This is a genomic window from Amycolatopsis sp. N2S4-7 (genome assembly GCF_058119595.1).
The window spans coordinates 3060995-3118665 of record NZ_CP172299.1 but is presented as its reverse complement, the minus strand read 5'-3'; the positions used below and the strand labels follow the sequence as shown (position 1 = coordinate 3118665).

53 protein-coding genes and 1 pseudogene (2 of these 54 running past the window's edge) are annotated in these 57671 nt (G+C 66.7%); 30 read left to right on the top strand and 24 right to left on the bottom strand.

Annotated elements, in window-relative coordinates; translation table 11 throughout:
- From ACH54P_RS14465 to ACH54P_RS14450, 4 genes are all read left to right on the top strand, one after another.
- A protein-coding gene (locus ACH54P_RS14465; RefSeq protein ID WP_489912897.1) for a cytochrome P450 crosses the window boundary here: on the top strand, positions 1-1024 show its 3' portion. It extends 176 nt beyond the left edge of the window; only the last 1024 of its 1200 coding nucleotides appear in the window; its start codon lies off the left edge, out of view; its stop codon occupies positions 1022-1024.
- A gap of 36 nt (positions 1025-1060) precedes the next feature.
- Positions 1061-1252: a hypothetical protein gene (locus ACH54P_RS14460; protein WP_489912896.1), complete on the top strand. Its 192-nt coding sequence runs from the start codon at positions 1061-1063 to the stop codon at positions 1250-1252.
- A complete protein-coding gene (locus tag ACH54P_RS14455; protein WP_489912895.1) occupies positions 1249-2919 on the top strand; it encodes a sigma-54-dependent Fis family transcriptional regulator in 1671 nt (556 codons plus the stop codon). The genes ACH54P_RS14460 and ACH54P_RS14455 overlap by 4 nt, the downstream gene beginning before the upstream one ends.
- An 84-nt stretch (positions 2920-3003) precedes the next feature.
- Positions 3004-4461 (top strand): aldehyde dehydrogenase, encoded by a 1458-nt coding sequence (locus ACH54P_RS14450; RefSeq protein WP_489912894.1) that lies wholly within the window; start codon positions 3004-3006, stop codon positions 4459-4461.
- Between the two features lie 334 nt (positions 4462-4795).
- Here ACH54P_RS14450 and ACH54P_RS14445 read toward each other — a convergent pair whose 3' ends face one another.
- The gene (locus ACH54P_RS14445; RefSeq protein ID WP_489916438.1) at positions 4796-5554 is read right to left on the bottom strand and encodes a GntR family transcriptional regulator; all 759 of its coding nucleotides are present in this window, start codon (positions 5552-5554) and stop codon (positions 4796-4798) included.
- Positions 5555-5649: 95 nt separating this feature from the next.
- Here ACH54P_RS14445 and ACH54P_RS14440 point away from each other — a divergent pair, with 95 nt between their 5' ends.
- From ACH54P_RS14440 to ACH54P_RS14415, 6 genes are all read left to right on the top strand, one after another.
- Positions 5650-6081 carry a rhodanese-like domain-containing protein gene (locus ACH54P_RS14440; RefSeq protein WP_489912893.1) on the top strand — a complete coding sequence of 144 codons (432 nt, stop codon included), beginning with the start codon at positions 5650-5652 and terminating at the stop codon, positions 6079-6081.
- A 71-nt stretch (positions 6082-6152) separates the two neighbouring features.
- Positions 6153-7154 carry a YeiH family protein gene (locus tag ACH54P_RS14435; RefSeq protein ID WP_489912892.1) on the top strand — a complete coding sequence of 334 codons (1002 nt, stop codon included), beginning with the start codon at positions 6153-6155 and terminating at the stop codon, positions 7152-7154.
- 195 nt (positions 7155-7349) lie between these two features.
- Positions 7350-7850, top strand: a complete 501-nt coding sequence (locus tag ACH54P_RS14430; protein ID WP_489912891.1) for a sigma-70 family RNA polymerase sigma factor — start codon at positions 7350-7352, stop codon at positions 7848-7850.
- Entirely contained in the window at positions 7847-8470 is a 624-nt protein-coding gene (locus ACH54P_RS14425) for a hypothetical protein (RefSeq protein ID WP_489912890.1), read from the top strand. The genes ACH54P_RS14430 and ACH54P_RS14425 overlap by 4 nt, the downstream gene beginning before the upstream one ends.
- 93 nt (positions 8471-8563) lie before the next feature.
- Positions 8564-10084 (top strand): YncE family protein, encoded by a 1521-nt coding sequence (locus tag ACH54P_RS14420; RefSeq protein WP_489912889.1) that lies wholly within the window; start codon positions 8564-8566, stop codon positions 10082-10084.
- 56 nt (positions 10085-10140) lie between these two features.
- Entirely contained in the window at positions 10141-10821 is a 681-nt protein-coding gene (locus tag ACH54P_RS14415; protein ID WP_489912888.1) for a DUF1775 domain-containing protein, read from the top strand.
- 418 nt (positions 10822-11239) lie between these two features.
- On the opposite strand, the gene ACH54P_RS14410 is transcribed toward ACH54P_RS14415, so the two are convergent.
- Positions 11240-11731, bottom strand: a complete 492-nt coding sequence (locus ACH54P_RS14410; RefSeq protein ID WP_489916436.1) for a phenolic acid decarboxylase — start codon at positions 11729-11731, stop codon at positions 11240-11242.
- Positions 11732-11759: 28 nt separating this feature from the next.
- Positions 11760-12212, bottom strand: a complete 453-nt coding sequence (locus ACH54P_RS14405) for a DUF3237 domain-containing protein (protein ID WP_489912887.1) — start codon at positions 12210-12212, stop codon at positions 11760-11762.
- A gap of 237 nt (positions 12213-12449) precedes the next feature.
- Between ACH54P_RS14405 and ACH54P_RS14400 the strand changes: the two genes are divergently transcribed.
- A complete protein-coding gene (locus tag ACH54P_RS14400; protein ID WP_489912886.1) occupies positions 12450-12893 on the top strand; it encodes a MarR family winged helix-turn-helix transcriptional regulator in 444 nt (147 codons plus the stop codon).
- A complete protein-coding gene (gene trpS, locus ACH54P_RS14395) occupies positions 12890-13957 on the top strand; it encodes a tryptophan--tRNA ligase (RefSeq protein WP_489912885.1) in 1068 nt (355 codons plus the stop codon). The genes ACH54P_RS14400 and trpS overlap by 4 nt, the downstream gene beginning before the upstream one ends.
- 28 nt (positions 13958-13985) lie before the next feature.
- Here the strand turns inward: trpS and ACH54P_RS14390 are convergent, their stop codons facing one another.
- Both ACH54P_RS14390 and ACH54P_RS14385 read right to left on the bottom strand, forming a co-directional pair.
- Positions 13986-14711, bottom strand: coding sequence for a TetR/AcrR family transcriptional regulator (locus ACH54P_RS14390; RefSeq protein ID WP_489912884.1), 726 nt, complete (start codon positions 14709-14711; stop codon positions 13986-13988).
- A gap of 34 nt (positions 14712-14745) precedes the next feature.
- Positions 14746-15978, bottom strand: a complete 1233-nt coding sequence (locus ACH54P_RS14385; protein WP_489912883.1) for an FAD-dependent monooxygenase — start codon at positions 15976-15978, stop codon at positions 14746-14748.
- Positions 15979-16115: 137 nt separating this feature from the next.
- On the opposite strand from ACH54P_RS14385, the gene ACH54P_RS14380 reads away from it, so the two are divergent.
- A complete protein-coding gene (locus ACH54P_RS14380; protein WP_489912882.1) occupies positions 16116-16781 on the top strand; it encodes a TetR/AcrR family transcriptional regulator in 666 nt (221 codons plus the stop codon).
- Between the two features lie 34 nt (positions 16782-16815).
- Here the strand turns inward: ACH54P_RS14380 and ACH54P_RS14375 are convergent, their stop codons facing one another.
- The 8 genes and pseudogenes from ACH54P_RS14375 to ACH54P_RS14340 form a co-directional block, all read right to left on the bottom strand.
- Positions 16816-18351, bottom strand: a complete 1536-nt coding sequence (locus ACH54P_RS14375; RefSeq protein WP_489912881.1) for a bifunctional 3-(3-hydroxy-phenyl)propionate/3-hydroxycinnamic acid hydroxylase — start codon at positions 18349-18351, stop codon at positions 16816-16818.
- Positions 18348-19529 carry an AMP-binding protein gene (locus ACH54P_RS14370; RefSeq protein ID WP_489912880.1) on the bottom strand — a complete coding sequence of 394 codons (1182 nt, stop codon included), beginning with the start codon at positions 19527-19529 and terminating at the stop codon, positions 18348-18350. Before ACH54P_RS14370 ends, ACH54P_RS14375 begins: the two co-directional genes overlap by 4 nt.
- Positions 19530-19783: 254 nt before the next feature.
- A pseudogene (locus ACH54P_RS14365) lies at positions 19784-20155 on the bottom strand (AMP-binding protein); the annotation flags it as partial.
- A gap of 101 nt (positions 20156-20256) precedes the next feature.
- Entirely contained in the window at positions 20257-21210 is a 954-nt protein-coding gene (locus ACH54P_RS14360; protein ID WP_489912879.1) for a fumarylacetoacetate hydrolase family protein, read from the bottom strand.
- Entirely contained in the window at positions 21207-22346 is a 1140-nt protein-coding gene (locus ACH54P_RS14355; protein WP_489912878.1) for a VOC family protein, read from the bottom strand. Before ACH54P_RS14355 ends, ACH54P_RS14360 begins: the two co-directional genes overlap by 4 nt.
- A gap of 10 nt (positions 22347-22356) precedes the next feature.
- Entirely contained in the window at positions 22357-23085 is a 729-nt protein-coding gene (locus ACH54P_RS14350; RefSeq protein WP_489912877.1) for a luciferase domain-containing protein, read from the bottom strand.
- Positions 23086-23112: 27 nt separating this feature from the next.
- The gene (locus tag ACH54P_RS14345) at positions 23113-24135 is read right to left on the bottom strand and encodes an NAD-dependent epimerase/dehydratase family protein (RefSeq protein WP_489912876.1); all 1023 of its coding nucleotides are present in this window, start codon (positions 24133-24135) and stop codon (positions 23113-23115) included.
- Positions 24132-24488, bottom strand: a complete 357-nt coding sequence (locus ACH54P_RS14340; RefSeq protein ID WP_489912875.1) for a DoxX family protein — start codon at positions 24486-24488, stop codon at positions 24132-24134. The genes ACH54P_RS14345 and ACH54P_RS14340 overlap by 4 nt, the downstream gene beginning before the upstream one ends.
- 516 nt (positions 24489-25004) lie before the next feature.
- Between ACH54P_RS14340 and ACH54P_RS14335 the strand changes: the two genes are divergently transcribed.
- The 7 genes from ACH54P_RS14335 (at position 25005) to ACH54P_RS14305 (ending at position 32476) form a co-directional block, all read left to right on the top strand.
- Positions 25005-25277: a ferredoxin gene (locus tag ACH54P_RS14335; RefSeq protein ID WP_489912874.1), complete on the top strand. Its 273-nt coding sequence runs from the start codon at positions 25005-25007 to the stop codon at positions 25275-25277.
- Positions 25270-26583: an NAD(P)/FAD-dependent oxidoreductase gene (locus ACH54P_RS14330; RefSeq protein WP_489912873.1), complete on the top strand. Its 1314-nt coding sequence runs from the start codon at positions 25270-25272 to the stop codon at positions 26581-26583. The genes ACH54P_RS14335 and ACH54P_RS14330 overlap by 8 nt, the downstream gene beginning before the upstream one ends.
- Positions 26584-26593: 10 nt before the next feature.
- Entirely contained in the window at positions 26594-27811 is a 1218-nt protein-coding gene (locus ACH54P_RS14325; protein ID WP_489912872.1) for a cytochrome P450, read from the top strand.
- Between the two features lie 27 nt (positions 27812-27838).
- Positions 27839-29029, top strand: coding sequence for an epoxide hydrolase family protein (locus tag ACH54P_RS14320; RefSeq protein ID WP_489912871.1), 1191 nt, complete (start codon positions 27839-27841; stop codon positions 29027-29029).
- 13 nt (positions 29030-29042) lie between these two features.
- Complete coding sequence (locus ACH54P_RS14315) at positions 29043-30458, top strand: NAD(P)-binding protein (protein WP_489912870.1); 1416 nt, start codon at positions 29043-29045, stop codon at positions 30456-30458.
- A 64-nt stretch (positions 30459-30522) separates the two neighbouring features.
- Positions 30523-31641, top strand: a complete 1119-nt coding sequence (locus ACH54P_RS14310) for an MBL fold metallo-hydrolase (RefSeq protein ID WP_489912869.1) — start codon at positions 30523-30525, stop codon at positions 31639-31641.
- Between the two features lies 1 nt (position 31642).
- Positions 31643-32476 (top strand): alpha/beta fold hydrolase, encoded by an 834-nt coding sequence (locus ACH54P_RS14305; RefSeq protein ID WP_489912868.1) that lies wholly within the window; start codon positions 31643-31645, stop codon positions 32474-32476.
- A 3-nt stretch (positions 32477-32479) separates the two neighbouring features.
- Here ACH54P_RS14305 and ACH54P_RS14300 read toward each other — a convergent pair whose 3' ends face one another.
- Entirely contained in the window at positions 32480-32836 is a 357-nt protein-coding gene (locus ACH54P_RS14300; RefSeq protein WP_020641977.1) for a DUF8817 family protein, read from the bottom strand.
- 128 nt (positions 32837-32964) lie between these two features.
- Between ACH54P_RS14300 and ACH54P_RS14295 the strand changes: the two genes are divergently transcribed.
- Positions 32965-34488 (top strand): IS1634 family transposase, encoded by a 1524-nt coding sequence (locus ACH54P_RS14295; RefSeq protein ID WP_489912867.1) that lies wholly within the window; start codon positions 32965-32967, stop codon positions 34486-34488.
- Positions 34489-34560: 72 nt separating this feature from the next.
- Here ACH54P_RS14295 and nicT read toward each other — a convergent pair whose 3' ends face one another.
- Positions 34561-35598, bottom strand: a complete 1038-nt coding sequence (nicT, locus tag ACH54P_RS14290) for a Nickel transporter NicT (protein WP_489916434.1) — start codon at positions 35596-35598, stop codon at positions 34561-34563.
- A gap of 346 nt (positions 35599-35944) precedes the next feature.
- Between nicT and ACH54P_RS14285 the strand changes: the two genes are divergently transcribed.
- Positions 35945-37039 (top strand): amidohydrolase family protein, encoded by a 1095-nt coding sequence (locus ACH54P_RS14285; RefSeq protein WP_489912866.1) that lies wholly within the window; start codon positions 35945-35947, stop codon positions 37037-37039.
- Positions 37040-37119: 80 nt separating this feature from the next.
- Here ACH54P_RS14285 and ACH54P_RS14280 read toward each other — a convergent pair whose 3' ends face one another.
- The 5 genes from ACH54P_RS14280 to ACH54P_RS14260 form a co-directional block, all read right to left on the bottom strand.
- Positions 37120-38097, bottom strand: coding sequence for an NAD(P)H-dependent flavin oxidoreductase (locus ACH54P_RS14280; RefSeq protein WP_489912865.1), 978 nt, complete (start codon positions 38095-38097; stop codon positions 37120-37122).
- 258 nt (positions 38098-38355) lie between these two features.
- On the bottom strand, positions 38356-39738 hold the full coding sequence (locus ACH54P_RS14275) for an MFS transporter (protein WP_489912864.1): 1383 nt from the start codon (positions 39736-39738) through the stop codon (positions 38356-38358).
- Positions 39739-40237: 499 nt separating this feature from the next.
- On the bottom strand, positions 40238-41272 hold the full coding sequence (locus ACH54P_RS14270; RefSeq protein ID WP_489912863.1) for a DUF4331 family protein: 1035 nt from the start codon (positions 41270-41272) through the stop codon (positions 40238-40240).
- Positions 41273-41542: 270 nt separating this feature from the next.
- Positions 41543-42328 carry an alpha/beta fold hydrolase gene (locus ACH54P_RS14265; protein WP_489912862.1) on the bottom strand — a complete coding sequence of 262 codons (786 nt, stop codon included), beginning with the start codon at positions 42326-42328 and terminating at the stop codon, positions 41543-41545.
- 161 nt (positions 42329-42489) lie between these two features.
- A complete protein-coding gene (locus ACH54P_RS14260; RefSeq protein ID WP_489912861.1) occupies positions 42490-43161 on the bottom strand; it encodes a TetR/AcrR family transcriptional regulator in 672 nt (223 codons plus the stop codon).
- Positions 43162-43274: 113 nt separating this feature from the next.
- On the opposite strand from ACH54P_RS14260, the gene ACH54P_RS14255 reads away from it, so the two are divergent.
- Genes ACH54P_RS14255 through ACH54P_RS14240 form a run of 4 tightly spaced genes read left to right on the top strand, consistent with a single transcriptional unit; the run spans position 43275 to position 49753 of the window.
- Positions 43275-45989: an MMPL family transporter gene (locus ACH54P_RS14255; RefSeq protein WP_489912860.1), complete on the top strand. Its 2715-nt coding sequence runs from the start codon at positions 43275-43277 to the stop codon at positions 45987-45989.
- Complete coding sequence (locus tag ACH54P_RS14250; protein ID WP_489912859.1) at positions 45989-48040, top strand: YhgE/Pip family protein; 2052 nt, start codon at positions 45989-45991, stop codon at positions 48038-48040. Before ACH54P_RS14255 ends, ACH54P_RS14250 begins: the two co-directional genes overlap by 1 nt.
- Before the next feature lie 43 nt (positions 48041-48083).
- Positions 48084-48785: a TetR/AcrR family transcriptional regulator gene (locus ACH54P_RS14245; protein WP_489912858.1), complete on the top strand. Its 702-nt coding sequence runs from the start codon at positions 48084-48086 to the stop codon at positions 48783-48785.
- A complete protein-coding gene (locus ACH54P_RS14240; RefSeq protein WP_489912857.1) occupies positions 48782-49753 on the top strand; it encodes an amidohydrolase family protein in 972 nt (323 codons plus the stop codon). Before ACH54P_RS14245 ends, ACH54P_RS14240 begins: the two co-directional genes overlap by 4 nt.
- Positions 49754-49874: 121 nt before the next feature.
- Here ACH54P_RS14240 and ACH54P_RS14235 read toward each other — a convergent pair whose 3' ends face one another.
- A complete protein-coding gene (locus ACH54P_RS14235; RefSeq protein WP_489912856.1) occupies positions 49875-50504 on the bottom strand; it encodes a TetR/AcrR family transcriptional regulator in 630 nt (209 codons plus the stop codon).
- 123 nt (positions 50505-50627) lie between these two features.
- On the opposite strand from ACH54P_RS14235, the gene mhpA reads away from it, so the two are divergent.
- The 4 genes from mhpA (at position 50628) to ACH54P_RS14215 (ending at position 55257) form a co-directional block, all read left to right on the top strand.
- On the top strand, positions 50628-52220 hold the full coding sequence (gene mhpA, locus ACH54P_RS14230; RefSeq protein ID WP_489912855.1) for a bifunctional 3-(3-hydroxy-phenyl)propionate/3-hydroxycinnamic acid hydroxylase MhpA: 1593 nt from the start codon (positions 50628-50630) through the stop codon (positions 52218-52220).
- A complete protein-coding gene (locus tag ACH54P_RS14225; protein ID WP_489912854.1) occupies positions 52217-53074 on the top strand; it encodes an alpha/beta fold hydrolase in 858 nt (285 codons plus the stop codon). The genes mhpA and ACH54P_RS14225 overlap by 4 nt, the downstream gene beginning before the upstream one ends.
- Positions 53067-54071, top strand: a complete 1005-nt coding sequence (locus ACH54P_RS14220) for a VOC family protein (RefSeq protein ID WP_489912853.1) — start codon at positions 53067-53069, stop codon at positions 54069-54071. The genes ACH54P_RS14225 and ACH54P_RS14220 overlap by 8 nt, the downstream gene beginning before the upstream one ends.
- A 481-nt stretch (positions 54072-54552) precedes the next feature.
- The gene (locus ACH54P_RS14215; RefSeq protein ID WP_489912852.1) at positions 54553-55257 is read left to right on the top strand and encodes an AfsR/SARP family transcriptional regulator; all 705 of its coding nucleotides are present in this window, start codon (positions 54553-54555) and stop codon (positions 55255-55257) included.
- A gap of 124 nt (positions 55258-55381) precedes the next feature.
- Here the strand turns inward: ACH54P_RS14215 and ACH54P_RS14210 are convergent, their stop codons facing one another.
- From ACH54P_RS14210 to ACH54P_RS14200, 3 genes are all read right to left on the bottom strand, one after another.
- On the bottom strand, positions 55382-55738 hold the full coding sequence (locus ACH54P_RS14210) for a hypothetical protein (protein WP_489912851.1): 357 nt from the start codon (positions 55736-55738) through the stop codon (positions 55382-55384).
- Positions 55739-56276: 538 nt separating this feature from the next.
- Complete coding sequence (locus ACH54P_RS14205; RefSeq protein ID WP_489912850.1) at positions 56277-56696, bottom strand: tautomerase family protein; 420 nt, start codon at positions 56694-56696, stop codon at positions 56277-56279.
- Between the two features lie 875 nt (positions 56697-57571).
- Positions 57572-57671: the 3' portion of a glycoside hydrolase family 99 protein gene (locus ACH54P_RS14200; RefSeq protein WP_489912849.1), read on the bottom strand. The gene runs 1565 nt beyond the window's last position; 100 of the gene's 1665 nt are visible here — the last part of the coding sequence; the start codon falls outside the window, past its right edge — the gene reads right to left on this strand; it ends in the stop codon at positions 57572-57574.

Sequence of the window (57671 nt, the reverse complement as noted above, 5' to 3'; positions counted from 1 at the left end):
GATCCTCACCGATTGGCAGCATTTCAAGGTAGGCGGTGGTGTCGGTCTCACCAACTACTACAAGGAGAAGTCGTGGCGGCCGCCGGCCAATCCCACCGAGACAGATCCGCCCGGCCACGACGCCACCCGCAGGGTCCTCAGCAGTGTGCTCGGCCCGAGGGCACTGCGGAGGCTGCGGGAGAAGTGGTTCGCCGAAGCTGTCGAAGTCGTCGATAAAGCCGTGGAGGACAAGGAGTTCGACGCGGTCGAGAAGATCGCCGGTTTCCCCTTGAAGGTCTTCCCCGACGCAGTCGGGCTGCCCCCGGAGGGGCGAGAGAACCTCCTTGCCTACGGGGATCTGGTGTTCAACGCATTCGGCCCGAAGAACGCGCTCCTGGAACGCAGCGCGACCCGACTCGTCGAGCTGTCGCAGTGGGTCACCGGGCTTTGTCGCCGCGAATCGCTGTCCGAGGACGGATTCGGCTCGGCGATCTGGGCAGCGGCGGACCGGAACGAAATCACGCAAGAGCAGGCTCCGCTCGTCGTCCGGTCTTTGCTCTCAGCTGGGGTCGACACAACGGTGCACGGCATCACAGCCATCATCCGGGCTTTCGCCGAGAACCCCAGCCAGTGGGAATACCTGCGCAGCCGCCCGGACTTGGTGCGGCGCGCCTTCGACGAGGCCCTGCGATGGGCGTCGCCGCTGCAGCAGTGGTTTCACACCACTGCGGAAGACGTCGAGTTCGCGGGCGTCACCATCCCCGCTCACAGCAAGATCCTGCTGCTGGCCGCGGCCGCAAACCGCGACCCTAGGCGCTGGGCGCACCCTGACCGCTTCGATTTAACCCGTGACCCGTCCGGTCACGTCGGCTTCGGAAGTGGAATCCACCAGTGTGTCGGCCAGCACATCGCGCGGCTGGAAGCCGAGGCGATCCTCACCGCGCTGGCGCAGCGCGTCCGCACGATCGAGCCGATCGGCCAGGCACGCCGGCAACTCAACAACACCCTGCAAGCATGGGACTCCTACCCGATCCGGATCTCGTAGTCGGCGAACATCCGCGCCCTCGCGGAAGGGAGTGAGATGCGGATCGGTACCCAGATCGCGCACGCCGGGCAGGTCACCGAAGGTATGCGCGACAACGTCGAACAGGAGAAAGTCGGGCTCGACATCGTCAGGGTTACCGAGGTCTGCTCGTTCTACGCCGTGAGCCGGATGGGCCCCCTCGCGGCCAGGACAGAGCGGGTGCGGCGCCGGGTCGGGCATCATCCGTGACCTTCGCGAACTCATGGACCGAGGAAGCCGGCCTTCCGCGCGCCAGTGGGCCGCGACCGGAGATCGCCTTGTCCTGGCGGCGGTCTCAGCTGAGCGGGCTGAGAGTGGACGAACCACGGCCGCGAATCGAACCCGACGCAGTGGACCGGTCTGGCCGGCTAGCCGCCGCCGCCCGACCGGTCCTGACCGACCTCGAAGATCGACTGGCAGGTGCGGCATTCTGCCTCGTGCTGGCCGATCGCGAATCACGGGTGGTCAGCTGCACTTCGGGAGTTCCCTGGCTTCGCCGGCACCTCGAACCCTTCGGTGGTGTTGTGGGCGGGGTGATCCGTGAGGAGACGTTGGGAACCAACTCCATTGCCACTGCCCACGAGCTGCGGCGGGGTATCGCCGTACGTGGACGGGAGCACTACCTGGAGGCATTGAAGGTCTTCAGCTGCTACGGCATGCCCATCGTGCATCCCGTGACGCACCGGCTGGCGGGCGTGCTCGACATCACCTGCCCGGTGACGGCCGACTCGCCGTTGCTTGAGCCCGTGCTTGCGCGGGCAGTGCGCGACATCGAAGAGCTGCTGCTGGTGAACGCCAAGGACTACCAGCGTCGCATGCTTGTGGCCTTCCAGGCTGCCACGTCCGCGGCTCGAGGGCCGGTTGTCGCGCTAGCGGACGGGGTGGCACTCGCGAATGAGCCGGCCACCCTCCTGCTGGACGCTCTCGACCACGCCCGGCTGCGCGAGATCGCGGAGGACTTCAGCCAGTGCGGCCGGAGGGACGGCCTGGTTCGGCCGCTGCGCCTGGCCTCAGGCCGCGAGGTGTCGTTGCACGCGGAAGTGGTGGCGGCGCAAGCGCGGGGCGTGCTGTTCCACTTGACGCCGCATGGAAAACCGGCGACCGGCGAACCTTCCAGGGGAAGCGACGCCCCACGACTGCGACCGGGTGCACCGGTATACGTGAGCGGCGAGCCCGGTACTGGACGCACCACCCGCGCCCGTTCACTGGCCACGCAGACTGGGTTGGCTCTCGTCGAGTTCGACGCCGCAGAATGGCTGGCCGACGGGGGCGAGTGGTGGGCCGCCCTGGCCGACGCTGCAGCCCGCCAGTCAGCGGCCGCGCTGGTCGAGAATGCCCACTTGCTGCCCGAGAAGTTTTCGGAACGCCTGCGCCGAATGCTCGCCCAGGAAGACCTTTGTCTTGTGCTGACGGGCGCCCCGATCGCGCAGCTGGCTGGACCCAGCGCCACGGTGGCCGCCTACTGCCCAGTACATCTAGAACTCCGGCCTCTGCGGGAACGTACAGAGGAACTGCCTGCCCTTATCGACACAATGCTCGACCAGCTCGGAGTGGCTAATCGGTTGCGGTACACCCCGGAAACGATCGGACGCCTCACCGGATACTCCTGGCCTGGTAATCTCCGCGAGTTGAATTCCCTCCTGCAAACAGTTGCGAGCGGGCGTACCTGCGGTGATATTACCGTGTTGGATCTACCGTCCCACTACCACGTCAGCCCCCGGCATCGTCGGTTCACGCCACTCGAGCAGGCTGAACACGACGCGATCCGGCGCGCGTTGCAGGAAAGCCACGGGAACAAGGTCAAGGCCGCGCAACTACTCGGCATCAGCAGGACCACCCTCTACAACCGGTTGCGCGTGCTGCGGATCGTGTGCTGAAACTGTCCATAATGTAAACACTCGGCTCATGTCTCCCGCCCCTATCCTGCCGCTGAGACCAAACTCGCACACTGGAGCGGTTGAATGACGGCACAAGAGTTCCTGACCTATAACGATCTCTTCATCGGCGGCAGCTGGGTCCGCCCGGCGAGCGACCGCCGATTCAGCCCGATCAACGCGAGCACCGAGGAGGTGCTCGGCTCGGTTCCCGAAGGTGTCGAAGCCGATGTCGACGCGGCTGTTACCGCCGCTCGCACGGCCTTCGACGAGCGAGGAGGATGGCCGCACTGGGAGCCCGAGCAGCGCGCCGAGGTCATGGAACGCTTGGCGAACGCGATCGACAAGCGTGCGGAGGGCTTCGTCGAGCGGGTCAGCGCTCAGAACGGGATGCCCGTGGCAGTGGCCGGCCAGCTTGAAGCTGGCGTACCCAGTACGCTTCTGCGTTACTACGCGAACCTGGCCCGGCAATCTCAGGCAGCCGAAATACGGCACGGCCTGTTCGGCGGGGACATCGAGGTCCGCCGGTACCCGATCGGCGTGGTTGCCGCGATCGCCCCGTGGAACTTTCCGCAGGTGCTGACCATGTTCAAGCTCGCCCCGGCGATGGCGGCCGGGTGCACGTTGGTGATCAAGCCGTCGCCAGGCACTGTGCTGGATGCCTGTCTGCTCGCCGAGGCCGTGGAGGAGGCAGATGTGCCAGCCGGGGTGGTCAACATCGTGCCGGCCGATCGGGAGGTAGGGGCGTATCTGGTCGCGCACCCGGGCATCGACAAGGTCGCATTCACGGGGTCGACTGCCGCGGGCAAAGCCATCGGCGAAGTGTGCGGACGCCTGCTGCGGCCGGTCAGCTTGGAACTCGGTGGCAAGTCCGCGGCGATCGTCCTGCCCGACGCTGATCTCGACCTGTCGAAGGCTGGTGAAGCCCTGGTCGGTAGCACGCTGCTGAACAATGGTCAGTGCTGCTACCTCGGCACTCGTGTCCTGGCCCCGCAGAATCGCTACCAGGAGGTCGTGGACGTCTTCACCGCTCTGGCCGCTTCGCTGACCGTCGGTCCTGCGAACGATCCCGGCACCCAGGTCGGTCCTCTGGCCAGTGCCCAGCAGCGGGCCCGTGTCGAGTCGTACATCGAAAAGGGCCGCCGGGAAGGCGCCCGGATCACGACGGGGGGTCGACGTGCTGCTGCTTTCGACAAGGGCTATTTCCTGGAGCCGACTGTGTTCGCCGACGTGGACAACGGCGCCACGGTCGCCCGTGAAGAAATCTTCGGGCCGGTGCTGTCGATCATCGGGTACCGCGATGTGGAAGACGCCATCCGCATCGCCAACGATTCCGACTACGGCCTTGGCGGCTCGGTGTGGACAGCCGACCCCGAACGCGGCGCGGCCGTGGCGCGTCGCATCCACACCGGGACCATCGGTGTCAATCACTACCTTCCCGATCCGGCGGCCCCGTTCGGTGGAGTGAAGGCCAGCGGTCTCGGTCGGGAGCTCGGCCCGGAGGGTTTGGCGAGCTACCAGGAGCTGCAGAGCATCTATCTGTGACGCTGGCGGCTGGGGTTGCTCGGAAGGGCAACCCCAGCGAGGTCATCTGAGTGGCTACAGCCAGTTCGGGGGTCTCGGGTTCGATGAGCCCTCCGACGTCGACTCCGGCCGGGACGGGCCCCGGATCCGGGTGCCTCACCGTCGGTGGTGCCCGGGTCGTTGCGTCGAGACCCATTCGGACGCCCAGCCCGCCGTTTGCCAGCTGATCTGGCCGGGCCCCACCGCCGCCTCGGCGGAAGGGAGCAGCAACGGGGAGACGTTGCCGACCGTTCCGGAGTGTCGGTGAAGACGAGGACGGGAATGCGGCGGAGACGTCAGGCTGTCTTAGTCGGCGTCAGGACGGGGTGATCAGCCGGTAGCCCGTGCCGGCAGAAAATTCGGCGGTGAGGGCGTAGCGATCGCCGCGGACCAAGGTGTGGCGCCACTCGGCTGGGCGGTCCCGGGTGTGACTGAGCCGGTTGATGGCGAACGCGGCGACATCGTGGGCACAGTGCAGCTGTGCGCGTTCCGACGCGGTCGGGATGACCGCGTGAACTTCTTCACGGCCGTGGTCCAGGCGGATGCTCGTGCGGGCGGCGAGTTCGCCGTAGAGGCTGGTGTGCGTGAAGTCGGCCTGAAGCAGTGGTTTCGCCAGGTCGGCGGGTAGCCAGACGCGGTCGAGGGCCAGCGGTTCGTCCCCGGCGAAGCGGAGGCGTTCGAGGTAGACCAGCGGGGTCGAGGCTTCCAGGCTGAGGCGCTCGGCGACGAGCGCGTCGGCGCGGGTGTCGAAAGCCCGCACAACACTGTGCTGGGTCAGGCCGACGGCCTCGACCGAGGCGAACAGGCTGTAGAGCGCGCCCATCGGCTGCACGATCTCCGGTGGCGGCGCGACATGGGGCTGCCGGCCGCGTTCGGCGACGATTACCCCGTCCGCCCGCAGCTGCCGCAGCGCTTGACGCACGGTGTGCCGACTCACGCCGTACTCCTCGACCAGCGCTAGCTCGCCGGGAAACTGCTCGGTGAACTCCCCGGCGTCCAGCCTGGTCAGCAGCTCGCGCTGGAGCTGCCGCCACAAGGGCTCGGAACCTCTCCGGTTCAGCGCCCGCGGTGTCATCGCTTCCTCCCGGCTGTTTGGGGTGACCTTACCGATCGCCAAATGTACGCACATCCTCTACGATAAATGTACGTACATTTAAGAGGGAGGCCGTGATGTCCCCACTGACACAGCTCGGGCAGAAATCCGGGCAGGTCGCCGACGCGCAGCGCCGACCAGCTCGTATTGGCATCGACGGGCTCGCCGCACGCGCTGCCAGTCAGCCGGCCGGGCTCGTTGCGGCAGAGCATCGGCGCGGCTACTCCGGCGTGCGGTTCGGCGACGTGGCTCGCCGCGACCCCGCCGGCGGGACGGTGCTGGGTCTCCGCCACGACGAATGGCGCAGAGCACACTCTCCGGGCGCGCGACACATACCGCCACGCGCCCTCGCCGACGTCGCCGCCAATCGGCTGTGGGTGCACTGCGTGTCCGGGCGCACGGCGAGAATCGTCGCCGGGCTGCTCGACCGCGCCGGCCACGACATCCGCTGTGTGGACGACAACCGTTCCCGCGCCGAGGGCCGCGGCCTCACTGAGGCAGCCCGGTGAGCGCGACTCAGGATGCACCGACCGCGACGTCTGCCCCCAATGGGCCGTGGCGAGCCGTGCCGGGGCTGTTGGTGACGGTCGCGGTCGCCGTGGCGGCCACCGCGCTAGGGCAACTTGTTCCAGTCGTCGGCGGACCGGTGTTCGGCATTCTGCTGGGCGCGCTCACCGCGGCCACCGTCCCCCGTCTGCGAGCCGCCCGGTGGGCGCCGGGCTACGGAGTGGCGTCGAAAGACGTGCTACAGCTGTCCATTGTGGTCCTCGGGACCGGACTCTCGCTGCAGGAGGTCCTACGCGTCGGCGAGCAGTCGCTGCCGGTCATGCTGGGGACTTTGACCATCGCCCTCGGCGGCGCGTGGCTGCTCGGCCGCTGGCTCGGGGTCCGCGGCGACACCCAGACCCTCATCGGCGTCGGCACCGGCATCTGCGGCGCTTCCGCGATCGCGGCCACCACCGCCGTCCTCAAACCGAAACAAACCGACGTTGCCTACGCTATCGGCACAATCTTCACCTTCAACATCGCCGCTGTGCTGCTGTTCCCGCCGCTTGGGCACCTGCTCGGAATGAACCCCCACGCATTCGGCCTCTGGGCCGGCACGGCGATCAACGACACCTCCTCGGTCGTCGCGGCCTCCGTCGCCTACGGCGGCAACGCCGGGTCCTACGGCATCGTCGTCAAGCTCACCCGAACGCTGACCCTGATTCCGATCATCATCGTCCTGGCGATCCTCGCCGCCCGCCGCGACGCGCGCCAGGCCGCCGTCGACCGCGATGAACCTGCCGCCGGGTTCACCATGCGCGCCATGCCGTGGCGCAAGATCGTGCCCCTGTTCCTGTTGGGGTTCATCGCCGCTGCCACCCTGGACAGTCTCGGCGTCATCCCCGCATCGTGGCACCCCCGTCTCTCGGCGCTCGGCACGTTCCTGACCACCACCGCGCTGGCCGGGATAGGCCTCTCTCTGCGCATCGGCGATATGCGCCGCGCCGGGCACCGGCCGCTGCTGCTGGGCGGGCTGCTGTGGATCGCCGTCGCGGCAGGCAGCCTCGGCCTGCAAGCCCTCACCGGCACCCTTTGACACCAGACCACAGAAATGGGATCGATGACGTGGCCAAACAGTCTTCCCGATGAAGGCCCCAACCTTGCTAGTGGCGCAGGACACACGGTCGATGGTTCAACACTGGCGTCGTCTGGTGCGTACCCCCTGTAGCACGATGAAACGGGGTGGACGATGCGATTGCGGCGGTCCGCGGACGGGGTCCTGACGGAGTCCATGCACAGCGAGGACGACGTTCAGGCTGCGTACGCGCGCTATGGCGGCGAGCTGTTCGGCTTCGCGTTCAACGCCCTCGGTGATCGCCAAGTCGCCGAAGACGTGGTGCAGGAGACGTTCGTGCGGGCCTGGCGAGCGGGGCGCCGATTCGACCCCGCGCGCGGCAGCCTGCGGACCTGGCTGTTCGGAATCTCCCGAAATCTGGTTACCGACGCTCTACGGCGCCGGGCGGTCCGTCCGGTGGCGGACGGGGACGAGCCCGAGCAGCGGACCGAGGACCCGTTCGACCGGTTGCTGCTGAGTATTCAGCTCGACGAAGCGATGCGTGGGCTCAGCAATGATCATCAGGACATCGTACGAGCGGTGCATGTGGAGGGGCGCACATGCGCGGAGTACGCCGTGGCTCACGGGATTTCGGCGTCAACTGCGCGGAGCCGGCTCTACTACGGCGTACGTGCGCTGCGCCTCGCGCTGGAGGAGAACGGGGGGTTGCTTCGATGACCGAGCTATGTCCGCAGGCCCGCGAGGAAGCGACCGAGCTCATCATGCTCGGTAAGCCGCTTCCTCCCGAACTGGCGCAGCACATTTGGTCGTGTGAGTTCTGTACGCGAGATGTGACTGAGGCGCGTGAGGTCGCCGCGACGTTGGCCTATGTCGAGGGCGGCGCCGCCCGCCCGGTCGGTGCACCCGAGCTGGGACGGCGCATCGAGTCGCGGGTGCGGGCAGCTGGCGGAACGCGGAAGGTCCGCCGGTTCACCCTCGCGGCCGCCGCCGCGGCACTGATCGCCGCGGCGGCGCTCGGCGGAGTCGCCCTGACCGCCGGTGACACTCCGTCGGTGCAGCAAGTCGCGCTGGCCCGGGACGGCCTGATGCGGGAACAGCCGTGGGGAACCGAGATCCCCATCACGCTCAGCGGGCTGCAGGACGACGGGACCTACCACCTGATGACCGTCGGTCGTGGTGGCCGGATCCTGCCTGCGGGCAGCGTCCACGCGAGCGGACCCGGCCCCGTGCACACCCTGATGGTGACGGCGATGAGCCGGAACTCGATCGCTGCGTTGCTCGTGCGGGACGAGAGCGGCGCCGAGGTGGCGCAGATACCCGTCGATCCACCCGCCTGACCTTATTCGTCAGCTCTTCATTTCCGGACCGACCCGATCCGGGAGTTCGGTACGCCATTTTTCGCTCACGTCCATAAAGATCGGAGCCAAACCATGTCTTGGAAACGCCAAATAACCATCGCCGCGGCGGTGGCGGCAGCGGCGGGGGGAGTGACCGCGGCGGCCAACGGCATGGCCTCGGCCGCGAACTCGGCGCCCGCGCCATCCACTACAACGGCCGACGCGGCCTCCGTGCCCATCTCCTCGCACGATCGCGTGTACACCGCAGACCAGACTTCGAACACGGTCACCGTGACCGATCCGTCGACCAGCAAGGTCCTGGGCACGATCGCCCTGGGTGCTCAGCGGCTGTCGAACACGCTCAACCCGCAATATCTCGACGACGAGAACGTGCACGGACTCGCTTACGCCCCGAACCGGCAACGGCTGGCCGTGGTGAGCATCGGCAGCAACACCGTCGACATCATCGACACCACCACGAACAAGGTTCTCAGCCACACCGATGTCGGACGCTCATCTCACGAAGGCTGGTTCACCGACGACGGCCGCGAGTTCTGGGTCGCCGACCGCGGCCGAGACACGGTGACCATCGTGGACGCCGTGCACGGCGGCGTGATCGAGAATCTCCCGGTCGGCAACGGGCCGTCCAAGGTGGTGATGAGCCCGGACGGACGTACCGCGTACGTCAACCACATCTCCCTGCCGGAGATCACCATCGTCGACGTCGCGTCGAAGAAGGTGACCGGCCACATTACCGGCCTCGCCGACTCGTTCTCCTCGGACCTGGCGATTTCCCCGGACGGTCGCGAATTGTGGGTGCCCCACAAGCGCGCGGGCAAGACCACTGTCGTCGACCTGGCGCACCGCCGCGTGCAGGCGGTGCTCAACACCGGGCCGGACACCAACCACCCGAACTTCGCCGGGGCGTATGCGTACGTCACCGTGGGCGGTCTCGACGAGACACTGGTCTACCGCCGCACCCCGACCGGCGTACCTGCTCTGGTGACCGCGGTACACGACACCGGGCACGCCCCACACGGCATCTGGCCGAGCGGCGACGGCTCCCGGATGTACGTCGGACAGGAGAAGTCCGACAGCGTCGACGTGATTGACACCCGCACGCAGGAGGTGGTCGGCAGCTTCGGCGTCGGGCAGGAGCCGCAGGCTTTGGTGTATGTCCCGAACGCCGCTCCGCGGGGTGGCGCAGCCAACCTGGGGACCCAGGGGTTGAACCAGCAAGGGCACAACGTGGCCGCGACGTTGCCGGATGGCGGTGACGGGACAGTGATGGATCCGCTCAAGGGCCGGCACCTCGAAGTCACCGTGCGCCCGATCAACGGGCTGGACAGCATCGGTATCCAGGCTCGCGGGCTGAGCCCGAACACCACCTACCAGGCATCGAGCGTCGATGCCAAGGGTAACCGCACGCCATTCGTCACGTTCTTGACGGACGCGAACGGCAACGCCCCGCAGGTACTTTCCTTCAGCGAGTTCACCGGGAAGAGCGTGGCTTTGAGCGTCGCCGGTGGCGCGGACCGCCCGACGTCGGCGTTGTCGTCCGCTTCGGGTGTCGTCACTCCTGCGATGGACCTCTACTACTGCTGCTGTTGCTGAAAGGGCATCTGATGCGCCGCGCTCTTACGGTCGCCACGCTCGCCGCAGGTGGTCTGTTGCTCGTCACCGCGACCGCAGAAGCCCACGTCCGGGTGCAGGCGCCGCTGGCGCAGCGAGGTCAGGTTGCGGCTCTGGAGTTCCGGGTGCCCAGTGAGGAACAAGTCGCGACAACCGTTCGCGTCGACGTGACCCTCCCCGCGGACGTGCCGGTCACCGGCGCCGATGTGGTCAGCGGGTGGTCGGTGCAGCGCTCAGGTTCGCACGTGGTCTGGACGGCTTCGGCCGGGGCGGCGATCGCCCCGGCCGAAGCCGGCACCTTCACCATCCACACCGGGCCCTTGCCCGACCACTCGCAGCTGGGATTCGACGTCCAGCAGCTGTACTCGAACGGCAGTGTCGTGGGCTGGAACCAGCCGCAGACGGGCGCCGATCCACCGCAGTTCCCCGCACCGGTACTCAAGGTCGGAGGGGCCAGCCCAGGTGCGTCGCCGGAGTACGCACACGGGCCGGGAACCGCGGAAGCGGCACCCGGCGCCGACGCGACCCAGGAGGCCTTGGGCGCAGCACCGGCGATTTCGGCCACCACCACGGACGAGTCGACCCTGCCGTGGGTCGGCATCTGGACGGCAGCGGGCGTTGTGCTGGTAGGTGCAGCCGGAGCTGCTTGGCTGGTGCTCCGACGCCGCGGCGATGACAGGCGAAGGACGAAACCGACAGGCCGGCGCCGAGGATCGTGAACGAGGAGCGGAGAGGGACTGCGCCAAAGGGGCGCATCCTCAGGGAGGGGCGACTCGACGGATCGAGTGGGTCAACAACCTGGTACTCGGCAGTGTCTGGCCGCCCATGCTGCTGCCGAAGAGGTTGCTGGGATCGGCCGACATGCTTCAGGGGCATTTTCCAGGATGAGCAGAGAGGGACGAGGTTATGTCGTCGGCTCGCTGCCGCCCAGGGGGTTGCGAGTTCGTTCGGAAACGCCCGTGCGGGGCTGGTGGGAAGCGGGCCGCACGGGTGGCCGAGGCTCCGTCGCCATGGCCGACTTCGCCGTCGAAGAGGGCGACGTCGGCCATGAGACGTCGCCGACCAGCAGCAGGTGCACGCCGAGCGGGACGGCCTTGATCAGCTTGTCACGCCCGTCGTTGTAGCAGCCAAAGGAAGCTAATTTGCCTGATCGACATAGGACGGCGGAAGCTCGTCCGGCGCGCAGTTGATGACCTGATCATTGTTCGTCCCGCGGTCTTCGAAGAAAGAAATGTCGGCGAAGTCGTCGACGACGTGGATCGGGTGAATGGGTCCAGCATCGCGATATGACGTCATGTCCTCCAAGAAGTCGTTCTGGAAGCAGACAGTCCTCTCGGGGTGATCGTGTACCCACTTCGGGAAGAAGATCGAGTCGTGGACCCTGCGGCGGAGGAGGTTCACGTCAAGCGATACCACGGTGCCGGTTGGTTCCACCCAGAACACTTTGATTACCTCATGGGCCACCTTGCGCTGGGTTACGGTCTGATCTTTGACCCAGCGGCCCGCGACCATACCTCGGTGTACGCGGTAGTCGATGGTGGTTTCGTTCTTGACGTACAATTCATAGGCCCAGCCGTTTTTATAGCGCAGTATCATGTGCTTTCCGGCCAGCGTGCTGGATTCGTTCATGGTCACTCCCGTAGTGTGAGTTCGGTGTCTAGGCGACTTCGAAGACCTCGATGGTTGCTGATGACTCGGCACGCTGACCGCGAGCGACCGCCACCAGCCGGTTCAGCCATGACAGTTCTGCCGCGCCAGCCTCGAAAAACAGGCACTCGCGGAAGTAGTACTCGCTCGGGTCCACAGGTTGCCCCGCGGCGATCCGCTGCAGCGCGTCCGCGGGTCCGTGGCGCAGTCCTTTGCCGGTCAGGTAGACGAGATGGCCTTGGTCTGTGCGAAGGGTGGCCCGAACGTCGATCTCCGCGACTCCGTCTGGCCGTATCAACTGGAAGTCCGCCCCTCCGGGCAGTACATCTCCGCTCAGCCGGTCGCCGGCGAACGTGCCACCGAGGACATCGATGACTCTGCGGTCGCCGTAGGGGCCGCCGGTGACGACGTGAGGTGTCGCGAGTTGAACCTCGAGGGTCAAGAGTGGCGCCAGTTCGAGCATCTGCAACTCCGGTCCGTACTGCGTGCCCCCAGCGGGAGCGCGAGAGTTCGTGTACGAAATATTCGTACACGAACTTGCCGTTCAAGCCGAGGTGGTGTGACTCGGAGCACGTATGCCGCAGCGCATGGTCTCCGGGCGGCTGAGAGTCAACCAGTGTGTTCAGTCATACTTCGTGCACGAAACATTCGTGTACGAGTATGGTGACGTTGTTGGCCCTGTCCTGCGGAGGAAGATCTGATGACGAAGGCGCGAACCGACCTCCGGCAGCATCATGTGATCATGCTGCGCCGCGCGGTGCAGGTGACGAGTGCGTGCTGGCAAGCGCGCATCGCGGAACTCACCCCTCCGCAGTACACGGTGATGCTGGCGCTCGCGGACAACCCCGCCATCAGCCTGACCGAAGTCGCCGACCTGACCATGATCGACTCGGCCACGCTCACGCCGATCGTTTCACGACTGGCTGAACGAGCACTTTTGACGCGGTCTCCCGATCCGAACAGCGGCCGGCGCAAGCAGCTGAGCCTCACAAAGGCAGGCGTCGAGCTGCTCGAATCGGTCAAGCTCCGGGCACGGGACGCAGAAGAGGCCAGCCTGATGGCGCTGACCGAAGGTGAACGACGTCAACTCCTGGTGCTGACCAGCAAAATCGTCGATGGGTACCACGATCGGAGCGAACAGTGAGCCAGCGGCAGGGCGTCGACGGCGACCATCTCATGCGAGCTCTCGACCGAAGCTCGGAGCTGGAGAAGCTCATCACCGACTCTCCGCATGACTATCGGGTGTTGACCGGTGACCGTCCGACGGGACCTCTCCACCTGGGGCACTACTTCGGCACCCTGCAGAACAGGGTTCGACTGCAGGACCTCGGCGTCGACACGGTGCTGGTGGTCGCGGATTACCAGGTGCTGACCGATCGCGACGTCGCCGAGGACCTCGTGGGGCACGTCCGGAATCTGGTTCTCGACTACCTCGCCGTGGGTATCGATCCAGCACGAAGCACGATTTTTACGCACAGTGCGGTGGCATCTCTCAACCAATTGCTCCTGCCGTTTCTCAGCCTTGTGTCGGTCTCCGAGCTGCAGCGAAATCCCACGGTCAAGGATGAGATAGCCAACTCGCGGCAGGCATCGGTGAGCGGCCTGATGTTCACCTACCCGGCGCATCAAGCTGCCGATATTCTCTTCTGTCGTGCCAACGTGGTTCCGGTCGGACAGGACCAGCTGCCGCACCTGGAGCTGACGCGCACCATCGCCCGTCGATTCAACGAGCGCTACGGGCAGGTGTTCCCGGAGCCGGAAGCGTTGCTCTCGGCGGCGCCGTCCCTGCTCGGTACTGATGGTCGCAAGATGAGCAAGAGCCGTGGTAACGCCATCGCGGTGCGTGCCTCCGCGGACGAGACCGCCAAGTTGATCAGGGCCGCCAAAACGGACGCTGATCGCCATATCACCTACGATCCCGAAGCGCGACCAGAGGTTTCCAGCCTGGTGCTGCTGGCGGCGCTGTGCAAGGGAATTCACCCACAGGTGGTCGCGGACCAGATCGGGTCAGGCGGCAGCGGAATGCTGAAGCGCCTCGTCACAGAGGCCGTCAACGACTACTTCGAGCCGATCCGCAAGCGGCGCGCCGAATTCGCGGGCGATCCTGGCCTCGTGGCGAACATCCTCCGGGAAGGCAACGCGCGAGCTCGCGAGATCGCGGATGGCACCCTCGCCGATGTGCGTCAGGCAATGGGGACCGTGTACTAGGGTCTGACGCTGTGGCCGGCGCCGCAACCTATAGTGCTGGTTCTTTCTCGGTCGCGGCGATGACCGTGTGCGCGGCTTGCCTCGCCTCCCGCAGCTGCCGCAAGCCTTCATCGGCTACGGATCGGATATCGGCTGGAGTTGCCTCCTGTGCCCCGAGTAACGCAGTCACTGTCGCGGCCATCACCTTCTCGTGCAAGTCGGTGGCCCCTTCGGGGAACAGGCGCGCGTCCCGGGTGGCGGCTTCGAAGAAGCCGGTCATCACCGCTCCCAGGGCGTACGCCTGTTCCTCCAGTGGCCAGTCTGTCCGGGCGAGCCGGTGCCGACGCCACACCGGCAGCACCATGCGCATCAACGCGGTAGGCCCCAAGGCGCTCAGCAGCGCCATGCCGCTTGGGTGTCCGGCCAGGGCGCCGAGCAGTTCGTCGTCCCCTGTTTGCAGTGCACGAACGAAGGGGTGCAAGAGGACCGTCCGGACCACGAGCGGGCACAACCGGTGGGGACGGCCGGTCTCGGCGTCTTCGGTCAAGGCGCTCGTGTACTCGTCGAGCATCGACAGGAAGTCTCTGGCGAAAAGCCCGATGAGCAGATCTTCCTTGGTTGCCCAGTACAGATAGACAGTGCCGTGGCCGACATGCGCCTTCTTGGCTATCGCGGCGACCGTCACGCCCTTGACTCCGTGCCGGAGCACGAGGTCGTGCGCGACGGTGAGGACGCGGGCCGCCGTGGGGGAGACCTGCTCGGAACGCGCGGTCATCGTCAAGCTCCTCCTGGTCGAGCGGACGCGCCGGCTACGTCCACCGAAATGATCCACCGGCGATGTCTTTCTCCTTCATGCGGGTCGCTTTGGTGAGCTGGTTGATCATGTGCAAGAGCGGTCCTGCCGGGCCGGCGTTGAGGCGGGCCATCGCGCGGCGGAAGGTGATCTGACGGGATGTGCCCGGCGTGAAGAACGTTCGTTGATTGATGCCTGTCCGCTGGTAGTACTCGATGTAGGGCCGCAGACCGCGCTCCCACGCCGTGAGGCCCCGGCCGAGGTCGTGGGGGTAACGCTGCAGCGTTGTGCCGAGTGCCTCCGCGCCGGTGAGGCCGGCGGAGACGCCCATGCCCGCGTAGAGAGTCAAGCACCACGCAGCGTCTCCGACCAGGACAACTCGCCCGCGGTGCCAGCTGTTCATTCGCACCTGTTCGACGGAGTCGAAGAGCAGATCGTCGGCGGACTCCATGGCGGCGATCGTCTCACCGAGCGTGCTGCCCAGAGGTTCTGGTCCGAAGACTGTGCGGATCCGCTGCGCCGGCGGCTGGGCGAACTCTGCGTCGACGTCATTCGTCCGGTAGGACAACAGGACGGTCGGATTGTGGTCGGCGAACGCGAAGACCCACATCGAACGGCCCGGCTCGAGAAGGGTGGCACCCTCACCGTGCGCCAGGTCGCCGAGCGGACTGTCGACCTCGAACGCGGCGATCATGTGGTTGAGGCGATGCAGGTACTTCCCGTGCGGCCCGAAGGCCAGTGATCTCACGGTGGAGCGTAGTCCGTCAGCTCCCACTACGAGGTCGAACCTTTCCGTGGTCGACGTACCGTCGGTGAGGTCGGCCAACGTGACATCTACCCCGTCGGCGTCCTGCTCGATCCTGGTCGGAGTGGTCGCGTAGCGGATCTCGACGTCAGAAGGCAGTTTGGCGAACGCGGCCTGCTCGACATCACCGCGCACCATCAGCCACGGGACGCCGGGGAGATCGCGGAAGGACAGCGCCGACGATCGGTTGCCGGCCCTGTCGATGTCGAAGTAGGCGGACGCAGGGGTGCGGTCGTGCAGCTCGTCGAGGATCCCCAGACGTGCCGCCGCTGCCTTGCCGGAGCCGAACAGGCCGACGAAGTAACCGCCGGTTCGTCTAGTTGCGGACTTCTCGGCGATAACAGGAGACCACCCTGCTCTGTGTAGCCGCACCGCTGTGGCCATTCCGCTGATGCCCAAACCGACTACAAGTACTCGCCGCTGGTGAGGGCTCGTGATCTCCATGCACCCACGTTAGACGAACTGACGAAAATCGTCATACCGTCAGTTAGTGAGCTGGACCACGCCAGTCCGTGTCGACGCTTACTGGATTGCTCGTATCTGATAGAACGATCAGGCTTGTAATGGGGTAGGCTCGTCGAATGGCAACCCAGGGCACAACGGGAACCCGGCTCGAAAGACGCAAGGCTCAGACACGTCGCAAACTGGTCGACGCCGCCCGGGCCATGCTTGCCGACGGGCGCGCGCACAGTGCCAGCATCCAGGACATCACCGAGGCCGCGGACGTCGGCTTCGGCTCGTTCTACAACCACTTCGCGAGCAAGCCCGAGCTCTTCGACGTCGCGGTCCTGGACGTGATGGACGAGATCGGCGAGGTACTGGACCAGCTTGGCGACGACGCGGAGGACCCCTCGGAGAGGTTCACGCGCTCCATCCGGCTGGCGGCACGCTTCGCCCGTGCCCGTCCAGAGCTGGCCAAGATCGTGGTTCGGCACGGCCTGGAGTACCTCGAGTCCGAGCGGGGCGTGGCTTTCCGGGCACTGCGGGACATCGAGGCCGGGATGGCGGCGGGCCAATTCCGCCTCGGCAACGCCCGCTTGGCGCTCGCCAGCACGGCTGGGGCCCTGCTCGCGACGCTGCAGCTGTCGTTGAGCCGGCCCGAGGAAGTCGACGATTCGACCTGCGATGAGCTGGCCGAGAATCTCCTGCGCATGTTCGGTGTCCCGGCCAGGAAGGCGCGCTCGCTGGCGACTCGGGCCCTTCCGGAGCTGCCTGAACCGCTACGCGAGCCGACGGTGGCCCGCTAGCACATCACGGAGGTGCGCGAGGGGCCGTCCGTCGTCAGTGCGGCGTCAATGGTGTGATCGCGCCTGCTCCTGGCTGAGATACGTGGGACGAGTGAGGACGGGGCACAAGGGAGAGCAGCAGGCCGATGTCGATCCGGGTCCTGGCCGTCGCACAGACGATGCGGTCTGGACGAACCAATGCCGCGCAAAGGTTCGACTCGGCCAGCCAACGACCGAGCGCACTGGATTCGTCCACGGTGAGGACCTGGAGACCGGGCGACGCGATGTCGACGGTATGCAGGGTCAGGAGGGCGAATCCGTCCCCCAGTTGCTCGTCGAGCCAGCCGTCCTCGAGTAGCTGCGGACAGAGCCGGCCACTGGGCGCGGAGCGGAGGCGCCGAGGTAAGTGATGCAGGCGCATGCGCGGCGAGGCGGTCCGCGAGGCTGCTGCGGCGACGCCGGGGATGCGGCACAGGCCGCGGACCAGCATGCGCCGCAATGTCGCCGCGCGACCGGTACCGCCGGTCAGGGCCCATCCGATTCCGATGGCGTTCCGGATGGTGCGGATGGCGTGCGGGGCTCGTTCCGCCTGATACGTGTCCAGCAATGTTTCCGGCGCGTGGCGTCGCAAAACCATGTCGAGCTTCCAGACCAGGTTGTGCGCGTCGCGCAAGCCGGCGCCGAGACCTTGCCCGATGAAGGGCGGCGTCTGGTGCGCCGCGTCTCCCAGCAGGAACACGCGCCGGTACCGCCACGTCCGGGCGACGCGCGCTTGGAACACGTACCTCGCGACGCGCACGATCTGGATGCCGGCCACACCCTCCTCGCCGAGCCACGGCCGCAACAGCCGAGCGATGCTTTCGGGTTTGGCGAGTTCAGCGGCGTCGTCAGTGTCGAGGAGCCGAAATTCCCAACGGTAGGCGTCGCGGATCTTGTGCATGAAGGTTGCTGCTCGCCGTGAGTCGCATACCTGGTGCACGCCGTCCCACATGGGCAGCGGTGTCGGGGACCGAACGTCCACCACCAGCCAGGGTTCGGAGAAGCCCAGGTCCCGCCACGGTACGTCCAGCGCCATGCGTACGGTGCTGTTGGCGCCGTCGCAGCCGAGCAACGCCGAGGCGTCCAGTGACTGTTCACCGCCTTCTCGGACGAAGCGCACCTGGGCACCGTGCGCGGTGTGCTTGATCCCGGTGACGGTCGCACCGCGGATCAAGGTGAGTTCGGGCCGGCCGGCAACCGCGTCGGCAAGGAGTCTTTCCAGGTCGGGTTGATCGAACATGGACGCTTCGGGGTGGCCGTTCGTGCCGACGAGGTCGTCGCGGCGGAACTCCGCGATGGTCTCCAGCCGGTCGTCGACGAGGCGGAGACCGGGCATGGCCCGGCTGATCCGGCGAAACTCGCCGCTGACCCCGGCCGCTTGGAGGATCCGCGCGACCTCGCCGTCGATGTGGACCGCGCGTGGCAGAGGGTAGGGGGCTGGATGCCGCTCCAGGATCACGCATCGGATACCCCGCCGCGCGAGAAGCAGGGCAGCAGTGAGTCCGACTGGTCCGGCACCCACGATCGCGACGGGTGCGTCGGCCGTGGTCATCGTGCGGCTCCATCGTTGCTCTCAGCGGTTTGGCTGAAGTACCAGTTGATGGGGTAGCCGGCCAGCGCAGCCCGGATCTGGTCGCGCTCGCCGGCGCTTTCGGGTGCGTTGATCCCTATCGACGTATCCGCGCCCTCAGCCGCGGCAACTCGTGCGGCGATGCCCCTGGCTTCGAACACGTCCTGGACGAGCCGTCGCGCGGCATCCGTGCGCAGCGCGGGTTTGAACACCTTCCCGACGGCAGTAAGAGGGATCTCGTCGACGATGTACACCTCTTTCGGGGCCGCGGCGCGCTCCAGTACGTGTTCCGCAGCCCAGTCGCGAAGCTGGGCGGCGGAGGCGGTGGCGCCTGGTCGCAGGACGACGTAGGCCACCGGCACCTCGCCGGAATGGCGGTGCGGCCGGCCCACCGCGGCGGCCGCGTGGACAGCGTCGTGGAGGAGGAGGGTCTCCTCGATAGCAGCTGGATCGATGTTGTGGCCACCGCGGATGATCAGGTCCTTGACCCGCCCTGTCAGCCGGACGAAGCCGTCCGCGTCGACGCTGCCGTAGTCGCCGGTATCCAGCCAGCCGGCACGGACGACGTCGTGATCCGAGGGCTTGCCGTCACGGAGGTATCCGGCGAACACGGTGGGCCCGGAGATCACCAGCAAGCCCTGCTGCCCGGCAGGGAGGTCGTGCCACGCTCCGGTGGCGGGGTCGACCTCGACGGCTTTGATCCGTTGGTAGGGCAGCCGATGCCCGACGGTGCCGGGTCTCGGACTCCCCGGGTACGAGGTCGCGCTCGCGCACGTCGCTTCGGTCATGCCGTAGCCTTCGAGCAAGTCGGCTCCCGTGTGCGCGGCGAAGTCGCGGCGCACGCTATCCGGCAGTGGTGCGGCGCCGACGACCGGCATGCGCAGACTGCTGATGTCGGCGTCGACAGGCACCTGCGTCAATACCGCGTACACCGTGGGTACCGCGGACATCGCCGCGACGCGGTAGTGCTCGACGAGCTTCCAGAACGCCGGGTACAGGTCCGGGTCCCGGTAGCCCAGCGGTGACGCCCAGACCACCTCCCGACCCGCCAGCAGCGGAGCCAGTCCGGTGACGAGGAGCGCGTTGACGTGGAACAACGGCAACCCTGCGAACATGGCTCCCTGCCCGATGTTCTCGTTGGCCGCCAACGTCCAGGCCATGACGGCTTCGTTCGCGTGCGTGTGCACGGCGATCTTGGGGGTTCCTGTAGTTCCCCGGTGTGGAAGAACGCCGCGTAGTCGGTTTCTCCGGGTGGCTCCGAGATCAGGCGGTCCGCGGGTTCATCTCCGATCAACTCGTCGAGATGGACGGCTCGTACGCCTGGGGGAGCGTGCAGTTCCGGCGCAGAATTCGGTGCTGCGTCGGGCCGGAGGGCGATCACGGTGTGCAGGTCGCTGCGCCAAGCAATGCGGCACACGGTTTCCCAACCGTGGGGGTCGAGTTCCGGACCGGCGGCCAGCATGACGCGGGCATCCGCGGCGCGCAGCAACGCTTCGATGTGGCCGGCGGCCAGGGCGGGGTTGATGGGTGCGGCGACACCGACCGCCTGCGCCCCGAGGATGCCGGACAGGGCGCTCGAGCAGTTGGGGCTGAGGATGCTGACCGCATCGCCGCGCCGCACGCCGAGCCTGGTGAGTGCGTTGCCGATCTGATGCGCTTTGCGGCGCAACTCACCGTTAGTCAGGGTGACCGGTTCGCCCCAGCGCCGGACCGAAGGAAGGAAGTGGGCGGCAGGTCGGTCCGGCCAGCGATCAGCTGCCCGATCGAGCACTGCATAGGTGGTCATCGGCAGGCGGCGATCGGTGAGGGGTATCGCTTCGATGGCCGCAACGTCGGCGGGACCGCGGTACCGCGGCCACATCAGGTCGCTATCGTGTCCGCTCTCGCTCATCGGTGCTCCACGGGATTGCGCTGCGTACCCAGATCGATCGCGCCGTCGTCGGTGGCGATGGTTGCCGCGACGACGTCGCCGTCCCCCAGGAATGCCGGGTTCTTGGCTTGCTTCTTGAAGAAGATCCGCCATTTCACCGGGGGCGGGAGCAAGTTGCCGAGCAGCTCGACCGGCTTGGGTGGCGCGGTCAGCGCCGTGCCGGCCGGGGTGCCGGTGAGGAGCAGATCGCCTGGCCGCATCGGCTGGAACCGTGCGAGCAGTGTCAGAGCGCGCGCCGGTCGCACGATGATGTCGGCCACCGTGCGGTCCTGTCGGATCACGTCGTTGACCCACAGCCGAAGCCGTAGCCGGTCCAAGTGGGCGAATTCTTCCGGCTCCAACAGCACCAAGCGTGGCCCGACGGGCGTGAAGGTCGGGTACGACTTGCTTTCGAAGTATTGACCTTTGCTCAGCTGGACGTCACGAGCGCTGACGTCGTTGGTCACCACCAAGCCCCCGACGTACCGGGGCAGATCGTCGTCGGTCACAGCGGTACCCAGCTCGAGCGGGGCGCCGATCACCAGCCCGAGTTCGAGCTCGTAGTCCAGGAGCCCGACGTGGGCGGGACGGACGATGGTCGACCGCGGCCCGGTGACCGAGCTGGATGCCTTGCGGAAGAAGGTCGGCGGGATGGTGTCCGGGTCGATGCCGGCCTCTTTCGCGTGCGACCGGTAGTTCACCAGTTGCGCGACCACACGGCATGGAGTCGTCACCGGCGACTCGAGAGAAAGGTCGGACACCGCGGCGGTGCCGTCCCCAGCCGCCAGGAGGCCGGCAGCTTCGGCGATCGCTGCCCGGTCGGCCAGGAGCTCGCCGGTGGTCTGAGCCGTGGTGTCGATGGGAGCCGCACGGCCGGCGGCCGGGTTTTCGACCCACCAGCGGTCGGCGGTGCGGAGCACGGTGGTGGTCATACCTTCATCGCTTTCACTAGGGCCAGCAGCCGGGTGGCGGTGAGCTCGGCCTCGGGCTCGTGGAGCGCCGCGTAGATCTCACGCAGGATCGCGGGAGAGGGGTTGGTGCCGAGGAAGTCGCGAGTGACCGGGGGACCCCATTGCGACAGGCTGGACGCTGTCATCGGGGCCCAGCCCGGTTCGACCGAGGCGTCGAACAGGTCCCCGTCCGCGAAGTGCTCCACCATCAGCCGGTCGGGGTCACGCCAGTAGTCGAAGATTTGACTGCCGAGAATGTGGCGGCCGATGCCCCACGCCCGGTGGTAACCACGCTCGGCGAGGTACTCACCTCCCGCGGCGAGTGCGTCGAGGTCGGCGACCTGGTACGCCGAGTGGACGTACCCTGTGCGCGGGCTCAGGTGCAGCACCATCGTGTGGTGATCGGTCGGCTGATCACCGCGGTCGCAGCGCAGGAACGCCATGGTCGGTCCGAGCTCGCGTTGTCCGGGGATGAACTGGAAGTCGCTGACGAGCAGGCCGAAGGTCTGGAGGTACCAATCCAGCGCGGTCGCGAAGCGAGGAGTCTCCAACACGACGTGACCGAGGCGCTGCACCCGGGCGGGCTCACGCGCGGGCCGCTGTGTCGTATTGATCCTCGCCTGAGATGTGCCGGTGTTCAGAACGAGTGGCGCTTGCTCGGGCAGGAGGTGGTGGGTGTCCGCGCCGTACGCGACGCCGGCTGCGAGTCCATTGGGCGCCATCAGTTCGACGATCCCGCCTGATGGCCGGCCTCGGAGCGGCCGTACCGGGGCGCCGGTGTGCGCGGCGAGCCGATCCAGGTCGTCGCGGGATTGGGCTTGGAACACCGGTCCGACAAAGCGGGACGTCGCGCCGCGGCGGATCAGCACAGCGTTGTTGCCGGCGAAACTGCCACGGAGCCACAGTTCGTCCGCCGTGCGGTGGGCTACCACGAAGCCGAAGTCGCGTGCGAACGTCTCGGCGCGATCCAGGTCTGTCTTCTCGAACACCAACCAGGCAAGATCCCATACCTTGATGACTGGGTTGGACGCGCGCCCGGCGTGCTCTCCGCGTTGGGCGCCGTGCTCGCTGTGCAAGCCTTGATGCGCCGAACGCGCTTTTGCGTGAACCGTGGCCATATCGACCCTCCTAGGCAAGTCCGAAACCACATTGCTGAGTCATGAACGCGACAGATGCCCTGAGCAGCGCGGCGACACTGGTCAGTTCTTCCTGAGCGCGCGGGGCATAGACGAGAAGGTAGGTCAGGGGCAGCCTGCCGCCTCGTCCGGCGAGTGGGTGGCGCTCGCCCCAACCGCGTTCCAGGACCTTCGTCGCGTCGGACGGGCTGAAGATCATGTGCATCGAGCCGTCGGCGGGATGGATGTGCGCGACTTCGCCCCGCGACCGCCTGGTGATGTCGTGACCGAGCAAATGCGGGCGCACGGTGATCGCGCGGGTGTGTTTCTCAAAGGTACTGCGCCGCCAGCACAGCCGTGTCGCGTCCTCCTCCACGACCCCGTCGAACACTTCTTGGAGAGCGGCGTGCGCGGGCCCGGCAGCTGGTTGATCCAGCTGCCGATGGGGGATGGGATACGGTGCGATCGTCGGCCTGTCACCGCCACGCTGAGGCAGATCCCGCAACCACTGTCCGTCCGGCGGTGTATCCAGCAACGGTACGTAGGGCTTCGTACTGAATGGTTCACGCTTCCAACCCCGCAGCAGAGACACTGCCAGCCAGCCGCCGAGGTTGCGTGGCACACCGCCTTCGCCGAGGGCGTACCAGGCCTTGTAGTCGCGTGCGAGGACTGTGACTGCGCCGGCTCCGAGGAGGACGGCGCCACCGGTCCGGGCGGCACGCTTGAAGGTCACCGGTTTCATTGATCTCGTCTCCCTTTCACCGTACTGTCACTGCGATGCGGCCATCTCGCGGAGGCCGTCCTCAACGGTCACGACCGGCGTGTAACCGAGGGAGGTGCGCGCTCTGACATCGCTGACCGTGCAGGTTTGCCCGATGACCGCGACGGTGGCGCGATCGAGAGGCGGCGGCCCTGGCCGGCGTGCAACGCGCCATCCGAATTCGGTCACCGCCGCCGCGGCACGCGCCACGGCACGCGGCAGTGTGCGATCGGGGATGTCGACGCCGTGGGTCCGTGCCATGGCGCTGAGGAACTCCCGGAACTCGACGGGTGCTCCGTCGGTGACGAAATAGGCGCGGCCGGGCTGGCCGGCTCGGGCCGCGGCGATGATGCCCTCGACCAGGTTGCGCACGTGACAGGTCGAGGTGAGGTAGCGGCCGTGGTCGATCCAGCGGAAGGTTCCGCCGCCGACAGCGGAGAGCACGGTCGGCAGCACGGTGGTGTCGCCGGCGCCCCAGACAAAACGCGGGCGGACCGCGACGGCTCGCAACCGTGGCGTTGAGGCGCCTAGGACGAGTCGTTCCGCTTCTGCCTTGGTTCGTGCGTAGGACCCCAGGGGCCTCTCCGCGTAGGACCACGACTCGTCGGCATCGACGATTGTCGCGCCCGCACGGAGGAGGACCTGCTCAGTACTGATGTGCACCAGCGTGGGCACTCCGGCTGCCTGTGCGGCGCGAACGACATTGCGGGTGCCCTCGACGTTTACGGCGTGCATGTCGTCGTAGCTGCCGCCGGCGACGAGTGCCGCAGCGTGCACGACCAGGCCGACGCCGGTCATGCCTTGCGTGAGCGCGACGCTATCGGAAAGGTCGCCCATCACCGCTTTGGCGCCGAGTTCGGTGACGGTCGCCGCGGCCGATCTGCTGCGGGCGAGTGCGCGCACGTCGTGGTTGTCGGCTACCAACCGCCGGATGAGGTTGCGTCCCACGAACCCGGAGCCCCCGGTGACGAAGACGCCTTGTTGGCGGGCCGGGGTGGTCTGCTGAGCGCGTTGTGGGAGTGTCGGGGTCATTTGGTCTCCAGTGCGAATGTCAGAGCCGCGAACGCGAGGGAGCCGGCAGCGCACACGACCGCGGGGATGGCCCGGCCGATACCGTCGCCGGCCCGGAGATGGGTGATTGCGCCGCCTGTGGCGATGACCAGGAGGCCAGCGGCAGCTGCCGTGCCTACGCCGGAGCACCAGATCGTCAGCACGATCCCGGCTGCCCCTGCCAGCTCCGCGACGCCGATCAGGCGGTACAGGCCCACTGTCACGTTCAGGTGTCTCGCTGAATCGCGGACCGGCTGAATCGCCAGAACTTTGGCCACGCCGGTGACGACGAACACCACAACCAACGCCGTACCGAGCAGGGTTTCGATCAGCATGTCCGGCTCCGTGACCCGGCGCCGCGCCGGTGCTCGTCGACGATCGACCGCGACGTGAGTCCCGGCGTGGAGGTGCCCAGGCTCGAAAGGTATGGAGGAGCGACGCCAAGGGCGCCGGGAACGGTGGTCATGTGACTTCCTGGGTTCGAGGTTGACGGTAGGCGCTCTCGACCCGGTGGCGCCCCATTGCTGATGAAACTATCACTTACGATCACACCGTCAGTCAAGGTGACGAGGGTAGCTGTCCGCTTTGGTCGGCGCAGCCGCGGGTTCGGGGATGCGCGCGCCTTCCGGAACCCTCCATTCGGGCTTCATGATCACTTGGTGTTGACCGAGCGCCAGCAGGCTGATAACTTCATCAGAGATGACTGAACGTGACATTGTCGGTGGGTTGTGATGGTCGAAGCGCACTGCATCAAGGGCTCCAGCTCGGAAAGAAACGGCCGCAGTGTCAACGATGTCAGGCTTGCCGCAGGCCGGCCGGCGCCTGGTTTAGTCCGAAGGAAGGAAACAGTGGTGACGCAGTCACTCGTACGGCCGGAGGGCGCCACCGACGCCCTGCGGCTCGTGGTGGACCTCAACCGCTGTCAGAGCTACGGCCAATGCGTCTTCGCCGCACCGACAGTGTTCCGCTTCCACGGGGTGGAGTCACTCGAGTATCAATACGCGCCGCCGGCCGAAAGTCGGATCGAGGTGCTGCGCGCCGTAGCGGCGTGCCCGGTACAGGCCATCAGTCTCGGCACCGTAGCGGGCATCGAATCCGACGTCGAGGGCGGAATCGATGAGTGATCAGGAATTCGTCGTAGTCGGTGCCTCACTTGCCGGCTTGCGAGCAGCCGAAGCCCTACGCGACTACGGATTCGGGGGGTCCATCACCCTGGTCGGTGACGAGCCTCATCTCCCCTATGACCGGCCGCCCCTGTCGAAAGCCGTGCTGACGGGGTGGGTCGACGTCGCGCGCACACAGCTTCCGCAGGTCCGCCGGCTCGATGCCCGGTGGCAGCTCGGGGTCGCCGCGACAAGGCTCGACCGGTCCCGCAAGGAGATCCAGCTCGCCGACGGGCGCGAAATCGGATACGACAAACTGCTGATCGCCACGGGAATGCGGTCTCGGCCCTGGCCGAACGAGCGGGAGGCATCCCTGAGCGGCGTGCACGTCCTGCGCAATTACGGCGACGCGCAGGCGCTACGCACCGCGCTCGCCGCCCGACCGCGGCGTGTCCTGGTCATCGGGGGCGGCTTCACCGGCTCCGAGGTGGCGTCGTCCTGCCGTGACCTGGGCATCGAGGTTACTCTGGTGCACCGCGGCCCGGCTCCTCTCGCGGGGGCTCTGGGTGTCGCCGTGGGGCATGTCGCCACCCGCGTACAGCGGGCCGCGGGCGTCGACCTCCGGCTCAACACCACTGTCGCGGCGCTCGAGGGCGACGCTGGCGGCCGGCTGCGCCGCGTGCACCTCTCTGACGGTTCCACTGTTTCCGCCGACGTTGCTGTCATCGCGTTCGGTGCTGTTGCCAACGTCGACTGGCTCCGGACGTCAGGCCTGTCCGTGAGCGATGCCGGTGTGGCATGCGATGCGACCTGCAGGACCGCTTCCGTCGACGGACGTTGTGAGGAAGACATCTACGCCGCCGGCGACGTAGCCATCTGGCCCCATCCGCTGTATGACGAGCAACCCATCGGCCTCGACCACTGGGGGAACGCAGTGAGCCAGGCGAGGGTCGCCGCGCACAACATGGTGCACGGTCTCGCCGGCCGCCAGGTCCACGACGAACTGCCTTCGTTCTGGTCGAATCAGTTCGGACTCTATGTGAAATCAGTCGGCCTTCCCGAGCTCGCCGACGAAGTCACCGTCACCCAAGGCTCACTGGAAACCAACCAGTTCGTAGCCGCCTACGGGCGTAAGGGCAGGCTCGTGGCAGCGGTTGCGGTCAACAACCCTCGCGTCCTCGATGGCTACTGCGCTCTCATCCAAGCGCGCTCGCAGTTCCCGCCGGACATCAACGCCTCTGATCGGCCGGCGCACAGCACTCCGGTCCACCGGGACCTGCCCATCGTCTCGGCTGCTCCGGCCGGCGCCACCATGGGACACGACTGAGAGGAATGCCGTGACGACCCTCGAAGGTCTCTCACCGACGGAACTGTTCAGCAGCATATTCCGCTACGAAAACAGGCCGAACCCGTATCCCCTGTACACGGAACTTCAGAAGGCGCCCGTCTCGCAACTCGACGACGGAAGCTGGGTGATCACCCGGCACAAGGACATCTCCCGGCTGGTCCGTGATCCCCGGGTCGGTCAGGGCCCGGCGGACGATTCCGAGTTCCCGCGGTCGGTCCTGCGCTACCCGGATGGCACCCAGTTCGAAGGATCGTTCCTCGTCTTGGACCCGCCCAGGCACGATCAGTTGCGCGCCGCCGTCACGGAGCTGTTCATCCCGCGCGTCATGGGCATGCGGCAGCACCTCGAGGAACTCGTGGCCGCGCAGCTGGACCCCCTCGTCACCGGACACGGCGGAGAGTTCGATGTGGTGGCCGACCTGGCGTACCCGCTGCCGGTCACCGTCATCTGTGAGCTTCTCGGAGTGCCGCGCGAGGACGAGGCAACCTTCCGGACGTGGGCTGACCGCCTTGCTCGCGGACTCGATCCAGTCGACACCCAAACCGAAGAAGAGCTGCAGGACCTGGGGGCCGCCCGCCAAGAGCTTGCCGCCTACTTGAGCGAGCTCATCAAATTCCGGGAAAGCAACCCCGACGATGGCCTGCTCTACGCCTTGATGGGCAGGCTGGGGCCGCTCGACCTGCACGCGACGCTTCAGCTGCTGCTCATCGCCGGCCACGAGACGACGGTCAACCTGATCACGAACGGCACTCTCGCGCTCCTTCGCCATCCCGTCGCGCTCGATCGGCTCCGTGCAGACCCCGACCTGTCGATCTCGCTGGTCGAAGAAGTGCTGCGGTTCGACCCGCCGGTGCAGATGGCACCTCGCCGCGCCTTGGCCGACATCGATGTGGCCGACGCGACGATTCCCGCCGGCAGCCGGATGACCATCCTGCTCGCCGCGGGCAACCGGGACAGCAGTGTCTTCGTGGATCCGGACGAGTTCGTTCCCGATCGGGCCGACAATCCTCATCTCGCCTTCGGCGGAGGCATGCACTACTGCGTCGGTGCCGCCCTGGCGCGAGCGGAAGCGCAGATAGCCCTGTCCGCCTTCGCTCGCCGCGTCGATGCCCCGCAGCTCGTGGCCGACCCGCCGCCGTACCGGCTCAACACCGGTCTTCGCGGACCGGAACATCTGCGCGTGTCGTTCGAGCAAGTTCACAACTGACGAACCATCGAAAATCAGGTAGACGAAATGGTCATCAATGACGGCGGTCGGGCACCTGATGCCGCATCGGTTGTCCCCTACGCACTCCGCGTTCCGGACACGCGGCTGGCCGATCTCCGCGAGCGCCTCGATCACGCAAGGCTTCCCCAAGCCGAGACGGTGGGGGACTGGTCGCAGGGCGTGCCGCGGTCCTATGTCGACGAGCTGCGCCGGTACTGGCGTGAGGGGTACGACTGGCGGCGCTTCGAGGCCGAGTTCAACAGCTTCAGCCAGTGGCGGACCGTGATCGACGGCGTCGGTATCCAGTTCCTCCATGTCCGATCACCCCGATCGGATGCTCGGCCGTTGCTGATCACGCATGGCTGGCCGGGGTCGGTCGTGGAGTTCCTCGACGTCGTCGACGAGCTGGTCGACCCGCCCGCCGACGAGCCCGCGTTCCACGTCGTCGCGCCGTCACTGCCAGGTTTCGGGTTCTCGGACGCACCCGCTGAGGCCGGCTGGGGCATCGAACGCGTCGCGGATGCGTGGGCCGAGCTCATGACGCGACTGGGATACGACCTCTTCCTCGCCCAAGGTGGTGACTGGGGCGCCGTCGTCACCACGACCTTGGCCGTCCGCCACCCTGAACGCGTCGAGGCGCTGCACACCACGATGCCGCTGGTGACGGCGCCACGCGAAAAGGTCAGCGGTGACATCACCGAAGTCGAACGCTCGTGGATCGCCGAGAGCTCCAGGACGCTCGAGGCCGAGCGAGGCTACTTCGCCATCCAGGCGACCCGCCCGCAGACCCTGGGTTACAGCCTGGCCGACTCACCGACCGGGCAGCTCGCGTGGATCGTCGAGAAGTTCCACAACTGGACCGACTGCGGGGGTCACCCGGAGAACGTGCTGTCACGTGATCGCATCCTCGACAACGTCTCCGTCTACTGGTTCAGTTCGTGCGCCACGTCATCCGCGCGGCTGTATTGGGAAAGTGACGCGAAGGTCGACCGGACCAGCGAGGTCAAGGTGCCTGCCGCGGTCTCGGTGTTCCCCAAGGAACTGTTCAAGTTCCCGCGGGCATGGGTGCAGGCTCGTTACAGCGAACTTCGCTACTGGAACGTCCTTCCCAAAGGGGGGCATTTCGCTTCGCTGGAAGTGCCGGAGGTGTTCGTCTCCGAGCTTCGGGCGGCGTTTCCGGCGCCTGGCAGGCGAATCCCCCAGAAGACCGATATCTGAAGAGGGAAGACGAGTGCAACCGACAGACCTCGAGGTCGACTACCTGATCATCGGTGCCGGAGCGATGGGGATGGCCTTCGCCGACACGCTCGTCGCCGAAACCGACGCGACAGTGGCGATAGTCGACCGGTACGCCCAGCCGGGCGGACACTGGACCGTTGCCTATCCCTATGTCCGGCTCCACCAGCCATCGGCCTTCTACGGTGTCAACTCTCGCGAACTCGGGACCGCCGCTGTGGACACCCGGGGCTGGAACGCCGGCTTGCACGAACTGGCGTCGTCGAGCGAGATCCTGGCCTACTTCGAGCAGGTGATGACCAGGACGCTGCTGCCGACGGGACGAGTCTCCTACTTCCCCATGTGCTCCTACGACGGTCCGGACCCCGCCCGCGGCGACCGCCAGCGTTTCCACTCTTTGGTCACCGGTGCTACCGCCGAGGTGCGAGTGCGCCGGAAGACCGTGGACGCCACCTACATGAACGTCACTGTTCCGGCGATGGTCCAGCCGGCGTACGCAGTCGATCCGGGGGTCCGGCTCATCACGCCCAACAAGCTGCCCGAGCAGTCGGTCCGTCCGTCCCGCCACATCGTTGTGGGTGCCGGCAAGACAGGCATCGACGCGTGTCTGTGGCTGCTGCGTCACGGCGTCGACCCGGCCGGTATCACGTGGATCATGCCCCGGGATGCATGGCTGCTCGACCGCGCACACTTGCAACCTGGCCCGGAATTTGTTGCCTCGGCGCAACTGGCCTCGAGGGCCCGCGCGGAAGCCGTGCTGACTGCCCAGACCATCGACGAGCTGTTCGAGCACCTGGAGGCGAGCGGCATCCTGATGCGGGTATCACGCGAAGTGAAACCAGCCGCCTTCCGGTGCGCCACGGTGACTCATGCTGAACTCGACCAGCTCCGCAGGATCACCGATGTCGTGCGGCACGGCCGGGTAAGGCGTCTCGGCGTCGGCGGCATCGAGTTCGACCGCACGACGGTCGCGGCGCCGCCGGATGCGCTGTACATCGACTGTACCGCGGACGGGCTCGAGAAGCGGCCGGCGGTGCCCGTGTTCGACTCCGGCCGGATCACTCTGCAGGCGGTGATTCCGTGCCAGCAGGTGGCGAGTGCCGCGTTGACGGCGCACGTGGAAGCCGCGTACAGCGACCTCGATGTCATGAACGAGCTGTGTACGCCCGTTCCGCACCCCACTTCCGACCTGGATTGGCTGCGGTTCCGGATCGGCACGGTGGACGTTCTGCTTCGGTGGATGGACGATGCCGGATTGCGGGGTTGGTGTGAGAACTCGCGGCTGTTCCACCGCGCCAGTAATTTCTTCGACCCACAGCAGCGGGACCTGATCCTTCACATCGCTCAGGCCGAGAGGGCTCGGCTGGCCGAGCTGTTGAGCGGCGCGGAGCTGGCCGCCGCGCGATGTTGAACCAGCGTTCGGCGGGGGTTGCCTGTCGCGTATCGCTGAGGGACGCAGAGGAGATGAACAGCCGATGGTGGCGGTCCGGGACCTGATCGCCCAGTTCGGGGCCAGACCGGCCGGTCCGCGCGCCGAGCGAATCCGACGATCCCCGCAGTTCGACGGCGAGCGCTTCCGGAGCCCGGTTCCGCGGATCCCGATGTCCGCTCGCTCGCTGGCGTCGATCTTCCGGGAAATGTTCCTCGACCGGAACCGGGGACTACGCCAGCCCGGTGGTGTGGTGCCTCTCGTCGCGTCGGCCGGCTCGATCCGGACCGACGGGTTGTCCTTGACCTGGTACGGCCATGCCTCCACGTTGGTCGAGATCGACGGCGCTCGCGTGCTGCTGGATCCGGTGTGGAGCGGTCGGCCTTCGCCGATTCCGCGAACGGGCCACCGGCGCCTGCACCAGCCGCCGGTGCCCCTGGCCCGGCTCGGCCGGATCGATGCGGTGGTGATTTCTCATGACCACTATGACCACCTCGACCTCGCCACCATCCGTGAGCTGGCGGTGACGCAGGAGGCGCCGTTCCTGGTGCCACTGGGCGTCGGTGCCCACTTGGAAAGCTGGGGTGTGCCGGCCGGCCGAATCATCGAACTCGACTGGCATGAGGAGGCCGAAGTCGCCGGTACCCGGTTCGTCGCAACGCCGGCTCAGCACTTCTCCGGCCGTGGTGTCACCCACGACCATACGCTGTGGGCATCGTGGGTTCTCCTCGGACGGGCCCACCGCGTGTTCTACACCGGCGACTCCGGCTACTTCGACGGTTTCGCCACGATCGGTGACGTGCACGGCCCGTTCGACGTCGCACTTGTCCAGGTCGGCGCCTACTCGTCGCACTGGCCGGACGTCCACATGACTCCGGAAGAAGGCGTCGTGGCGGCTCTTGATGTCAAAGCGAAGCTGCTGTTCCCCGTACACTGGGCGACCTTTCAGATGGCCATGCACCCGTGGAGCGAGCCCGCTGACCGCGTCTGGCGCGAAGCCAAAGCTACTGGACTTCCGATCGCGGTCCCGCGCCCCGGCGAGTGCATCGATGTCGCGGGGCGCTTGCCGGTCGAGCGCTGGTGGCGGCCGCTTGCCGGCGGAACCGGTCCGCGTGGCCGGGCCTCGAGTAACCTGACTTGGCTCAAGATCGCTGATCTTGGGTAGGGTGCTGGCTGTTGAGCTGCGGTTTCGTCGTGTGAACGGCGAAAATCTGCGCACTAAGCGGCCGGTTCTAGGGGTCTGCCCATCGCTTCCCGGTTACGGCTTCAGCGACAAGCCGGCCGCGCCGGGGTGGGGGATCGAGCGGATATCCGACGCGTGGTGCGAGCTGATGGCCCGGCTCGGCTACCGGGGGTTCGGCGCCCAGGGCAGCGACTGGGGCACCAGCATCGCCACGAGCATCGGTCAACGGCAACCCGATCGGGTCGCCGGCATCCATCTCATGCCGCCGCTCGCACCGCCCGATCCGGCCACGTTGGACGACCTCACCGGTGCCGAGCGGGCGGCGCTCGCGACACTGCGGGAGGCGGACGAATGGGGCTCCGGATACTCGGCGCAGCAGTCGACCCGGCCGCAGACGGTCGGCTACGGGCTGGTCGACTCGCCGGCCGCCCTCTGCGCCTGGATCGTCGAGAAGTTCTGGTCGTGGACCGACTCCGGTGGCGACCTGCATCGGGTTATTACCCGGGATGAGCTGCTCGACAACCTGATGCTCTACTGGCTGCCCGGCACCGGTGCCTCATCCGCCCGGCTGTACTGGGAAAGCCTCCGGCAGGTCAACGAATGGATCTCCGGGTCGGCCGGCGCGCCGGTGACCGTACCCACCGGCTGTTCGGTCTTCCCCAAGGAGCTGCAGCGCCCGTCTCGGCGGTGGGCGGAGCGCCGGTTCCCGAACATCCGGTACTGGAACGAGCCCGGCAAGGGCGGCCACTTCGCGGCGTTCGAGCAGCCGACGTTGTTCGTCGACGAGGTCCGGTCATTCTTCCGGCTGGTCCGCTGATGGTCACCCGTACTCGGTAAGCGGCTGGCTAAAGATCAACAAGTGCCCATCGGGTGTCCGTACGTTGAAGTCGCGCATCCCGTAGGGCCGGTCAGCCAGTGGCTCGACGATGTCGGCGCCGCGGGCGCGCAGCTCGTCGTGGCAGGAATCGACGTCGTCGACGACAACTGTCACCCTGGCCGGGCCGACGCTGCTTTCGGCGTACAGGTGGAACTCGGCGGTGTCGCGGATCACGGCCGCGTAGCTAGGTGGGGTCTCCCAGGTGAATATGGTGTCGAATCCGAGCGCGTCCGTGAAGTACGACCGCGCTGCCTGCACATCTCGGCACGGCAGCACGGGAACCGCCACCCGCATGACCATTCCGTCACCTTACCTGACTTTGGCTCAAGATCGCTGATCTTGGGTAGGGTGCTGGCTGTTGAGCTGCGGTTTCGTCGTGTGAACGGCGAAAATCTGCGCACTAAGCGGCCGGTTCTAGGCTGTCTCTCGTGGCGTATGTGCGCACGGTGAAGACGGCGTCGGGGGCCAGGGCGGTGCAGATCGTACACTCCTCGCGTCGCGGGTCGCGGGACATCGAGCACATCGGCTCGGCGCATGACGATGCGGCGTTGGAGGCGCTCAAGGCGGTGGCGAGGCAGCGTCTGGCTGTGGGGCAGCCCGAGCTCGACTTTGGCCCGGACTTCGCGGCGTTGCAGGCCGGCAGTGGTGCTGGTGGTGGGCCGCTTGCGATCACGTCGTCGCGGATGGGGTACCTGTGGGACGCGCTCGGCCACGCCTACCAGCTGTTGGGGTTCGAGGAGGCCGCTGGTGGTGACGAGGTGTTCCGATTACTGGTGCTGGCACGGATCGTCGAGCCGACCAGCAAGCTGGACAGTCTGCGGGTGGTCGAGGAGGCAGGTTTCGACCCGCCGGCGTACGCGACCCTCAAGCGGCGTCTGCCCGCGTTCGCGAAAGAGTCCTGGCGGCAGAAGTTGGCCGCGGCGTGCGCCCGCACCGCTGATCTGGGGCCGGCGTCACTGGTTCTCTACGATGTGTCCACCTTGTACTTCGAGACCGATGCCGGGGACGGGTTCCGTGAGCCCGGGTTCTCCAAAGAACGCCGCCTGGAGCCGCAGATCACGATCGGGCTGCTCACCGACGCAAGCGGGTTTCCGTTGATGGTTAACGCGTTCGAGGGCAACCGGGGCGAGACCACTACGATGCTGCCGACCATCCGTGCGTTCATGGATGCCCACCAGCTGGCTGATGTCACGGTCGTGGCCGACGCTGGCATGATCTCTGCGGCCAACCAGCAGGCCATCGAGGCCGCGGGGTTGTCGTTCATCCTCGGCGCGCGGATACCCGACGTGCCGTACGTGGTCCAGGCGTGGCGCCACGAGCACCCGGATGAGCAGATCCCCGACGGGCACATCTTCACCCAGCCCTGGCCTGCCGGCCCCAAGGACCAGCGCCGCGACCAGATCATCTACTACCAGTACCGGGCGGACCGGGCTCGGCGCACCCTGCACGGCATCGACGAACAGGTCGCCAAGGCCGAGCAGGCCGTCGCCGGCAAGACCGCGGTCAAACGCAACCGGTTCATCCAGCTCACCGGCGCCACCAAGAGTGTCAACCGGACCCTGGAAGCCAAGGCACGCGCCCTTGCCGGCCTCAAAGGCTACGTCACCAACCTCCCGGACGTCACCGCCGAGTTCGTGATCGACGCCTACCACCGACTGTTCCACATCGAGAAGTCGTTCCGAATGTCTAAACACGACCTACGTGCGCGGCCGATCTACCACCACAAGCGCGAGTCGATCGACGCGCACCTGACGGTCGTGTTCGCCGCCCTGGCCGTCAGCAGGTGGATCGAGCAGACCACCGGCTGGTCGATCAAGAAGTTCGTGCGCACCACCCGCCGCTACCGCACCATCAACATCCAGGCCGGCGAGCACACCCTCACCGCCGTCGACCCGCTACCCGACAACCTCCGCGATGCCCTCACCCGCATCCACGACCGCGGTGCGCACTAATTTGAGCCAAGTCAGGTGGCGGCCGCTTGCCGGCGGAACCGGTCCGCGTGGCCGGGCCTCGAGTAATGACGTTTAACCGAGCTTCGCCGACCACTTCTCTTCGATCCGCCCGAACCGCCACACCGCCAGCGCGACGACCCACGTCAGCACGAACAGCCCGACGATCCCGAAGCCGACGTAGTCCAGGTTCACCGACGCGATCGCGGCCAGCGGCCCGGACGTGATGTCCAGCTCCTCGGCGAGGATCGTCACCAGCTCGATGGTCCCGATGAGCAGCGCGACGGCGACGGACAGCGCGGTCACCGTGATGTTGTAGAAGATCTTCCGCACCGGCTTCGCGAACGCCCAGCCGTAGGCGAAGTTCATGAAGCAGCCGTCCACGGTGTCGAACAGGGTCATGCCGGCGGCGAACAGGATCGGCAGCACGAGGATCGCGTACCAGGGCAGCGCGAAGGTCGCGGCGCCGGCGGCGAGCACGAGCAGCCCGATTTCGGTCGCGGTGTCGAAGCCCAGCCCGAACAGCAGCCCGACCGGGTAGATGTGCCACGGCTTGCGGACGGCCTTCGTCGCGCCGCGCAGCAACCGGTTCAGGACGCCGCGGTTGTCCAGCTGGCGCTCGAGCGCGGCTTCGTCGAAGTCGCCGCGGCGCATCCGCCGGAACACGCGCAGGATCCCGACGAGCACGACCAGGTTCAGGATCGCGATCACGTACAGGAACACCCCGGACACCGACGTCCCGATGAGGCCGGTGGCTTCGTGCAACGCCGAGGAGCCGTCCTCGACCTGACCGGCCAGCGCGCGGACGCCCAGGGAGAGCAGGAGGCACAGCGCGAAGACGACCGTCGAGTGCCCGAGGGAGAACCAGAACCCGACCGACAGCGGCCGCCGTCCGTCGGCCATCAGCTTGCGCGTGGTGTTGTCGATCGCGGCGATGTGGTCGGCGTCGAAGGCGTGCCGCATGCCGAGCGTGAACGCGGTGACGCCGAGCCCGATGCCGAACACGCCGGACGTGCCCAGCGCGTAGTGCCGCGGCGCGACGAAGCCCGCCAGGACGCCCCAGCCCACGACGTTCAGCAGCAGGATGAACCCGGCCATCCCGCCGATCGACACCCACTCGCGGCGCGAAAGGCTCAGCACCGCGGTGCCGGCATGGTCGACCGGATAAGCGCGTCGGCCGGCGCCCTCGGACGAGTGAGGGTTGTGCTCGGTCGACGGCGGAGGTGTGCGCCGGTCACCGCGAGCCACCGGTTGATCAGCGCCGCGGTCCGGCTCGCGCGCCGCAGATGGGACCGCACGGCGGGGCAGATCGTCGGGCATAACTAGCGCCTCCGCGACACTCGTGTAAGGATCACTCCAGGACTGTTGCTGGAGTGAACACTACAGCAACAGTTGTTACGTGCGCCGTCGCCGGCCTGCCTCGGCCGGTCGGCATCGCTTCCTACGAAGGGGCAACACCATGGACCATCGGATCAGTCGCCGCCGGGCAGTCGCCGGCGCCGCCGCACTTGCCGGTGCGGGCTTGCTGACCACCGCCGCCGGCACTGCCGCGCAGGCCTCCGGGGCTCCATCCGGCTCGTACCGCATTGACATGCACGCTCATTTCCTGCCTCCTGAGTACCGAGCGGCCCTCTTGTCGCACGGGTACTTGACGATCGGCGGCTATCCCACTCCACAGTGGTCGCCAGAGGCAGCACTGGAATTCATGGGCCGTTACGGCATCGCCGCGCAGGCCCTGTCGATCTCCGATCCTGGCGTCTCCTTCCTGAACGGCAAGGAAGCGCGCGACATGGCGCGGTACTGCAATACCTACGCGGCGAACCTGTTCAGGACGCATCCGACGCGCTTCGGCGGCTTCGCCGTCCTGCCGATGCCCGACGTCGCCGCGTCGATCGCCGAACTCGAGTACGCGCTGAACGTGCTCAAACTCGACGGCGTCGTCCTGTTGTCGGCCTACGACGGCGTGTATCTGGGCGACCCGCGTCTCGAACCGCTCATGGCGGCCCTGAACAAACACAAGGCGTACGTCTTCGTGCATCCGGCCGCGGTTCCAGCCAACGCGAAGCCGGACATTCCCCTGCCGGACTTCCTGTACGAGTTCACGTTCGACACCACGCGGGCGGCCACCCTGCTGATGTATTCCGGTACACGACGTCGATACCCCGATATCCGGTTCCAGCTGGCGCACGCCGGCGGAACAGTACCGTTCTTGACGTACCGGCTCGGCGTCTTGGTCAAGACCGGAGCTGCCAACCTCTTCCCGCCGGGTGTGCCACGGCCTTCGGCTTTGGATGTCTCCGAACTGGTCAAGACCTTCTACTACGACACCGCGTTGAGTCCGGCGGCGACCGACATGAGCAGCGTGCTGGCTGCCGGTCAGCAATCCCACGTCGTGTTCGGCAGCGACTGGCCGTTCTCGGCTCTCACTCTGACGGGCTCCGGTGACCCGCAACCGGAGCTCGACCAGACCTTCGACGCCGAAGGCCGGCTCCAGATCGAGCGCACGAACGCCCTGCGTGAACTTCCGCGGCTCGCGCAGGCGGTGGGTGACTGAAGCCGGGACCGCATTCGCTACCAGCAGAGGGCGAGTCGTCATGATCGGCCCCCGCCGTCGCAGGTGCGGCGAGGGGCCGGTCAGACGCCGGCGAGAGTTCCCCGGAGCTTGTTTTCGATCAAGCTCCGTCCTTCGGTGACGATGCGGTCGACCAGCCGGGCTACCGTGGGGACGTCGTGGATGAGTCCCTGCACCATTCCTGCGGACCACGTGCCGCCTTCCAGCTCGCCGGTCTCGAACACCTTGCGGCCACGCTGTCCTGCCACCAGGTCTCGCACATCGTCGAAACGCCCGCCACGATCCAGGATCGATACCACCTCGGAGGAGATCGAGTTGCGGGCGACCCGCGCCGTGTTGCGCAAAGTCCGGAAGATCAACTCTGTGTCCCGCTCGCTGGCCGACACCAAGCGTTGCTTCACGTTGGGATGTACCGGAGCCTCCTGGGTGGCCAGGAAACGAGTACCCATGCTGATGCCGTCGGCTCCCAGGGCGAGTGCCGCCACCAGGCCACGGGCGTCCCCGAACCCGCCCGACGCGATCATCGGGAGGTTGATCACTTCCGCCGCGGCCGGAATCAGGACCAAGCCGGGGATGTCGTCCTCTCCGGGGTGTCCAGCACATTCGAACCCGTCGATCGAAATCCCGTCGACGCCGAGCTCCTGTGCCTTCAGTGCATGCCGTACGCTCGTGCACTTGTGCAGCACCTTGACGGACCCGGCGCGAAAAGCCGGTAGGTGGGAGGCGGGGTTGCTACCCGCCGTCTCGACGACAGGCACCTTGCTCTCCACGATGACGTCGCGGTACTCCGCGTACGGCGGTGGTGCGATCGACGGCAGCATCGTGAGGTTGACGCCGAATGGCTTGTCTGTCATTTCGCGACACCGGATGATCTCCTTCTCGAGGTCTTCGGGAGTGGGTTGCGTGAGTGCGCTGAGGAATCCCAAGCAGCCTGCGTTGGCCACTGCCGACACCAACTCGGCCCGGCCTGCCCACTGCATGCCACCTTGAACAATGGGGTGGTCCACACCGAATGCATCGCAAAAACGTGTACGTATCATTTACCGTGATCCCTCGAAGGTGCAAGATCGACAACGTGGCAGGCATTGCCTGTCGTCGCGTGGACGCGGATATGGAGCAACGCGGGTCTAGGTGATGCTGATCGGTACGAACCCCAGGCTTGAAGGGGTCGTTCCGCTGTCGGAGCGGGTGAGCGTGCCAAGCAACTTCTCGACCGATTCCGAGTCGAACCGGGGCTGCACGGTCGACCTTGATCAGAGGCACCGAGTCGGTCTCTCGGTCACCGGGAGGGTGCGGGTTCAGTTCCTGGGGACGGTTTGATAGGGGTGATGCTGCATGCCCGCGGCGCTGGGCTTCCCTTCGCCGAGGCCGATGTGACGAGTCTCCTTCGCGATCAGGGCGCCTCCGACGAACAGCGCGGCCGCCGCGGCCGAAAGCCACATCAGGCGAGACGGGATGTCACTCACCTGGGGGCTCAGAAGTGTCACGAAGGTCGGCGTCATGCCGCCGATCGCGAAGCCGGCATTCCAGCTGAGACCCGTTCCGGTGGCTCGGATCTGGGTCGGGAAGCGTTCGTTGAGGAAGATCAGAACGGGGGCCTGGGCCGTCGCGACGAAAATGACCATCACGCCGGAGACCAGTGTCACGGCGGTGGGAGCGGTGCGATCCAGCTTCGTCATGACCAGGTACAGCAGCGGAACAGCGCACAGCATTGGAATTCCGCACCACAAGAAGGTCGCGCGACGTCCGATGCGATCGCTCAGCCAGCCGCCGGCCGCGCCGGCGGCGATCGTGACCACGTTGACGATGATGAGGACGACGGCCGCGGTCGTCTGGTCCAGTCGGAGGATCTTGCCGAAGTACGTCGGGAAGAACCCGATGGTCAGGTAGTACATCGCGGCGGCGCCGGTGGCGATGAGGACGTTGAGCAACATGTTGGCTCGACAGGGCCGCGCGAAAAGCGTGGACAGGGGAGAGGAACGCGTTGCCGAGCTGTCGTCCGCGCGTGCGCCCTCGGTCTTCCAGAGCGGCGACTCGTCGGTCTTCCGGTAGACGTACAGGCTGATCGCCGCCGTCAGCAAGCCTGTGAAGAACATGACCCGCCACCCGATCGCCGAGAACGCTGCCCCGGGGAAGGCGCCGGACACGAGGAAGTACACAACTGACGCGACCACCGCGCCCGCGCCGGCGCCTCCGCCGGCGACGAGGCCGGACATGAGTCCCCGGTGCCGCGGTGAGACCGTCTCGGTACCCAGTGTGTGGGTGGAGGCAACGACCCCGCCGACGAACACGCCCATGACAAGGCGAAGAACGACGAAAGCGATGGGAGCCGCGATGCCGACCGCGGCGTAGGAGGGTACCGCGCCCATCAGGGCGGTCGAAACACCCGCACCGCTGATGGCGATGATCATCGATCGCTTGCGGCCGTTGCGATCCGCGTAGACGCCGAACAGGGCCGAGCCGAGTGGTCGCATGATCAAGGTGACGGCGAACGAGGCGTAGACGAAGGCCAGCTGCAGGGTCGCATGATCGGCCGGGAAAAGCAGCGCCCCGATCGTCGGGGCAACGTAGAGGATGATGAACAGGTCGTAGAGGTCCATCGCCCATCCCGTGATGGACGCGATGCCCGCCGACCGCACCTGTCGTCTGCGTGCGCGGGATTCGGGAGCGTTGTCACTCATGGCGGCCTCCGTTGGCGGCGAGTCGGCCCTTCGGCGGACCGGTGCACGGACTGTAGGACCAGGTTTCGCCATGAGCAATACTAGGTTTCCTATAGCGGAACGACGAGTCCTGGCGACTCCTCTGCGGCGCTGCACCGAGAACTCTCCAGCGACGCCGAGGCGCTTCGGCAACAGGTGCAAGACGTTCGGGACTGCGGATACGTGTCACGAAGGGGTGTACCGGATCGACGACGGCGGAGTCGGCGTCGTGGTCAGAGACGAGCGGGGCCGGCCGATAGTGGGCATGTCCGTCTGCATGCCCACCTACCGTATGAAGACGATGAACCTGGACGACGTGGGTCGACGGCTCATCGAGGCCAGCGAAGACGCGCCATCGGCTGAACCTGGCGCACGGAAGTTGGGCCGACAGCTAACGCAGCTGAGCGGCCGCGGGTCAACGTCGTCGGTAGTCGACGTCGACCCGTGGCCGCTGGGTCCTGCAACTGGTTTCCGGCTGGGGTCAGGAAAGTGGCGGCACGTACGGGAAGACATCGACGGGTTTGCGCGTCACCGAGTCTTTCCCGATGCCGAGCGTGATGGGCGTGTTGGCGGCCAGCGAGAACATGGCGTCAGGGGCGTTGTCGGTCATCGACCGGCCGTTCCAGCCAGCGAACCCGAACAGGGCTGTGGTGCCGATCCGGTAGGGCAGCATATTCGGAAAGAACCGGTGCGCCACGAGGTCGGCGTACGCCTGCGGATCTTCCGCGGTGCCGTACGCGGCGACCACCGCGGCGATTTCCTTCGCGGCGACCTCGCCGTGGACGGCGAAGTCGTCGGCAGGGTGACCGGCATTGAGTCGGTTGCCGAGGTCTTCGTTGTACTGAGTGAACAGAGGGTGGATCATGGGAAGGCCGATCCGGTTGATCGAGCGCCATCCGCCGGCATCGGTTGCGAGAGTCGACACCGCCCAGGTGTCGATGTGCTGGTCTTCCCCGGTGTGGGGAAACAGTTCTTGGTCGGGCAACTCCATGACGATGGAGTAGACGGTGTGCCCGGCAAAGAAATTGGTCGCTGACGCCGGGTCCCAGCCGGTGAGGTCGACAGTGGTCCCGTCTTCGAAGGCGTGCCCCACGGCGTGCAGCACATCGGGCTCGATCCAGAACGGGTCTCCGGCCTGCCCGGCCCACGTCCGTACACCGTTGGCGGCCGACGCCATTTCCCCGGTTACTCCCTCGAGCAGGACTTCGCCCTGCGCGTCGGGATCGACCGCGTCATCGCCGGCAATGCGGCGGAGGGTGTAATGCTGGCGCCCTTCGTCGTCGCGTTCATCGAACGTGAACCGGTAGGTGAGGTTCTCGACGACGTCGCGATCGGTGTCGATCTTGAACTCGTACATCCCTTCGTGGTGATAACCGGGCGAAGGGATCTCCCCGGCCACGGAGTGGCACACGTTGATGACGAACACCGTGCCGATTTCGCCGCGGAAGACGTAAAGGTCCGTGATGTCGAGACGGACGTCCTCGCGCGCGAGAGGAGAGTCGAGGTGGTGTGACATGCAAGCTCACTTCCAGCGAGAACCGACATTCGGGTGCGGCCGTGCGGCGCATGGATCACGAGCCAACCGCAGTTGGCCCCAGTCTGATCGATACATCAGTTGTGGTCAAGGACAACAGTAGTGATCGTATGTTGCGCTGGGGACGTGCTATACGCGCGGCGCGGATGGGTGCCTCGCTGCAGTGGTGGACACGTCTTCGCCCGGTTGTCTGATATGTGCGGACTGGCCGATCCGTCCGTGATCGCTTGGCGTGCGATTGTCGGCCCTTGTTCAGTCCAGCGTGTGGAGAAAGCGGATCACTGCGTCGGCTACCGCAACGGGTTGCTCGGGAAACAGGGCATGGCTCGCGTTTTGGATGATTGTGGACGTCACGCGGTCGCCGTAGGCGATGTGCATATCGTCCCATTCGCTCTTGTCATGGAACGGGTCGAATTCGGCGATGACTTCGAGGATCGGCGCACTGCCGGCACCTCGGTATCGTTCGAGGTACCTGTGATCGGCATTCACGCTGGCGACCTGCATGTGCAGCGTCTGGGGATACCATCCGGTCAGCCAGACCGAAGCGTCGTGACCGGGAGCGAAGAAGGCGAGCTCCAGGGCGGCGAGGCGCTCTCGCTCGGGCAGAGTCACGTCTCCGGCGCGCACGGGGGCAGCCATGACTTCGTCCGGGATCGTCCGTCCGGCGGCGGCAGCCAGGATCACCGCGGAAACCTTCTCGGGGTAGTTCGTGGCGACATTGCGGGCGACGAGGTTGCCGAACGCGTGTCCGAGCACGACTGCTGGACTGCTGGAGAAGTGGTGCAGTACGTGTGCGATGTCGTCGCCGAGTTCATCAAAGGCGACGTCGGACATGGGACCGGTGGAACGGCCGACGCCTCGGGGCTGTGGGCGAAGCACCCGGTAGCCGGCCGTGGCCAGTGCGGCGGTGAAGGTGTCGTAGTCTTCGCCTCCATCGCGCCCGTACGAGGGCAAGACGACGACATCCGGGCCCTCGCCATCGACAAATGTCTCTATTGAGGCGGTTCCGGTGAAAACCATCTCAGTTCGCTGTGTCACCGAGACTCCTCGAGTGGCTTGAATTGGTCAGAAGCATCATGCCTGATGAAAATATCAGCAGAGATGTCTGGTCAACGCAACCCGATGTGTGCCACACAAAGTGCACACCTGCCAGTGAACGTCACTCGTTCGTGTCGGAGCTGAGGGTCCTCGGTGGAAGATCAGTCGTGTGCTTCGGTGACCAGCGCGGCAAAGAGGCGGGGAAGCACGTGGGTCAGGTAGCGGCTGTCGGCCTTGCTGGGAAGTTCGTCAAGGATGGCCCGCTCCAACATCGTCTCGTACAGCGTGACGATCGTGATGACCGCGCTGCGCGGATCGACGGTCAGGCGCATGCCCAAGCGACTCAGCATGTCCTGCAGGATGTCGGCGAGGGCGTTGTGGAAGTGGCGTTCGGCGGCGGCGGTCGGAGCGCGAAGTTCCGGTTGGCGGAGGGCTTGGGCGCGAAACTCGGCGTTCAGCAGATACCAGGTCTCGTCCGCGGTCAAAGACTCCATGAAGATGGTGCCGGCCTGCTGAAGTACCTCCGTGACCGAGGTTTCGGACGTGGGGTCGACTGCTGTCACGGCTTCGTCGACTGCCGAGCGGAGGCGGTCGGTGCGCTCCTGCATCTGCGCCTCGTACACGGCCAGGAAGAGCTCTTCCTTGCTGGCGAAGTTCGAGTAGAACGCGCCGCGGGTGAACCCGGCGCGCTCGCAGATCAGTTCGACCGGGGCGTCGCGGATGCCCAGTTCGGTGAACACCGTGTACGCCGCCTCGATGACGCGCCGCCTGGTCTCCGCGCGCCGCCGGGTCGTGCGCCTCGGGGTTCCGAGACCTGTGCTGCTGGTCGCCATGTGGTCCACCTTACTTTTCCTCGATCTCACCCGGGCAGGTGACGCGATGCACTATGCATCGGATGCACGGCGTATTACGATGCATCACGTATCCGACCTGGTTGGGAGTCCTCGTGTCGTCGTTCCTCTACCGGCTGGGCCGCGCGGCAGCCCGTGCACGTGCGCTCGTTCTCGCGTTGTGGGTGGTGGGCCTGGCGGTGGCCGGCGGGGCGGCGGTGGTGTTCAACCAGGGCACCGACGACACCTTCGCCATCCCCGGTTCGGAATCACAGGACGCGCTGGACCACTTGGGACGCGTGTTCCCGGAGGTGAGCGGCACCTCGGCCCAGCTCGTGCTCGTGGCGAATGGAGGGGCGAAGATCGACACGCCTCAGGCCCGCGCCGCGGTCGCCGACGCGGTAACCCGGATCGGGAAGCTCGACCAGGTCGCGACCGTGGTGAATCCGTTCGACCAGCACGTCAACGGGGCGGTGTCCGGTGACGGACGGGCAGCCTTGATCGCGGTGCCGTTGAAAGTGCAGCTCGCCCAAGTCGACCCGGCCACCAAGACCCAGCTCAGTACAATCGCCGAGGACTTGGGGACGCGTGCCGGTGCGAAGGTCTACACCGGCGGTGACGCTTTCTCCAACCGCGTGCCCAAGCTCAGCCCCACCGAGGGCATCGGGCTGGTCATCGCGCTGCTGGTTCTGGTGCTGATGTTCCGGTCCCTGATCGCGGCGGTGATGCCGCTGGTCACGGCCATCCTCGGAGTCGGTGTCGCGATCAGCCTGATCTACGTCGCCACGCTCGTCTCGCCGATCTCCTCGACGGCGCCGATGCTCGCGGTCATGATCGGCCTCGCGGTCGGCATCGACTACGCGCTGTTCCTGCTGTCCCGGCATCGCGACCAATTGGGCGAGGGACAGGACGTCGAAGAGTCCATCGCCCGCGCCACCGCGACTGCCGGGTCGGCCGTGATCTTCGCCGGGCTCACCGTGGTGATCGCCCTGCTCGGCCTGTCGGTGGCCGGGATCCCGTTCCTGACCACGATGGGTATCGCCGCCGCGGCCGCCGTCGCCCTGGCCGTCGCCATCGCCGTGACACTGGTTCCGGCACTGATGTCCTTCGCCGGCAAACGATTGCGTCCGCGGGTGCCGAAACCCCGGCGTACGCGACGCCGCCGGCCGCGCCCTCAGATCGCGCGCTGGTGGGTCCGCACCGCGACGAAGGCGCCACTGGTCACTGTCCTCCTGGTCGTAGCAGGGCTGGCAGTATGCGCGATCCCCGCCGCGAGTCTCCGGCTGGCACTGCCCGACAACGGAACCGAGGAACACGGCAGTCCGGCCCGCGACACCTACGAGATCGTCAGTGACCATTTCGGCCCCGGCTACAACGGTCCGCTGATCGTGACCGCCGACATCATCACCAGCACCGACCCCGTCGACCTGGTGAACAAGATCGCCGACGAGATCCGGCACCTGCCCGGTGTCGCCTCCGTGCCACTGGCCACTCCGAACCCCAAGGGTGACACCGGCATCATCCAAGTCGTCCCGACCACCGCGCCGGATTCCGCGCAGACCGACGACCTCGTTGCCCGGCTGCGCGGACAGGAGCAGCACTTCCTCGACGCCTACGGCACCCAGACCGCGGTCACCGGTATCACGGCCGTCGGCATCGACGTCTCCGCTCAGCTGGGCAGCGCGCTGCTCCCGTTCGGGATCCTGGTCGTCGGGCTGTCGCTGGTCCTGCTGGCCATGGTGTTCCGCTCGATCTGGGTACCGATCAAGGCCACCGTCGGTTACCTGCTCTCCGTCGGCGCGGCATTCGGCGCGACCTCGTTCGTCTTCGTGCAGGGCCATCTCGCCGAGGCGCTGAACGTGACCCACACCGGCAGTGTGATCAGCTTCCTGCCGATCATCCTCATGGGTGTCCTGTTCGGACTCGCCATGGACTACGAAGTGTTCCTCGTTTCGCGGATCCGTGAGGACTACGTGCACCACGGAGACCCGCAGCACGCCATCCAGTCAGGATTCGTCTCGGCTTCCCGGGTGGTGGTTGCCGCCGCGGTGATCATGTTCGGTGTATTCGCCGCGTTCGTGCCCGAAGGCAGCGCCACCATCAAACCCATCGCCTTCAGCCTCGCAGTCGGGGTCTTCATCGACGCCTTCGTCGTCCGGATGACCCTGGTGCCGGCGGTCCTCGCTCTGCTGGGACGCCGTGCTTGGGGGCTGCCCCCGAAGCTCGACCGCGTCCTGCCGGTGTTCGACGCCGAAGGTGACTCGCTCGTGCACGAGCTGCGACTCGCCGACTGGCCCGCCCCCGGGAGCACCGAAGCGATCAGCGCTCGCGACTTACGGCTGGTCGACGACCGCGGCCGTCTGGTGTACGCCGGTGTCACCCTGCACGTTCCGCGCGGCGGAGTCCTCGTCCTGCACGGCGCGGGAGCCTGCGGAAAATCCGCGTTGCTCTACACCCTCGCCGGCCGCGTCACCAAGTTGGACGGAGACCTCAAGGTGCTCGGACGAGTACTGCCCCAACACACGCACTCCTTGCGCCGCGACGTCGCCATCATCGGCGGCCGTGACAGCAAGGACGTCGCCCAGCAGGCTGCCGACGCGTTGGCCGGCGACGCCGAACTCGTCCTGATCGACGACGTCGATCTGGTGCTGCGCACGGCCGGCAGGAACCAGCTGCGCAGCCTGCTCTCCGAGCGCCGCACCCGCTCCGCGGGTGCCGCCACGTTCGTGCTGTCGTGCCAGGACCCCGAGCGCATCCGGGACCTGATCCCGGCCTCCGTCACTCAGCTGCACGCCCTCACCGCCGCAACCCAGCTCGCCGAGGTCAACTGATGCTCAAGCCGTTCGCGAACTCTGCCCGCGCCCTGGCCACCGGCCCGCTGTCCTGGCGCACCTGGACCGGCCTGATCGCCGTCCCGCTCATCATCATGGGCCTGCTCACCTGGGCGTTCTGGACGCCGGAAGCCAACCACGGGACCGCCAAGGCCGCCGTGGTCAACAACGACGAACCCGTCCAGGTCAACGGCCAGACCATCCCACTCGGCCGACAGCTCGCCGGCGACCTCACCCACAGTGGTGACTCCGCCTACACCTGGGTCCTCACCGACGCCGACGACGCCACTTCCGGCCTTGCCGACGGTACGTATGCCGCCACGGTCACCATCCCCAAGGACTTCTCCGCGCGCGCCACCTCGGCCGCCACCGCTAAACCCCTCGAAGCCCGCCAGGCGCAACTGCAGGTGCAGACCTCCGACGCCGCAGGAGTCACCGATCCCGACCTCGCCGACCACATCGCCCAGGCCACCCAGCGCACGCTGAACCAGCAGGTCGTGCAGACCTACTTGGACAACATCTACGTCGGCTTCTCCACCATCCACAAGCAGGTCAACCAAGCCGCGGACGGCGCCGCTCAGCTCGCCGACGGCACCGCCCAGCTGGCACCCGGTGCCAAGAAACTCGCCGACGGTTCGGCTCAGCTGGCGACCGCGGCCGGCGAGCTCTCGGCTGGGGCGGACCAGCTCGCCGACGGAACGACCCAACTCGCCACCGGCTCGAGGCAGCTGGCCACCGGCCTCACCCAAGCCCAGCGCGACACCGCACAGCTACCCGCACTCACCCGGCAGCTCGCCAATGGAGCCGACCAGGTCGCCGACGGCAATGAACAACTCGCCGCGACCGTTGTGCCGCTGGCCAACCGCATCATCGCCGCGATCGACGCGCTGCCCTCGGCAACCAATGCCGCCCAGCAATTTCGCCGCCTCGCCGACGAATGCAGCGCCAACGGCGGTGCGGCCTCGTTCTGCCGCGACCTTCGCCAGACCGCGGACCGCTTCACCGCCGACGCCCAGCAGATCGACAACGCCAAAGCCGCCGTCCGCGCCAACGCGATCAAAGCCCGTGACTCCGTCCAGGCCCTCGCCACCGGAGCCCGCCAGGTCGCGAACGGCACCGCAGAATTGGCCGACAAATCCGCCGCACTCGCCGCCGGTATCGCCGACGCGGCTTCCGGAGCGCGTCGCCTCGACACGGGCGTCCAGCAAGCCAACACCGGCGCACACAAGCTCGCCACGGGCGCGACCCAGCTCGCCGGCGGCGCGCGGACCCTCTCCGACGGAGCCGGACAGCTCAACGACGGCGTCGTCAAGGTCAACGATGGTGCACACGAGCTCGCCACCCAACTGGACAAGGGCCGCGACCAGGTCCCGAGCTACACCGATGCCGAACGCGCGCACCTCAAGACCGTCGCAGCCGATCCCAGCACCGCCACGACCGAGAGCACACCGGTCGGCACCCTGGCCCTGACCTTGTTCGCCGCGCTGGCGCTGTGGGCGCTGGCTCTGGCGACGTACATCGTGACCCAGGCCGTTCCCGACGCCGTGCTCACCGCCCGCGAACCCACCTGGAGCATCATCCTCCGTGCGGCGCTCCCGGGCGCGGCCGCAGCCGCGCTGGCCGCACTCGCGATCACGGCGATCGCCGTTCCCGTCTTGAAGCTCGGCCTCGCTGGCACCGTCGGCTTCCTGCTGATCGCCCTGCTGGCCGCCTCCGCGTTCGTCGCCTTGAACCAGGCCGCCACCGCAATCTTCGGCCGAGCTGGGCGGCTCGCATCCCTGGCCGTTCTGGTCCTGGCCGGAGCGACGGGCATCGTCTCGACGTTGCCAGGGCCCCTATACACCTTCGCCGACTACCTTCCGACCCACGGTGCTGTCCTCGCGTTGCGCGCCACGGCTACCGACGGCACCGGTCTCGCCACCGGTGTCGCCCAGCTTGCCGCCTGGCTGCTCGTCGGCACGCTCGTGTCGATCGTGGTCACCGATCGCCGTCGTTATCTGTCGACCAGGAAAGTACGGCTGGACGGTGCTCGTCGCCTGGTGACGACATGACCAGCGCCGTCGTGGAGGCGCCGTCGTCCGGGTGGCGCCCCCGGTGATCCCCCGCGAATCGCGCGATCCGAGCCGGCCTGCACGAGTGACGAAGCGGCGTGTGGAGACGCGGCGGCGACTGATCGACGCGGCCTATGACGTGTTCACCCAGCGTGGCATACACGACGCCCCAGTCGAGCTGATCTGCGACCGAGCCGGCTTCACCCGCGGGGCGTTCTACTCCAACTTCGCCAGCAAGGAAGACCTGTTCCTGGCCGTCTACGAAGAACAGATGGATGCCCGGCTACGACGGCTGGACGCGGCCGCTGACGAAGCGATCGGCGAATACGAGCCGTCAGCGGCCGACGGTGTCCGCGCGATGCTGGTGCGCGCCGGCCTGCTGTTCATGGAGCCACTGGTGTCGGACACGAACTGGTATCTGCTCGATGCCGAGTTCCGGGCGCAGGCTTTGCGCCAACCCGAGTTACGCGAGCCTACCGCCGCCGCCCAGGCCCGATTCCACGATGGCCTCGGGCAGGTCCTCGACAGCGTGCTCGACCGGATCGGCATGCGTCTGCTGGTCAGCACCCGCGATGCCGTCCAGGTGATCGTGACGCTCTATGAGACGGCGTTGGAACGAGCTCTGTTCGAGGGCCTGGCCACCCCGATCGACAACCGGTTCATGACCGACATCCTGCCCCGCACGCTGACCGCCCTGATCGCACCCCGCGAAGTAACACCGGATGGAAAGGACACCCTCTCATGAGCCGCGCCCGGCGCATCGACACCCACCAGCACATCGTGCCTCCGCGTTACGCGGACTGGATGCACGACAAAGGCATCCGGCCTGGCGGCATCGACCTGCCGGCCTGGTCGCCGTCGGCCGCACTGAGGTTCATGGACAGCCATGGGATCGCGACCGGCGTCCTTTCGCTGTCCACCCCGGGGGTCTACTTCGGCGACGTCGCCGGAGCGCGCCGCTGGGCCCGCGATGTCAACGAGTACACCGCGCAAGTCGTTGCTGACCGGCCGGACCGCTTCGGGTTCTTCGCGACGCTGACCCTCCCCGATGTCGACGGCGCGCTGGCCGAAGCCGAGTACGCGCTCGACACACTGCACGCCGACGGGATCGTGCTGCTGGCTAACAATGATGGCCGCTACCTCGGCGACCCCGGCTTCGAGCCGCTATTGCAGCTTCTGCACGACCGGCAGGTCACCGTGTTCATCCACCCCGGGGAGTTGCCCGGCCCCGACGTCCCTGGCATCCCGACGTTCACCGCGGACTTCCTGCTCGACACCACTCGCACAGCGATCAGCCTCATCCTGTCCGGGGCCATGGACAAGTACCCGGGGATCAAGTTCATCCTCGCGCACGCCGGCGGGTTCGTGCCCTACATCTCCTACCGCATCCTGCTCACGATCATGAGCACCAAGAACAAGGCTCAGCAGGCGTGGACCATGCTCGACCAGAAGCACCAAGTGCCCAAGCAACTCGCGGTGCTGCGCCAGTTCTATTACGACATCGCGCTTTCGGCGTCCCCGGCGGCACTGCCCAGCCTCTTGGAGGTGGCGGACCCGGACCACATCACCTACGGCAGCGACTTCCCGTTCGCTCCCGTGCCCGCTGTGTCGTTCATGAACAAGCAGTACGAGAAATACTCCTTGGACAGCAAGCTGCGGGCGGCCATCGACCGCGGCAACTCGGAGAGCTTGTTCCCCCGGCTGAAGGGCTGATCGGCCGACGACGAAAGGGCGATCAGCGTGGGCTGACGGGGGCGTTTCCGCATCAAGGTACGTTGAACGTCCCCGTCGGCAAGGCGGCGGGTGTTCTTCGCCCAGGCCGGCTGCGGACCCGTCAGCTCTTTTCCCCGGTCAGCCGCGCCGCGGCATCGAACAACACCTGGGCATGTAGTTCGAACAGACGCATCAGGTCCACGCTGTCGCCGCCGATCTCCTTGGCGATGAACAAGCCGTCAGCGCCGGCCAGTGCGTACGTGGTCAGCAGCTGGATCGACTCGGGCTCCAGTTGGGGCACGAATTCGGCGATAATCTTGGCGACCCGGTGCTCGGCGATCTCGCGCACCTGCAGGAACATTCGTCGGGCGCTGGGTTCCTCGGGGCGGCGCTCCAGTGTGAGCATCAGTCCGAGGCGCAGGAACTCGGGCGTGTCCAGGAGTGCCTTCGCCACCTGGCCGGCCATCTCGGAGACACGGACCACCGGTTCGCCGACTTCCCCGTCCGGCAAGGCCAGCGCGGCCAGCCAGCCGTCGAAGCTGCGTTCGATGACCGCGGCGATCAGGTCGTCCTTGTCCTTGAAATGCCAGTAGATCGAACTGGCCGGCAACCCGCATTTCTTGCTCACCAGCGCGATGCTCGTGCCCTCGTAGCCGCGCTCGCCCGCGACTTCGACCGTGGCGTCGAGGATCCGGCGACGCGATTCCTCGCCGTTCGCTCGTCGGCGGCGCGTGGTCCGCTCGTCGCTCATGTCCGCTCCCGATGGTGTCTTGACGCTGACTGTACCGAAGCTTACTGTAGCGAGCATTACGGGAGTTGCCGTAGTGAGCGCTCCGTCAAGGCTGGGCGGTTCCCAGTGCAAGGAGGCACAGACGTGACCGACTGCGACCATTACGACGTCGCCGTGATCGGCTACGGGCCCACCGGGGTCACCGCCGCGAACCTGCTCGGCGCGAGCGGCCTGTCGGTCGTGGTCATCGAACGCGACCCGTCGATCTACGCGAGGGCCAGGGCCATCTCCACCGATGAGGAAGTGCTGCGCATCTGGCAGCAGGTCGGCCTGGCGGAGCGGCTCAAGGCAGACATGCTGGCCGACAAGCCGGTGGACTTCGTCGATGCCAAGGGCGCTTCCTTCATCAGCGCCGCGGCCAGCCCACACGGCCACGGCCACCCCCCGCAGATGTTCATCTACCAGCCTGCCCTCGAGCAGACCCTTCGCGAGGGTGCCGCGCGTTATCCGAATGTAGAAGTCCTGCTGGAGCACGAATGCCTGCGAGTCCGTCAAGATGACGACGGCGTAGAGCTGCTCGTCGCGAGGCTCGGCCAGGACGTACTGACCCGGCTCCGTGCCTCGTACGTCATTGCGGCCGACGGCGGATCGAGTGCAGTGCGCGGACAGCTCGGGATCGGCTTCGAAGGCCGCACCTACGAGGACCGGTGGGTTGTCATCGACACCGAAGTGGTCACTGAATGGCCAACCCACGATCGGCTGCGGTTCCATTGCGACCCGAGGCGACCCGCCGTGGATTGCCCGACTCCGCTGGGGCACCACCGCTGGGAATTTCCCGTGCTGCCGGGGGAGGACGAGCGCGAGCTGGTGACCCACGCGGCCGTGTGGCGGCTGCTCGCCCGGCAGGGCATCACCGAACGTCAGGTGAAGATCCTGCGGGCGGTCGTCTACAGCCATCACGTGCGATTCGCTGCACGCTGGCGCGTCGGCCGGGTCTTCCTCGCGGGAGACGCCGCGCATGTGATGCCGCCGTGGATCGGCCAAGGCATGGCCGCCGGGGTCCGCGACGCGGCCAACCTGTGCTGGAAGCTCGCAGCAGTGCAGTCCGGGCAATTGCCCGATACAGTCCTCGACTCCTACGAGACCGAGCGCCAGCCGCACGTGCGGGACGTGACCAGGCGCGCGGTCCAGGTCGGCCGGATCATCACCGAGCGGCGACCATTGCTGACTACGATCCGCAACGCCATCTTTCGCGGTGTCCGGCTGGTGCAACCGTTGAGCGATTCGATGCAGAAAGCTCTCTGGATCCCCGATTGCCGATACGCAGAGGGCTTCCTGGCCCCCGATGGCAGCGCAGCCCAGGGTCGCAAGATCTCCCAGCCGTGGGTCACCGATTCGGCGGGGGCCCGGGTACGCCTTGACGACGCGCTCGGACCGAACTGGGTCGTCTTGCACCGGGGTCCGCTCCAGGACACGTCAGGGTGGAACCAGGCCGGTGCCACCGTCATCGAGGTCCTGCCCGCTGGGGCGCGGCCCCGCCAAGGCGCCATCGTCGACGCCGACAACGTGCTGTCAGCGTGGCTCCGCAAGCACCGGTCGTCCGCGCTCGTGCTGCGACCCGATCGCATCGTCTACACCGCCGCCGCACCCGGGGCCGCACTGTCGCCCCCGCCAGCCGGCCTGAGTGCTCCTACCACGTCCGCTCACCACAAATTCACCGAGAGGCACGCATCATGAGCTCAGCAACCCTGCGCGAGCGGTCGGTCCGCGTCGGCGGCCAAGACATCTTCCTTACCGAGGCCGGCGAAGACGGCCCCGCCGTACTGTTGCTGCACGGCGGCGGCCCGGGAGCATCCGGCGTATCCAACTTCGTCCGCAACATCGACGCTCTGGCCCAGGACCACCATGTGATCATCCCGGACCTGCCTGGGTATGGACGATCCGGCAAGCACGTCGACCAAAGTGATCCGTTCCGCTCCCTGGCGGACGCCGTCCGCGGCGTCCTCGACGCGCTGGATCTCAGTGCCGCCGACCTCGTCGGCAACTCCTACGGTGGAGCGGCGGCCCTTCGGCTGGCGCTGGACACCCCCGAACGGGTCGGCAAGATGGTGCTGATGGGACCCGGCGGCATCGGCACAACCCGTGGGGTGCCGGCTCCTGGACTGCAGAAGCTGCTGTCCTACTACGGCGGTGACGGGCCTTCGCGTGAGAAGCTCGAGACGTTCATTCGCGGATACCTCGTTCACGACGGCTCCGCCGTCCCCGACGAGGTGATCGACGCGCGGTACACCGCGAGCATCGATCCCGAGGTCGTGGCGAACCCGCCGTTGCGCAAACCGTCTGGGCCCGGTGCATTGCGCGTGCTGTGGCGGATGGACTTCACCCGCGACCGCCGGCTCTCGCGCCTGCAAACGCCCACGCTGGTCATCTGGGGGGCCGACGACAGGGTCAACCGCCCCAGCGGAGGCACGGCGCTGGCCAAACGAATGCCGAACTGCGACCTGCTGCTCGTGGCCAATGCCGGCCACTGGGTCCAATGGGAGCGAGCGGAGTTGTTCAACGAAACAGTGAGGAGGTTCCTCGATGGTTGAGAAAGCCGTGTTCGGCCGTGTCCACCTCGGCTACGTTGTCGTGGAAAGCGAGAAGTTCGCCGACTGGCGCAGGTTCGGCGCCGACGCCATCGGCATGCACCTCGACGAACTGGCCTCCGACACGATCCGCTTCCGCCTCGACGAGCACCAGTGCCGGTTCCTCGTGCGACGAGGCCCCGCTGAGGACGTTGTCGCCATCGGTTGGCAGATCGACGACCACGAGACCTTCGACACGATCCTGGCGCGAGTCCGCAGCCGTGGCGTCCCGATCGTCGAGGGCACCGACGAGGAAGCGGCTCTCCGCGGCGTCGAACGGATGTGGCGGTTCCCCGGACCGAAAGGACTCACGCAGGAAATCTTCACACGAGCCCGCCTTGACCCGGCGCCCCTGCGGATGCCGACCAGGGCGTTCGTAACGGGCAATGGCGGCATGGGCCACGTTGCCATCACCTCGACTCGGCCGACGAAGCTGCGCGGCTACTACAACACCGTGTTCGACGCGCGTCTCTCGGACTACATCGACGAGACGATCAGTGGAGCCAAACTCAAGATCCGGTTCCTGCGGGTCAACGAGCGCCACCATTCGATCGCCGTCGCGTCCACCCAGGGGCTGCGCATCGACCCGATCCGTACTCGCGTGCAGCACCTGAACATCCAGGTCGCCGAACTCGACGACATGACCCAGTCCTACCAGCGCGTCAAGGAACTCGGTTTTGGCATGGCGCTCGCCGTTGGTCAGCACACCAACGACCGCGAGCTGTCCTACTACGCGCAGACGCCGTCCGGATTCGAGTGGGAGGTCGGCTGGAACCCGATCGTCGTCGACGAGACGACCTGGGAACCGACGACGCACCGTGGCATCAGCATCTGGGGCCACACACCGGTCGGTCAGACAATCGTCGACAAGCTGACCCAGTTCAAGAACGCGGCCCGCTCGCTGGCCCGTCGGGAGGAGACGGTCCCCGCACTCAGCGGTCGGGGAATCGCCGACGACTGAGTCGAGACGAAGCGCGGAACGTCGCGCTCAGTTCCCGCCTCGCAGTATCCAAGACGGCCCCAGGGCGGAGCCTGGGCAGCGGTGGCGTCAGCATGTCGTCGGCGGGTTCGGTGGTGGACGAGAAAGCCAGGAGAGCACTGCCTACAGCCGCGCAACTCAGTGGCAAGCCCATCGCGGTCACGGTCCACGCGGGACCATGGTGGCCGTTGCACGAATGGCCACGAATCCGAGGGGGTTAGGGACACTACGTCGCGCCGTGTGGCTCTGCTATCGTCCGAGGCAGTGGCTGATGATTTCATCAGCATGTTCGGGCTTGCGGCTGTCCCGCAGGGAAGGTTTGACGATGACTGACGGCACGTCACTCAGGTTCGCCGTCCTCGGATCGTTGCGGGGATGGAGGGGAGCGACTGAACTACCCCTTGGGAGCCCGCAGCAACGTGCCACGCTCGCAGTGCTACTTCTCCGTGGTCAGCGATGCCCGGTGCCGGTGGACGACTTAGTCGTCGCGTTGTGGGGTGACAATCAGCCCAAGGCAGCTGTGGGGGCAGTACGCACGTATGTATCGCGGCTGCGCGGCGTCCTGGAGGCCGGGGTTCGGCCGACTGGTGGTCCTTCGGTGCTGATCTCGCGGGGCGCCTCATACCTGCTGTCCCTGCCGGAGGGCGCAGTCGACCTCGACCTTGCCGAACATGAGGTGACCGCCGCGATGGAGGCTCGCCGCAGTGGTGACCTTGTCGGCGCCCACCGCTTGCTGCACCGCGCCGCCGGACGCTGGCAGGGCACTTCGTTGGCTGGAATTCCCGGACCGTTCGCGGAGAGGCAGCGTGAGTGGATCGCTCAGCGGCGGCTCGCTGTTCTCGAGGCGCGTATCGAGCTAGACATCGAACTTGGCGAATTCGCTACCGCGCTAGCCGACCTGACCTCGCTGACGAGGGAGCATCCCCTGCGGGAACCGCTCCGGGCCTTGATGATGCGGGCGCTATATCAATGTGGGAGGCAAGCTGATGCGTTGGCGGTCTTCGCCGAGACCAGGCGCCTGCTCAGTGACGAGCTGGGCATTGACCCGCACCCGACATTGATAGACTTGCAAGGACGGATTCTCCGGTCGGACCCGACGCTGCTGCCGGATGTGTCCGTGCGCGATTCCGATCACCTCGGCAGTGTGGCTCTCTCAACGAATTCGTGACACGCAATTCGGCGACAGGCGATCGGTATCGCGCAATGGTGGCGAGTTGCCCGCTGTGCGCTACCCGGGTTTCGGGATGCGGGAAGTCTCGGCTTCATCGCATCCCGAAACCCGGCTTGCCGTCTCAGCGACAGGTGGACACAAAACCGCAGCTCATCGGCTGAACGTGGCCGACGGAAAGGGTGTTGGAGGCCTGGCTGGGCGTTCGCGTGGTAGCCGCGTTCGCGACACTGGCCGGAGCCATCAGGGCGATCGCGAGTGCGCTGACGGCAAGAGTGCGACGGATCAGCTGGTTCGAAACCAAGTGCATTGTAAACTCCTCAGTGGTTTTTGATGGCCTGTGTTGTAACAAGGGTGGCCTCTTGGCGTTACTTTGCCACTTGGCGATAAACAACAGGTCAACGTTACTGACTGGGGCGACGTCGATCTGCTTTGCTATGACCTGATCGTTTCGCGGAATCACTGCGTGGAGCGCGGTCACGCTCACGCCTGTGTATGGACGCTCCGCCGCCTCTGGGGCCATCTCGGCATGTCTGCGGTTGGCGTTCTCGCACGCCGCCTTCGAGCTGTGGAACAACTGCGCCTCCGCAGGCCTCTCCGGTCGAGATCGTCCTCTGGACTGGAGTCGGGCCGAACGGCCCGAACATGATGGCTGCCGTGGACCACGGTTTCGACAGGCGTGTAGGGCGCCTCAGCTTGGCTGCCCTGATGAGAGGGCCATCGCGTGAGCCGCAGCTCAACCGGTCGAGGCCTTGCGGACAGTTGCCAGGCGATGGCCCGTGCAAACTTGCCTCGGTGAGTTTCCCGAGTCTGAAGATCATCGATGTCCGTGATCGTGTCCAGCTGGCCGCTCAGACGAGTTATCAGTTGGGAACACGGCCGAGGTCGCTGGGAGTGGCTGAATCGCCAGTGGTGTGGCTTCGCAGGTGCCGCGATTCGCGAAATTGCGGCGACGAGTGATAACGGACCTCAGAGCTGAGGGGTCGCACTGCACCGTGAACTGTGCGAACCGATATCGCCTAGGAAGTCGTGCGACCGGGAAGCTCGGCGAGCCATGCCTGCTCGGCGGCCTCGTCGGGTTCCGGCAAGATGCGGCCGGCTTCCAATCCCCACGAAGCCGGGACGTCGACGATCATCACGAGGACTGACATCGGCTCGGCCCCGGTGACCTCCAGGTACGCGTCGTAGACGCGTCGAAGAAGCGTGGTGCGGACTTCGGGCGGGCGTCCCGCCCGGATCTGTGCGTTGATCACGGTAGGCGCTGCGGGCTGTCCGGCACTGAACGCGTTTCCGTTCGGCAGTTCGGGAAACAGAACATGGACGAACTCTGCGGGGCCGCCGGTCTCTTCGGTATGGATAGACGTGATGGCCTGGGAAACGCGCAGTCGGTCGTCGTCCGACAACGCGCCGGCGACGGTGGTGCACTGGTAGACGGGCATGTAGTTCTCCTCACATGGCGGATGAGAAAGCTGGGATTGCTTCCTGGTGCGCCGCCGGCGTCCGAAGTGGAGATGGCGGCAGTTGGATAGGCGGGGTCCGACTCCGGTGGATACGAGGATTCTCAGGACGCCGGCCAGCACCTCCCCGTCTTTCCAGCCGACAGGGTCGCGGCGGGGACGGTGATCGCGGTGGCAGCCGGATGGTGTTGCTCCTCCTCGGTGGTGCAGCGATCATGCCGACGAGCAGGCATGCCATTCCTATTAATCAGTGTACGGAATATCCGTACACAAATAATGCGTCTGGTTGACCTCGCACCGCAAGGAGCAGTGGTTGATGTCACCGGTCGGTGGCCACGAGAGCTTGCGGCACCGTCCAGACTTCGGGCCCGACGACCGAGCGGGCCAGCACTGCCGCCCGCCCGGCTGAGTGCTGCCATGCCATCTCCCGAGAGTCCAGGGCCGGGAAGCTGAGCCGGGATCAGCCGACCTTGGCAACTGCGCTGAGGTCCCGGGCGAACTTTGTGGCACCTGTCGGTGCTCAAGCAGTTCTATTACGACGTCGCGCTGTCCTCCAGTCCCGTCGCGCTGCCCAGCCTGCTCGAAGTCGCCTCACCCGACCACATCCCCTACGGCAGCGACTTCCCGTTCGCGCGCCCCCCAGCGGCGATCGGGTTCCTCAACAAGCAGGTTGAGAACTACCCCACTCGACCCCGCTCTGCGGACCGCGGTCGACCGGGGAAACTCCGAGGCCTTGTTCCCCCGGCTGACGGGCTGACAGCGCCCGCCGTCCGTCACGTGGCTGCGGGTTCTGACGAGCACGGTGACGGCCGGGTAGACGGAAGGAAGGAAGTAGCGCTATCGCCCGTACGCGACTGTCAGGCGTAGACCTCGAAGCGGGCGATCTGGCCGGCGGGCCATCCGGTGTTGCCGCTGCACGTCAGGCGCAGGAAGCGGTGGCTGGCGGCCGGGACTGTG

What these genes read in the sequence shown, in the direction of transcription:
- ACH54P_RS14460 (WP_489912896.1), top strand. Translation starts at nt 1,061, where the DNA reads ATGCGGATCGGTACCCAGATCGCGCACGCCGGGCAGGTCACCGAAGGT.
- ACH54P_RS14450 (WP_489912894.1), top strand. Translation starts at nt 3,004, where the DNA reads ATGACGGCACAAGAGTTCCTGACCTATAACGATCTCTTCATCGGCGGC.
- ACH54P_RS14445 (WP_489916438.1), bottom strand. Translation starts at nt 5,554, where the DNA reads ATGACACCGCGGGCGCTGAACCGGAGAGGTTCCGAGCCCTTGTGGCGG.
- ACH54P_RS14440 (WP_489912893.1), top strand. Translation starts at nt 5,650, where the DNA reads ATGTCCCCACTGACACAGCTCGGGCAGAAATCCGGGCAGGTCGCCGAC.
- ACH54P_RS14430 (WP_489912891.1), top strand. Translation starts at nt 7,350, where the DNA reads ATGCACAGCGAGGACGACGTTCAGGCTGCGTACGCGCGCTATGGCGGC.
- ACH54P_RS14425 (WP_489912890.1), top strand. Translation starts at nt 7,847, where the DNA reads ATGACCGAGCTATGTCCGCAGGCCCGCGAGGAAGCGACCGAGCTCATC.
- ACH54P_RS14420 (WP_489912889.1), top strand. Translation starts at nt 8,564, where the DNA reads ATGTCTTGGAAACGCCAAATAACCATCGCCGCGGCGGTGGCGGCAGCG.
- ACH54P_RS14410 (WP_489916436.1), bottom strand. Translation starts at nt 11,731, where the DNA reads ATGAACGAATCCAGCACGCTGGCCGGAAAGCACATGATACTGCGCTAT.
- ACH54P_RS14405 (WP_489912887.1), bottom strand. Translation starts at nt 12,212, where the DNA reads ATGCTCGAACTGGCGCCACTCTTGACCCTCGAGGTTCAACTCGCGACA.
- ACH54P_RS14400 (WP_489912886.1), top strand. Translation starts at nt 12,450, where the DNA reads ATGACGAAGGCGCGAACCGACCTCCGGCAGCATCATGTGATCATGCTG.
- ACH54P_RS14390 (WP_489912884.1), bottom strand. Translation starts at nt 14,711, where the DNA reads ATGACCGCGCGTTCCGAGCAGGTCTCCCCCACGGCGGCCCGCGTCCTC.
- ACH54P_RS14385 (WP_489912883.1), bottom strand. Translation starts at nt 15,978, where the DNA reads ATGGAGATCACGAGCCCTCACCAGCGGCGAGTACTTGTAGTCGGTTTG.
- ACH54P_RS14380 (WP_489912882.1), top strand. Translation starts at nt 16,116, where the DNA reads ATGGCAACCCAGGGCACAACGGGAACCCGGCTCGAAAGACGCAAGGCT.
- ACH54P_RS14375 (WP_489912881.1), bottom strand. Translation starts at nt 18,351, where the DNA reads ATGACCACGGCCGACGCACCCGTCGCGATCGTGGGTGCCGGACCAGTC.
- ACH54P_RS14370 (WP_489912880.1), bottom strand. Translation starts at nt 19,529, where the DNA reads ATGGCCTGGACGTTGGCGGCCAACGAGAACATCGGGCAGGGAGCCATG.
- ACH54P_RS14360 (WP_489912879.1), bottom strand. Translation starts at nt 21,210, where the DNA reads ATGACCACCACCGTGCTCCGCACCGCCGACCGCTGGTGGGTCGAAAAC.
- ACH54P_RS14355 (WP_489912878.1), bottom strand. Translation starts at nt 22,346, where the DNA reads ATGGCCACGGTTCACGCAAAAGCGCGTTCGGCGCATCAAGGCTTGCAC.
- ACH54P_RS14350 (WP_489912877.1), bottom strand. Translation starts at nt 23,085, where the DNA reads ATGAAACCGGTGACCTTCAAGCGTGCCGCCCGGACCGGTGGCGCCGTC.
- ACH54P_RS14345 (WP_489912876.1), bottom strand. Translation starts at nt 24,135, where the DNA reads ATGACCCCGACACTCCCACAACGCGCTCAGCAGACCACCCCGGCCCGC.
- ACH54P_RS14340 (WP_489912875.1), bottom strand. Translation starts at nt 24,488, where the DNA reads ATGCTGATCGAAACCCTGCTCGGTACGGCGTTGGTTGTGGTGTTCGTC.
- ACH54P_RS14330 (WP_489912873.1), top strand. Translation starts at nt 25,270, where the DNA reads ATGAGTGATCAGGAATTCGTCGTAGTCGGTGCCTCACTTGCCGGCTTG.
- ACH54P_RS14320 (WP_489912871.1), top strand. Translation starts at nt 27,839, where the DNA reads ATGGTCATCAATGACGGCGGTCGGGCACCTGATGCCGCATCGGTTGTC.
- ACH54P_RS14310 (WP_489912869.1), top strand. Translation starts at nt 30,523, where the DNA reads ATGGTGGCGGTCCGGGACCTGATCGCCCAGTTCGGGGCCAGACCGGCC.
- ACH54P_RS14300 (WP_020641977.1), bottom strand. Translation starts at nt 32,836, where the DNA reads ATGGTCATGCGGGTGGCGGTTCCCGTGCTGCCGTGCCGAGATGTGCAG.
- ACH54P_RS14285 (WP_489912866.1), top strand. Translation starts at nt 35,945, where the DNA reads ATGGACCATCGGATCAGTCGCCGCCGGGCAGTCGCCGGCGCCGCCGCA.
- ACH54P_RS14280 (WP_489912865.1), bottom strand. Translation starts at nt 38,097, where the DNA reads ATGATACGTACACGTTTTTGCGATGCATTCGGTGTGGACCACCCCATT.
- ACH54P_RS14275 (WP_489912864.1), bottom strand. Translation starts at nt 39,738, where the DNA reads ATGAGTGACAACGCTCCCGAATCCCGCGCACGCAGACGACAGGTGCGG.
- ACH54P_RS14270 (WP_489912863.1), bottom strand. Translation starts at nt 41,272, where the DNA reads ATGTCACACCACCTCGACTCTCCTCTCGCGCGCGAGGACGTCCGTCTC.
- ACH54P_RS14260 (WP_489912861.1), bottom strand. Translation starts at nt 43,161, where the DNA reads ATGGCGACCAGCAGCACAGGTCTCGGAACCCCGAGGCGCACGACCCGG.
- ACH54P_RS14250 (WP_489912859.1), top strand. Translation starts at nt 45,989, where the DNA reads ATGCTCAAGCCGTTCGCGAACTCTGCCCGCGCCCTGGCCACCGGCCCG.
- ACH54P_RS14240 (WP_489912857.1), top strand. Translation starts at nt 48,782, where the DNA reads ATGAGCCGCGCCCGGCGCATCGACACCCACCAGCACATCGTGCCTCCG.
- ACH54P_RS14235 (WP_489912856.1), bottom strand. Translation starts at nt 50,504, where the DNA reads ATGAGCGACGAGCGGACCACGCGCCGCCGACGAGCGAACGGCGAGGAA.
- ACH54P_RS14225 (WP_489912854.1), top strand. Translation starts at nt 52,217, where the DNA reads ATGAGCTCAGCAACCCTGCGCGAGCGGTCGGTCCGCGTCGGCGGCCAA.
- ACH54P_RS14220 (WP_489912853.1), top strand. Translation starts at nt 53,067, where the DNA reads ATGGTTGAGAAAGCCGTGTTCGGCCGTGTCCACCTCGGCTACGTTGTC.
- ACH54P_RS14205 (WP_489912850.1), bottom strand. Translation starts at nt 56,696, where the DNA reads ATGCCCGTCTACCAGTGCACCACCGTCGCCGGCGCGTTGTCGGACGAC.